This is a genomic window from Cupriavidus sp. (assembly GCF_057315035.1).
In genome coordinates this window covers 57,672-101,409 of sequence record NZ_DBHKYV010000030.1, presented here as the reverse complement: position 1 = coordinate 101,409, position 43,738 = coordinate 57,672, and the positions used below count along the sequence as shown (strand labels likewise).

The window sequence follows — 43,738 nt, the reverse complement described above, 5'->3', positions numbered from 1 at the left end:
GCCCCTCTCCCGCACGCGGGAGAGGGGAGAACACCACGGGCAAGACCAGATCCGCGCGGCGAAAAAAAACCAGGCAAGATGCCTGGTTTTTTCGTCGCGCGTTTCGACCCGCTTTTAAAGAATCTGCTTGCCGATCCACCACGCAATCGCCGACATGAACGCCGATGCCGGAATGGTCAGCACCCAGGCCCAGACGATATTGCCGGCCACGCCCCAACGCACGGCCGACATCTTCTGTGCCGAGCCCACCCCGACGATGGCGCCGGTGATCGTGTGCGTGGTCGACACGGGCACGCCCAGTGCCGAGGCAATGAACAGCGTAATCGCGCCGCCGGTTTCCGCGCAGAAGCCACCCACGGGCTTCAGCTTGGTGATCTTCTGACCCATGGTCCGCACGATCCGCCAGCCGCCGAACAGCGTACCCATGCCGATAGCGACATAGCAGCTTACGATCACCCACATCGGCGGCTCCGCACCGCCCCCGGCCACGTGGCCGCTGGCGATCAGCAGCATCCAGATGATACCGATGGTCTTCTGCGCGTCGTTGCCGCCATGGCCAAGGCTATAGAGCGATGCCGACACCAGTTGCAGGCGGCGGAACCAGCGGTCCACGCGCGACGGCGGCGTACGGAAGAACGTCCAGCCCACGATCACCATCATGATCGAGCCCAGAATGAAGCCCAGCAGCGGCGAGATCAGGATAAAGGCGACCGTCTTCAGCAGACCATTGCCAACCAGCGCGCCGGTACCTGCCTTGGCCACCGCGGCGCCCACCAGGCCGCCGATCAGCGCATGCGACGACGACGATGGAATGCCGTAGAGCCACGTGATCACATTCCATGCAATGGCGCCGACCAGCGCGCCGAATATCACGTAGTGGTCGACGATATTGACGTCGATGGTCCCGGTACCCACCGTGGCCGCCACCTTCAGGTGGAAGATGAAGATCGCCACCACATTGCACATGGCGGCCATGGCCACCGCGTGGTGCGGCTTGAGCACGCCCGTGGAGACCACCGTGGCAATCGAGTTCGCCGCGTCGTGGAAGCCGTTCATGAAATCGAACAGCAACGCCAGCGCGACCAGCAGGCCGATCACCCACAAGCTCATTTGAACAGTATGCATGCCGGTGCGGACCTCAGGCGTTTTCCAGGACGATGCCTTCGATGATGTTGGCCACGTCCTCGCACTTGTCGGTGATCGACTCGAGCTGTTCGTAGATTGCCTTCAGCTTGATCAGGCGCTTGACGTCGGTTTCCTCGCGGAACAGCTTCGACATTGCCGAGCGCATCACGCGATCCGCTTCCGATTCGAGCTGGTCGATCTGCTGGGCGGTCTTCAGGATCGTGCTGGCATTGCCCATGTCCTCGAGCAGCGCCACGGCAATCTTGACCTGGTCGCAACACTGCACGCAGATCGTCGCCAGGCGGCGCGCTTCGTCGGTCAGATGGGTCACGTCGTACAGCGAGATCGTTTCGGCCACGTCTTCCATCAGGTCCAGGATGTCGTCCATGGTCGTGATGAGCTTGTGGATCTCGTCGCGGTCGAGCGGCGTGATGAAGGTCTTGTGCAGCAGGTCGATCGTGTCGTGCGTGATGCGATCTGCCTTCTTTTCGGTGGCCTGCACGCGACGTGCGTGGGCTTCGGCATTGGGCAGGTCATTGACCAGCGTTTCCAGCTCGTGCGCGGCGGCCACCGCGCAATCGGCGTGCTGGTTGAAGTATTCGAAGAACTTGCCCTCAGTGGGCATGAATCGACCGAACATGAAATGTCCTTGTGGCGCGCCTCACGGCAGCGCTCGGTTGTGTTGCAAATGAAAGTCTGGGCAATCGCACGACAGCCGCCTCATTGGGCGGCTGTCATCAAAGCGCAATATTTTACAGGGTTGCACCGTCCTGCGGTGTAACCCCTGGGCATCAGTTGTCGTTGTCGAAGAACGCCGGCCCACCACTGAAGTTATCGAACTTCGTGAATTGCCCCAGGAATGTGAGGCGAACGGTGCCGATCGGACCGTTACGCTGCTTGCCGATGATGATTTCGGAAGTCCCCTTGTCCTGCGAATCGGGGTTGTACACTTCGTCGCGATAAATAAACAGGATCACGTCGGCATCCTGCTCAATGGCGCCCGATTCACGCAGGTCGGACATCACGGGACGCTTGTTCGGGCGCTGCTCCAGGCTTCGGTTCAGCTGCGACAGTGCAATCACCGGACAATTGAGCTCCTTGGCCAGGCCCTTCAGCGAACGCGAGATTTCCGAAATTTCGGTCGCGCGATTCTCGCCGCCACCCGAACCCGACATCAGTTGCAGGTAGTCGATGATGATCAGGCCAAGCTGACCGCACTGGCGCGCCAGCCGGCGCGAGCGCGCGCGCAGTTCGATCGAGCTCAACGCAGGCGTCTCGTCGATGAACAATTGCGCATCGTTCATGCGCTGGATCGAATGGGTCAGGCGCGGCCAGTCTTCGTCGAGCAACCGGCCGGTACGCAAGCGGTGCTGATCGAGGCGCCCCACCGAACCCAGCATACGCATGGCCAGCTGCACACCGGCCATTTCCATCGAGAATACGGCGACGGGCAGGCCCTGCTCCACCGCGACGTGCTCACCGATATTCAGCGAGAAGGCCGTCTTACCCATCGACGGACGACCCGCCACGATGATCAGGTCACCCGGCTGCATGCCACTGGTCATGCGATCGAGGTCGATAAACCCGGTCGGAACCCCCGTGACATCGGTTGAAGCGTCACGATGGTAGAGCTCGTCGATACGCTCCACCACCTGCGTCAGCAACGGCTGGATTTCCTGGAAGCCCTTCTGGCCACGCGACCCTTCTTCCGCAATCGCAAACACCTTGGATTCGGCTTCGTCGAGCAGTTCGCGCACTTCGCGACCCTTCGGCGCAAAGGCCGCCGAGGCGATATCGTCGGCAGCAGTCACCAGCTTGCGCAACACCGAACGCTCGCGCACGATCTCCGCGTAACGGCGGATATTGGCCGCGCTCGGCGTGTTCTGGGCAAGTGAGTTCAGGTAGGCAAGCCCACCCACTTCCTCGGCCTTGCCAGATACCTGCAGCGTTTCATAGACCGTGATCACGTCCGCCGGCTTGGTGGCGGAGATCAGGCGCGCAATGCTCTGGAAGATAAGACGGTGGTCGAAGCGATAGAAATCGGCTTCCGACAGGAAATCGGCAATTCGGTCCCAAGCGGCGTTATCCAGCAGCAACCCGCCGAGCACCGATTGTTCGGCCTCGATCGAATGCGGAGGAACCTTGAGACTGTCTAGTTGGGGGTCTGCGGCGGGCGCGTTCATGGGGGGCAATTATAGCGGCGCCGGGCGGCGCGCAAACAAAAAAGGCAGGAGCGCGGCTCCTGCCTTTTTCTGCATCGGACATGCCAGCGTGCGCCGGCACATCACCCGCGGGTACGACTTAGACGTGGTCGCCCAGCACGGACACGGTTACGTCCACCACCACATCGGTGTGCAGCGCAACGGTGATCGGGTGGTCGCCAACGATCTTCAGCGGACCGTTTGCCAGACGCACTTGCGACTTTTCCAGCTTGTAGCCTTGGCCTTCCAGGGCTTGGGCGATGTCGGCGTTGGTCACCGAACCGAACAGACGGCCGTCCACACCCGACTTCTGGGTGATCTGGACGGTCAGGCCGTTCAGCTTCTCGCCTTCGGCTTGTGCAGCAGCCAGCTTCTCGGCAGCGGCCTTTTCCAGCTCGGCGCGCTTCACTTCGAATTCGGCGATTGCGGTTTGCGTAGCGCGACGAGCACGCTTCGACGGGATCAGGAAGTTACGTGCGTAACCGTCCTTCACACGAACGATCTCACCCAGGTTGCCCAGGTTGACGACTTTTTCCAGCAGAATGACTTGCATCGTGTATTTCTCCTTGCGGTCCCGGGACTATCAGTTCTTGTGCAGGTCGGTGTACGGCACCAGCGCCAGGAAGCGGGCGCGCTTGATAGCCGTGTCGAGCTGACGCTGATAGTGCGCCTTGGTACCGGTCAGACGAGCCGGCGTGATCTTGCCGTTGTCGCCGATGAAGTCCTTCAGCGTGTCCAGATCCTTGTAGTCGATCTGTTCGACGCCAGCCACGGTGAAGCGGCAGAAGCGCTTGCGCTTGAACAGAGGGTTCTGTTGCTGGAAGCGCTTCTTGTTCTTGTTGTCACGTTTGACGAATGCCATGATTCAATCCTTTTCGAATGCTTTACATCGAGTGATGTGAAAGACCAGTGTCTTGCTGTTGCGGTGCTTGCGCGCCAGGAATCCTTCGCAATCAAGCAACGTGCCGAGCGGCAACCGCTCGAGTCGCTGGCCGATGGCGCCAATGGCCATGGCCACGACCGCAAACTCCACCTGCCGGGGCGTTTCCGCCTCCAGGACCTCGCCGGCATGCTGCAGGATGCAGTTGACGACGGGTACTCCGGCCGGTGTGTAGCGCAGCGTGTCTCGTTCGGCGAGGGTGGCGGTCAGCCGAAGCTGGTTCACCGCGACACAGCAGTCCGCACTTAGGCGGCCTGGCCTTCCGTGGTCGTTTGCGCGGCCTTGCGGGCTTCTTCGCGCTGCACTTCCTTCATCATCGGCGAAGGAGCAGTCTCGGCCTTCTTGGTCTGGACGATCAGGTGGCGCAGGACGGCGTCGTTGAACTTGAACGCGTGTTCCAGTTCAGCCAGCGTTTCCTTGCCGCATTCGATGTTCAGGCAAACGTAGTGAGCCTTGGCCAGCTTCTGGATCATGTAGGCCATCTGACGGCGGCCCCAGTCTTCCACGCGATGGATCTGACCGTTCTGCGAGATCACGAGCTGCTTGTAGCGCTCGATCATCGCCGGCACTTGTTCGCTTTGGTCCGGATGGACGATAAATACGATTTCGTAATGACGCATTGACGCTCCTTTTGGATGAGCCACCCGGGCGTCAAGTCCGGTGCGGCAAGGTTGAATAGCCCGCGAGTATAGCCCGTAACCAGGCGACCCGCAAGCAGGCCGACCGTAGCCTACGATCGGGCGTAAAGATCCTGCAGGCGCCCGGAATCGGCGCCAAGACCCGGGTCGGACGCCAGGGCCAGCAACAGCAACACGCGCGCCTTGTACGGGTTCAGGTCGGCGGCCGAGGCGAACAAGCCGGCGGTGGGCGCCGGCTTGGCTGCCAATGCCACGTGACCGGCACCGGTGCGCGAGCTGCGTACCACCGCCACGCCACGCGCCGCGGCATCGGCCAGCGCGCCCGCCAGGGTTTCATGCACCGAGCCATTGCCTGCCGCTGCCACCACCAGGCCCTTCACGCCGGCCGACACCAGTGCATCGACAGCCACCCGCCCTGGTTGGGCATAGCTGGCCACGATCTCCACCATCGGCCAGCTTGCGGGCACCGGCAGGTACGATCTGTCCGCACCCGCCGCCAGCGGCGCCCGCGCAAACCGGATATAGGTGTCCTGCACGAATCCGAGCGGACCGGCAACCGGCGAGACAAAAGCATCGACCGCCGAAGTATGTGACTTGGTGACATCGCGCGCGGCGTGGATCTGCTGGTTCAACACCACCAGCACGCCCTTGCCGCGCGCCGCCGGATTGGCCGCTACGCGCACCGCATCGAGCAGGTTCAGCGGGCCATCGGCGGACAGCGAAGTCGAGGGGCGCATCGCGGCGGTAATTACCACTGGCACCGGCGTAGCCTGCGTCAGATGCAGGAACATCGCCGTTTCCTCAAGCGTGTCGGTCCCATGCGTGATCACGATACCGGCCACATCGGGCTGCGCCGACCAGTGCGCCACGCGCGCGGCCAACTGCTGCCAGAGACTGAACATCATGTCCTTGCTGTCGACCTGCGCAACCTGCTCCGCCTCGATGCGCGCAACATCGGCCAGGACGGGCACGGCCTGCACCAGTTGCGATACCGGCACGGTGGCGGCCTGGTAATGGGCACTGCTGGCAGGACTTCCGGACGATCCGGCAATGGTGCCGCCCGTGGCGAGCACAACGATTCGAGGCAAGGAAGCGGTCATGTCAGCGCTGATCAGTCGATGGATCCGGGCGCCGATTGTAACTGCCGCGCCGCGCCGCTCGCAGCCATGGCAAACCCGTGGACCGCAATCCGGTGCGCCATCCAGTGCACCAGCACGCCAGGCCCGCATGTTGAGCCCACAGCGCAAATTGTGCTTGCACTTCACTCGATACTGTATAAAATCACAGCATACTGTTTAAACATACAGTGCTTCGGCACTGAGACCGGCGAACCATGGCGACCCTGACACCCCGGCAGCAGCAGATCTTCGATCTGATCCGCAATGCGATCCGAAATACCGGCTTTCCGCCGACCCGCGCAGAGATCGCTGCCGAATTCGGCTTCTCCTCGCCCAATTCCGCCGAAGAACATCTGCGTGCGCTGGCTCGCAAGGGCGTGATCGAACTGACGCCAGGCGCATCGCGCGGCATCCGGCTGAAGGTTTCGCGCAGCGACTCGGAGCGCGAAGACCAATTCTCGCTGCCGATGGCTGGCGTGCTGCAATTGACGTTGCCGCTGGTCGGCCGCGTCGCAGCTGGTAGCCCGATCCTTGCCGCGGAACATATCGATCGCCAATACCACGTGGATGCCTCGGTCTTCGACGAGCGCCCCGACTACCTGTTGCGCGTACGCGGCCTGAGCATGCGTGACGCGGGCATTCTCGACGGCGACCTGCTGGCCGTGAAGAAGGCCAGCGAGGCCGCTAACGGCAAGATCGTCGTGGCCCGCCTCGGCGAGGATGTCACCGTGAAGCGCCTGAAGAAACGCGGCGACACGATTGAACTGATCGCCGAAAACCCCGATTTCCAGAACATCGTGCTGCAATCCGGTCGCGATGAGTTTTCGCTCGAAGGTATCGCTGTAGGCCTGATCCGATCATCAGGTTTTTAAACCGGGGGAAGAGACTCCACGCGGAGTCGCGAGAAGTCGCACAAAGTCTCTGACCTCTAGTCCCCGCGACCCGGCAGCACGGCCGTCTGCCCTGGTCACCCGCTTTGCTTTGCCCATGCCGCCCCGTCCTCCCTGGACGGCGGGCGCGGACTTCTGCTGAACGCAAATTACGAGGTGCTGCCATGCTGCCATCCAACTCCATCGCCCCCCGCCGCCCGGTCAAGCCGGTACCGTTCCGACAAATCAAGGGCGTTCGCGTCTACCAGGGTGCCCAGCGCCGCACGATGGTCGGCAACATGGCCGCAATCTGCCGCATGCTGGAACTCGACGAACCGACCTCGAAACTGCACGCCTGAACTCGAGCTCGACGCGTTTTCCCAACCCTCTATCAGCATTGCGGGCCGCGCTTAACGGCAGCAAGTCGCTAACCCTTGAGCGATTGTAAAAAGTGGAGTCGCATGCTCACAACGTGTAATTAAGAGCACGTTTAAATCTGTTGAAAGACTGATTAAACTCACTAGCGCGCAATGAAACACTGGCGCATTGGCGTCATGCGCAGACCCGGACCTTGACGGCCCCGCCGAGGTCCGGTTTTTTTTGCCCTGCGCCAAACGCAACTTGCGATGTCAGTCGGCCAGCGGAAATCCAAACCAGTCCGCAGCCAGGTCGGCTTCGAACGGCACCATCCACGCGACACCGTTAGCTGCCTGGTATTTCTGGAACTGACCACCAACCAGGCGCTCCACCGCAATCGACTTGCGCCCCTCGCCACCCCTCTCGACCTCGATCACAAACTCGAAGTCGTCGGGAACAAACCCATGCTTGCCGCAAGCGGTTGCCACCTCGTCCTGCTCCTGCCGTGAAAGATCATGGAACCGCAGCGTCATGACTCACCCCCACCGAAGCGCTCAATGGCAATGAGTACAGCATAGTCATTCGGCAAGGATCGCCGTCGGCGACTGAGGCGCGGACCCGTACCTTGAGAAGTCAGACGTTGGTGGAGGAGATAAACGGTGAGTGCGGAAAGCAAAAAAGCCGCTTGGATAAGCGGCTTTTCTGGGAATACTTTGGGGTGGCTGACGGGACTCGAACCCGCGACAACAGGAATCACAATCCTGGACTCTACCAACTGAGCTACAGCCACCGTAGTGATGTTTCGCCAACCGATGCGTCGATCAGCGAAGAACAAGACTATACAAGGATTCCTGATGGATGGCTAGTATCCCGCACAAAAAAATTCAAGGAAGCCTGACAGACTTCATCGGCTTCCAACCCACTTCGCTTCCAGCAGCACAGCATTCTTGATTGCATCAATCGTATCGGCCTCGCTTGGAAACAGGCCAAGCAAGCGTTTCGATTTGCCATTGAGTACATCGCGTTGCAGCGCCTTGCCTGCTTCGACCGACGTACCCGCGTGCCAGCAATAGCGCGCGGTCCATTTGCCGTCCTGCAATTGCTCCGCAACCCAGATCACCCGGTAGTCTTCGAAGACTTCACCGAATGGTTGTTCCGTTTCCATTTCAGTTCCTCAGGGCTTGCTTCCGATCGCTGGCGGCGGCACCAATCACTGCAGTGCCGCGCCAGGGCTTGGCCAACCCACCTGCTTTTATTCCCCACTGAAATCGCGCCGATTCACCATCCATGCGCGACTCACGTTCCACACGTCGTCGGTTGCGACGTTGGGCGAATCCTAGCATGCCCCCTACCCCTCCCCGCGTCGCAAGCAATCGGGTCCGGTTATCGAGACAGAAGAAGCGACACAGAATTCACCACCAGAACTGAGTATCGGCATATCCACCAAAAAGAGGAGTCTGTGCCCCTCCAAGGCAGGGTTTTTCTGCAGTTGGTGCTGTTGGATACTCTTTCCCAGAGGGACATTGACCCCCCTCGACATTCCCGACAGGCGATCACTCCCGACGAGCATCGCCTGCTTTTTTTGGTCACGGAACTTCTTCGTCACATATCACTCAGAACCTCGGTTCCGAGTGCAAAATCCGCGCAAAAAAAAGAGCCCGCCGTAGCGGACTCTTAAATATAGCGATCTCAATGCCCTGAAGGCAGAATCAATGTAGTCCGCAAAGTCGTGGTCCACCATCCGGGCAAACCCACGGTCGGCGTACCCACGACGAAACGCACAAAAAAAAGCCCGCACACGGCGGGCTGAATAATCAGTTGAAGAAAGCCCTGTATTCGAGGGCAGGCACAGTGTAAGAACATGGCATGCCACCGGCGAATTAGGGGAATCCCTTTGCTGGTGCGGGTCTCCGGCATGCCCAACTGTCGCAAACGCCCTTGGGGCATACATTTGCGCGGGACTGCATAGAACGATCGTTCGAAATTAGAGGCTTTCTTCAGCCCTCGTCGACCGCCGCAGCACCCCCGCACCCGCCCTGTCAGCGCTCAAGCAGCCTCAAGAAGATCCGGCCTCAGATGGGACCGGGCTTCCACAAACAGGGCATCGACCTCCGCACGCGTGCGCGCTGCATGCATCCTGCGGGCATCCGAAAGCACTCGGCGCCAGCCCCGGCCGCCATGGATACCCCGGTGCAGGCCCAGCATATGGCGGGTGACGGCCCCCATATAGCCACCCTTTTCCACGTGGCTGCCGATATAGCTTTGCATGATCAGTTCGACGTCTTCACGCGAAGGACTCGGCGCCGTGCCGTGATAAAACCGCGCATCCATCTCCGCCAGAAAATACGGCTCGTGATAGGCCTGACGCCCGATCATGACGCCGTCGACGTGCTGCAAATGCGCTTCGATTTCGCTGTACGAAACAATGCCGCCATTAATCAGGATTTCCAGATTGGGAAACTCCCGTTTTAATTGATACGCCACCTCGTAACGCAACGGCGGAATCTCGCGATTTTCCTTCGGACTCAGGCCCTTGAGAATCGCATTGCGCGCATGCACGACAAAGGTTTCGCATCCGGCGTCAGCGATGGTGCCGACAAAATCGCGCACGAAACCATAATGTTCGACCGTATCGATACCGATCCGATGCTTGACGGTGACCGGCACCGACACCACATCGCGCATCGCCTTTACGCAGTCCGCCACCAATTGCGGCTCAGCCATCAGACACGCGCCAAATGCACCGCGCTGCACGCGCTCGGAAGGGCAACCGCAGTTCAGGTTGATCTCCTTGTAGCCCCACTGCTCGCCAAGTTTTGCCGCCTGTGCCAGGTCGGCCGGTTCGCTACCACCAAGCTGCAGCGCCACCGGTTGTTCCACCGCATCGAAATCAAGGTGCCGAGCTACATCACCATGCAGCAGCGCACCGGTGGTCACCATCTCGGTGTAGAGCCACGTGTGTTGGCTTAGCGCACGATGGAACATGCGGCAGTGGCGGTCGGTCCAGTCCATCATCGGGGCAACCGAGATGCGGCGCGGATTTACATTCATTGGGTATGGCGATGTGCGTGCGCCCGCGGCTTTTACCAGTCCACGGGCAGAAGAGAGCCGGAAGTATACGCGAGTTAGCCCTCGCCAGCAGAATCAACCCGAGTCGCCCGCGCTCCACATCGCGTCTTCACAACGCACCCTAGTCCCGATAAGACGCGGAAATGAAAACGGCGCCCCGAAGGGCGCCGCTCACTTCGACCCGGACATTCATCTCAATGCATGAACAGCCAGATCAGGATCAGTACAAATGCCGGCACGCCAAGCAGCCACGCGAGGATATAGGGCATGGTATTCCTCCTTGTCTATGTGTGTGGTGGGTATGAATCCACTATAGAAAGGAGCGTACGGCGGCGGTGTCAGGTCAGTTCCGCGTTGCCTTGTAGGACGCTACTGACCTCCGTTTGAATTCAGCTTGGCATCAGCCTGCGGCGTTCTTGTCGATCCAGCCGGCGAACGTCGTCAGGTATTTGCTCAGGAAGCCGCGCGTCGATTCATTGGCGATGGCACCTTGTTCGTCGAACAGCTTGTCGACCCCACTGAGATAGGCCTCGGGCTGCTGCAGTACCGGGATATTCAGGAACACCAGCGACTGGCGCAAATGGTGGTTCGCGCCAAACCCGCCGATATTGCCCGGCGAGGCACTGATCACGCCGCCCGGCTTGCCATCCCAGGCGCTTTGGCCATAAGGCCGCGAACCAACGTCGATCGCGTTCTTGAGCACGCCCGGCACGGAGCGGTTGTATTCGGGGGTGACGAACAACACCGCATCGGCGCGACGAATGCGGTCGCGAAATGCCACCCACTCCGCAGGCGGATTGGCGTCGTCGTCCTGGTTGTAGTGAGACAGCTGGCGAATCTCGACGATATCGAGCTTGATCTGCGGCGGTGCGAGCGCGGCAAGGGCCTTGGCCAGTTTCAGGTTCAGGGAGTCCTTGCGCAGGCTTCCCACCAGTACGGCGACATCACGAGGATTGCTCATTACGGTTCCTTTCACTGTTCACACGGGTTCGAGAATGGCGATGGCCGCCCGACACTCGCTCCAGAATGCAGGGCCAGTCCAGCCGCCACTCTACTCGACTTGCACGGCGCCCGCTTGCACGCTACTGACCCAACCCGGCCAGCGGATGCTCCTCACGGCGCCACTTGCTGTCGAAGAATGCGCGCACGCGGCCGGGCGTGACTTCATCGAGCCGTGCCGGGTTCCACGTGGGTTGATGGTCCTTGTCGATGACCAGCGCGCGGATACCCTCGATGCCGTCGCCATGACGGAACACGTCATGCATCATGTCCAGCTCCATGCGCAGTTCGTCTTCGAGCGACATTGTGCGGGCACGCCGGATCTGCTCAAGCGTGACGCACAGCATCAACGGTGACCGGCTGCGCAACGTGGCCGCGGTCTGCGCAGCCCAGTCGCCTTCGCCATCGCTGACCGCAGCCAGAATCTCCTGCACGGTGGCACGCGCGAAGATGCCGTCGATCAGGTCCGCGTTGCGGGCCAACTGGCTGTCGTGCGGCACGCAGGCGCCGGCATGCTGCCGCGTAAAGGTATCGATGTGCGACAGCACCGCGGCACCGTTGTCGAAAGCCTGTGCCTGGAGCGACGCGACCATTTCGGCAACGGCGTTTGCTGGCAGGTAGGCGTCTGCGAGCTTCGCAAACAATGCGTCGGCAGCGTGGATGACCACGCCGGTCATGCCGAGATACTCGCCGATGTGGCCTGGCGTGCGCGCCAGGAACCAGCCGCCCCCGACATCGGGGAACAGGCCGATATTGGTCTCCGGCATGGCCATCTTCGTGCGATCGGTGACGATGCGCAGCTTCGCACCCTGCGAGATGCCCATGCCGCCGCCCATCACCACGCCATCCATCAATGCGATATACGGCTTGGTGTAGCGGTGAATCAGATGGTTGAGCGCATACTCCTCGACAAAAAACTGGTCGAGCAGCGGATCGTTGGCGTGGTACGCCTGGTGGAACCAGCGGATGTCCCCGCCGGCACAGAATGCCTTGCCGCCCGCACCGGCCACCACCACCGCATGTACGGCAGGATCCTGCTCCCAGCGCCGCAGCGTTTCGGTGATCGCGCGAATCATGTCGAGCGACAATGCATTCAATGCCTGCGGGCGGTTCAGTGTCAGCCAGCCCACGCCGCCCTGCACCGCCGTCGATACAAACTCCGTCATGTCTACGTCTCCGTTCTTGTAGCCGGCAATTTTACGCCAGCTACCTTGCCGGGATTCCGTGACCGCGTTTTTTCAGAATCGGCTTAAGCGTCTCATACGCGCCTCATACGCGCCTCATGCCAGACGGAATGCCGCCATCAAGCCCTTGAGCCGTTGCGCCTGGTCTTCCATCGATCCCGCCGCAGCCGCGGCCTGCTCTACCAGCGCCGCGTTCTGCTGCGTCATGCCGTCCATGTGTGACACCGCCACGTTCACCTGCTCGATGCCGCGCGACTGCTCGTCGGAGGCCGCGCTGATGCCGCCAATGATGTCGCTCACGCGGTGCACCGCGTTGACGATATCCTGCATCGCGCGCTCGGCGCCGTCCACCAGCGACGTCCCCTCGCGGACATTGGACACCGACGCGCTGATCAGTGTCCGGATCTCCTTCGATGCCGATGCGCAGCGCTGCGACAGGTCACGTACATCGCCCGCCACCACTGCAAAGCCGCGACCGTGCTCGCCCGCGCGCGCCGCCTCGACCGCGGCATTGAGCGCCAGGATATTGGTCTGGAACGCGATCTTCTCGATCACCGCGATGATGTCGACGATCTTGTTGGCACCGGTGTCGATCTGCTGCATCGTGGTCTGCACGCGTGCCACCGCCTGGCTGCCGTGCTCGGCCAGCTTGCGCGCATCCACGGCCAGCGTGCTGGCCTCGCGCGCGCTGTCCGCGTTGTGACGCACGGTGCTGGTCAGCTCTTCCATGCTCGATGCGGTTTCCTCGAGCGAGGCGGCCTGTTGCTCCGTGCGCTGCGACAGATTGGCGTTGCCGCTGGCAATCTGCTGGCTGGCCGCCGCAATCGAATCCGCGCCGCCGCGCACCTCGCCCACCATCTCCGCGAGGCGACCCTGCATGCGTCCAAGCATGCCCAGCATGCGAGTGGTCTCACTACGCGAATGCTCGTCCGCCGCAGCACCTGCATCGCGCGCCGATGCCGCGCCAAGGTCGCCGTCGGCCATGCGTGCAAAGCGTGCAATCGCAACATCGAGCGGCTTGACGATTGACGCGCGCAGGCGCCACGCCACCACGGTGCTGAACCCCAAACCGAGCAGCAGCACACCGATGGAAAGGGTCAGTAGCGTGTCGTAGCGATGCTGCGAGGTCTCGTACACCGATTTCGCACTGGCTACCTGCAGACGGGCCAGTTCGGTATTGACCGCCGTGAACGCGATATCGAGCTTGGGAATCGTCTCCATCACGGCCTTCATCATTGCCTCGCGATCCCCGGCATGCAGCGCGGCGATCATGGGCGCCACGCCCTGCCCGAACAACGCCTTGCGTTTCTCGGAAACATTGTCCGTGGCACTGGCCTGCTCGGGCGTACGCGGGATGGCCAGGTACGCTTGCCACGCGGCATCTGATAGCCGCGCAAAATCCTGCGCGGTGGCGGCGCGAGCCTTGGCATCGGCAGGGTCCGTGGCAAACGCGGCCTGGTCCAGCAGCACGCGCACCAGCAACTGGTTCGAGCGAGCTTCAGCCAGATAGCTCGCCGCCGACAATTGCTGCTGATAGATTTGTCGCGTTGCATCGTTGCTGCGCGACATGCCGATCCAGCCAACCGCTCCAACAATCAGCAGCAACAAGTTAGTGACAATCGTGAGGAGCCACAAACGGGCTCCGATCGTAGTGTTGTGAAACATGGGGGCAGTCTCTCCGTGACGTGAAAAACGGCCACTCCTCCATGGCCGTCGTTCCATTGACGGCAGCGCGCCAGCGCACTTGATTGCACGCCAGTGATACTCTGACTTGCATTTTCGTGATGGGATCGCTGGGCGAGCTGGGCGAGCCGGATGCGCCACCCGCAACACTTTTAACGTTTGCGAGCGTATGGAGGAAATCCTCGACACGTTGCAAGCGCCAATATTGGCGAGAAACATGCACACTGCGTCCATGACAAGCCACGGTCCTACCCCCAACAGCGAAAATTTCGATCCCGGCCTGATCCTGCTGGCCTTTGCACCGGTATTCCTGCTGACAATTGGCTGGGAGGCCTGGTACTGGTCGAAACGCGACCGCACCATCTACAGCTGGCGCGACACGTTGTCGAACGCCACGCTCGCCCTGATGCATCAGGCGTCGGATGCCTTCTTCCTCTGGCTGATGATCCGCACGGTCTACACCTGGTGCTATGCGCATGGCCTGCGCGCGGTGCCGGAAACGTGGTGGTCGTTTGCGCTATTGCTGCTGTTGCAGGATTTTCTCTACTACTGGTTTCATCGCGCCAGCCATCGCGTGCGCTGGCTGTGGGCATCGCACGTTGCGCATCATTCGTCGGAGGGTATGAATTTCTCCACCGCTTTCCGGCAGAGCCTGACATACCCGCTGTCCGGCATGTGGATATTCTGGATTCCGCTGGCGTTGATCGGCTTTACGCCGGACTGGGTAATCCTTGCCGTGGGGCTGAACCTGGCCTTCCAGTTCTTTGTGCACACGCGGCTTGGACAACGCTGGCCTTTGGTGGAAAAGCTCGTCAACACTCCGAGTGTCCATCGCGTGCATCACGCACGGAATTCGCAATATATTGATCGCAACTATGCGGGCGTGCTGACCGTGTGGGATCGCATGTTCGGCACGTTCGTGCCAGAACACGAGCCCCCGCTGTATGGCATCACGCGGCAGATCCGCACGCACAATCCCGTCACGTTGACCTTCCACGAATGGCATGACATGTTTGGCGATGCGTGGCGCGAGCGGGATTTGCGGTATTTGTGGAAGCCGCCGGAATGGCGGAGTGAGAAAGCTGCCTCAATAGGGATTGATGCGCCGGCCCTCTCCCCCGGCCCCTCTCGCGCGTGCGGGAGAGGGGAGCAACAATAAAAAAAACCGCGCCACAAGGGCGCGGTTTTTTGAGCGATTCGGTGCTTACACCGCGTCGCGCGAAGCACGCTTGCGCTCGTGCTCCTTCAGGTGACGCTTGCGCAGACGAATGCTCTTCGGCGTGATTTCCACCAGTTCGTCGTCGGCGATGAATTCCACCGCGTATTCAAGCGACATCTGGATCGGCGGCACCAGTCGCACCGCTTCGTCGGTACCCGACGCGCGCACGTTGGTCAGCTGCTTGCCCTTGATCGGGTTCACGACCAGGTCGTTGTCACGGCTGTGGATACCGATGATCATGCCTTCGTACAGCGCATCGCCCGGCTTCACGAACATGCGGCCGCGATCCTGCAGCTTCCACAGTGCGTAGGCCACGGCGTCGCCGTCGTCCTGCGAGATCAGCACGCCGTTATGGCGATCGCCAAGGCCGCCTTCACGCACCGGCGCGTAGTCGTCGAAGATATGGCTGATCAGGCCGGTACCACGCGTCAGCGTCAGGAATTCGCCCTGGAAACCGATCAGGCCACGTGCCGGAATGCGGTATTCCAGACGCGTACGACCCTTGCCGTCCGAGGCCATGTCGAGCAGTTCGCCCTTGCGGCGGCCCAGCTCTTCCATCACTGCACCCTGGTGGCCGTCTTCCACGTCCACGGTCAGCAGTTCGTACGGCTCGTTCTTGACGCCGTCGATTTCCTTGAACACCACGCGCGGGCGCGACACGGCCAGCTCGTAGCCTTCGCGGCGCATGTTTTCCAGCAGAATCGTCAGGTGCAGTTCGCCACGGCCCGAGACTTCGAAAATGGTGTCGTCGCCGGTTTCAGCAACGCGCAGCGCCACGTTCGACTTCAGTTCGCGGTCCAGGCGCTCGCGCAGCTGGCGGCTGGTCACGAACTTGCCTTCACGGCCGGCCAGCGGCGACGTGTTGACGCAGAAGTTCATCGTCAGCGTGGGCTCGTCCACCTTCAGCATCGGCAGCGCGTCCTGGGCATCCGGGGCGCACACGGTGCAGCCAATGCCCAGTTCCTCGATACCGTTGATCAGCACGATGTCGCCGGCTTCGGCTTCGGCCACGATTTCGCGCTCGAGGCCGCTGAACTTCAGCACCTGGTTGATACGGCCCTTGATCGGGTTGCCTTCCGGACCGAACTTGACCACCACGTCCTGCAGCGGCTTGGCGCGGCCACGCGAGATGCGGCCCACGCCGATCTTGCCGACGTAGCTCGAGTAGTCGAGCGAGATGATCTGCATCTGCAGCGGACCGTTCGGATCGTCGTTACGCACCGGTACCTTGTCCAGCACGGTTTCGAACAGCGGCTTCATGTCGCCGTCGCGCACGTCTTCGGTCAGGCCGGCGTAGCCATTCAGGCCCGAGGCGTAGATCACGGAGAAGTCCAGCTGCTCGTCATTGGCGCCGAGCTTGTCGAACAGGTCGAAAGTCTGGTTGATCACCCAGTCCGGACGGGCGCCCGGGCGGTCGATCTTGTTGATCACGACGATCGGCTTCAGGCCCAGGGCCAGCGCCTTGCGCGTCACGAAACGCGTTTGCGGCATCGGGCCTTCCACGGCGTCCACCAGCAGCAGCACGCCGTCGACCATCGACAGCACGCGCTCCACTTCACCGCCGAAGTCGGCGTGGCCCGGGGTATCGACGATGTTGATGTGCGTGCCGTTGTACTCGACGGCACAGTTCTTCGCGAGGATCGTGATCCCGCGTTCCTTTTCCAGGTCGTTCGAGTCCATCACGCGTTCAGCAATCTGCTGATTGTCACGGAAGGTGCCTGCCTGGCGCAGGAGTTGGTCGACCAGAGTGGTCTTGCCATGATCGACGTGAGCGATGATGGCGATATTACGGATGGCGCGGGTCATTCGGCGTCCCCTGAAGCGGAGCTATCGGAAAAATTAACCCGACATTCTAGCATGTTGCAGCGCAGAACACGCTGTCGCTGTTCAGCATAGAACAAGGATCGTCATTGCGTTTTCCGCAATAACAAATTTCCGTCCTTGCTCATCACTTATCACATGCTTATATTTGCCCAAGCAAAGATTGCAGTGACAAGAGATGACGTCCACGACACCCGGAATGCCTGAGGCATCCCCCATCGACCTGTTCGACCCCGCCGACTATGAAATTGGCAAGAGCGTGGGCTATCTGCTCGCGCGCGCCAAGAACACGTTGTCGCAAGGCGTGGAGCAGGAAGTCAGCAACCTGGACATGACGCATGCCCAGGCCAGTTGCCTGATGATGCTGGCCAAGGGCGAGGCCACCACGGTCACGGACCTGGCCCGCAACCTGAATACCGACGCCGGTTCGGTCACCCGCCTGCTGAGCCGCATGGAAAAGCGCGGACTGATTGCCCGCACCCGCCGAGACGACGACCGCCGCGTGGTGGACCTGTCGATCACGCCCGAAGGCGATGTGATGCTGGAAAAGCTGCCGGCGGCGTTCTGCAACGTCATGCGGCGCCATTTCGAAGGTTTCAGCCACGCAGAGGTCGAGGTGCTGCGCGGCATGCTGTTGCGAATTATCGCCAACAACGGCAGCGGCGCCGCCGCCGATGCCGGTTGCCCATTCGACCGCAACACGGGATAGCGCGCTGACCTTGAACAAGTATTCCAACTGTCAGCCAGGCCATTCCCGATTTCGCAAGACCGCGTCACAGTTCACACCCATGACAACCGATCCCTCTTCCGCCCGCCGCGCCCGCCAGGCCGGCCATGCCAGTCATACTGGCCAGTTGCGGCGCGCTGGCAGCCTGGCCTTGACGGTCATGGCCGCGGCCGTGCTCGCCGGCTGCGCGGCGCTGGGCAATTCGCACAGCACGCAAACCATGACCGAAGCCAGTTCGCTGGCTTCGCCCCAGACCTTTACGAGCGAGCATGGCCAGTGGCCGTCGCAGGACTGGGTCGACCAGTTCCATGACCCGCAACTGCGCGCGCTGGCCGACGAAGCCGTCAAGGACAATCCGAACCTGCAGGTCGCATTTGCGCGGCTCGAAGCGTCGCGCGCGATGGCCGATGCCACACGTGCCGCGCTCTATCCGAATGTGGACTTCGAAGGCAGCATCATCCGCCAGCGTTTCTCGTCGACCGACCTGTTCGAAGGCACCCCGCTGGCCGGCTCGTGGCAGAACCAGTCGCGCCTGCAACTGGGGTTGTCGTGGGACCTGGACTTCTGGGGCAAGAATCGCGATGCGCTGGAGGCGGCCCTGTCCGACGACCGCGCAATGGAAGCCGAGAGCCAGGCCGCACGCCTGATGCTGACCACGTCGATTGCCCGCAGCTACAACCGCCTGGCCGCACTCTATGCCCAGCGCGACGTGGCCGAGCGGGCCATCGCCCAGCGCCGCGACCTGACCGACCTGTCGCGCCAGCGCCTGGCAGCGGGTCTCGATACGCAGGTGGAAACCACGCAGGCGCGCGGTACGGTGGCCGCCGCGCAAACCGACCTGCAACGCGTGGACGAGGAAATCGCGTTGGCGCGCAACCAGATTGCCGCGTTGCTGGGCAAGGGTCCGGATCGCGGCTTGCAGATCACCAAGCCCACGCTGCTGGCCAACGCCACGCCGCAACTGCCCGACAACCTGACCATCGGCCTGATCGGTCGCCGCCCCGATATCGTGGCCGCGCGCTGGCGCGTGGAAGCGGCATCGAAGGACATCAGCGTCGCCAAGAAGGAATTCCTGCCCGATGTCACGCTGACCGCGTTCGCGGGCCTGGCCTCGCTGGACCCGGCGAACCTGCTGATGGGCATCAGCCGCACATACGGCATCGGCCCCACGCTGAAGCTGCCGATCTTCGAAGGCGGTCGCCTGCGTGCCAACCTGAAGGGCAAGTACGCGCAGTACGACGTTGCCGCCGCCAGCTACAACCAGACCCTGGTCGATGCGCTGCGCGAGACCGCCGATACGGTCACCAGCATTCGTAGCGTCGACCAGCAGATCCAGACGCAGCGCGAGGCACTGGACCTGGCCGAGCATGCCTACGCGCTGTCGACCACGCGCTACAAGGCCGGCCTGGGCACGCAGCTGACGGTGCTTAACGCCGAGAGCAACGTGCTGCAGCAGCGCCGCCTGGCCACGGACCTGCAGGCACGCCGGCTGGACCTGCAAATGGGGCTGATGAAGACGCTTGGTGGCGGCTACCAGGAACCCGAAGCAAGCGGCAAGAACACGGGCACTGCCCAGGGCGCCCAGGGCTGATACGGCCACGCCGGGCACACGCAAGACACGACGATAAAAACGTACGAGATCCGAGATGAGCACGAACCAGCAAGCAGCCCCCGCGGCTGACAACAACGGCAAGCGCAAGCGCCTGCTCGTGGCACTGACCGCCGCGGTCGTGGTGGCCGGCATCGGCTATGGCCTCTACTGGGGCCTGTATGCGCGCCACTTCGAAAATACCGACGACGCATATGTGGCCGGCAATGTAGTCCAGGTAACTCCGCTGGTGGGCGGCACCGTGGTGTCGATCGCCGCCGACGATACGCAACTGGTCACCGCCGGCCAGCCGCTGATCCAGCTCGACCGCGCCGATACGCAGGTTGCCATGGAACAGGCCGAGGCCCAGCTCGCGCAGGCCGTGCGCGAAGTACGCACGCTCTACGTCAACAACGGTTCGCTGGCCGCCAACGTGGCCCTGCGCGACGCCGACGTGGCCAAGGCACGTGACGACCTGCGCCGCCGCCAGGCCATCGCCGGTTCGGGCGCGGTATCGAGCGAGGAAATCGCCCACGCGCAAACCGCACTGAAGGCCGCCGAATCGGCACTGGTTGCCGCCAGGGAGCAACTGGCCTCGAACCAGGTGCTGACCGACCAGACCACGGTCGAGAAACATCCGAACGTGCAACGCGCCGCGGCCAGCCTGCGCTCGGCTTACCTGGCCTTCGCACGCTCGACCATGCCGGCCCCGGTGACCGGCTACGTGGCCAAGCGCTCGGTACAGGTAGGCCAGCGCGTGGCGGCCGGTACACCGCTGATGGCCGTGGTACCGCTGGACCAAGTATGGGTCGATGCCAACTTCAAGGAAGTCCAGATCACGCATATGCGGATCGGCCAGCCGGTGGAGCTCGAAGCCGATGTCTATGGCTCGAAGGTCAAGTACACCGGCCATGTGGAAGGCTTCTCGGCCGGCACCGGCGCGGCGTTCTCGCTGCTGCCCGCACAGAACGCCACCGGCAACTGGATCAAGGTGGTGCAGCGCCTGCCGGTACGTATCGCGCTTGATGCGAAGCAACTGAAGGATCATCCGCTGCGCGTCGGCTTGTCGATGAACGTCAGTGTCGACGTGCGCAAGGAAGAAGGCGCGTCGCTGGTGAGCGCCACACCGGCCAGGCCGCTGCAAACCGACGTCTACGACAAGGTGGCACAGGACGCCGATGCGCTGATTGCGCGCATCATCGCCGTCAACAATGGCGGCCGCGTGGCGGCACCGTCCGGTGTCGGCGCGACGGGCTCGACCGGCTCCGCGCGCACGGCCGCCCCCAAGCCCGCCAATACCTGAGCGGCATTCGATTTCGACTGGCTGATTGCCCATGGCAAACTCCCCTACCGCAACGCCGGACGCTGGCGCGGCACCGGCCCCGCGGCCAGCGCCCGCGCGGCCGGCCGCGCATGCGCCGCTCTCGGGCGGCAAGCTGATACTGGGCACCATCGCGCTGTCGCTGGCCACGTTCATGAACGTGCTCGACTCGTCGATTGCCAACGTGTCGATCCCCGCCATCTCGGGCGACCTCGGCGTGTCGCCGAACCAGGGCACCTGGGTCATCACGTCGTTCGCGGTGGCCAATGCCATCTCGGTACCGCTGACGGGTTGGCTGACCATGCGCTTTGGCGCGGTGCGCCTGTTCGTCCTGTCGATCCTGCTGTTCGTGGTGTCGTCCTGGCTGTGCGGCGTGGCGCCGAACCTGGAAACGCTGCTGGCCGCGCGCGTGCTGCAAGGCGCGGTGGCCGGCCCCATGATTCCGCTGTCGCAGGCATTGCTGCTGGCCAGCTATCCACCGGCCAAGAGTTCGATGGCGCTCGCGCTATGGGGCATGACGACGCTCGTGGCGCCGATCATGGGACCGTTGCTCGGCGGCTGGATCTCGGACAACATGACGTGGCCGTGGATCTTCTACATCAACGTGCCCATCGGTATCCTGACCGCCTACGTTACCTGGGCGATCTACCGCGACCGCGAAACCCCGACCAAGATCTTGCCGATCGACCGTATCGGCCTGGCGCTGCTGGTGATCTGGGTAGGCTCGATGCAGTTGATGCTCGACAAGGGCAAGGAACTCGACTGGTTCCACTCGGGCGTGATCGTCGCACTGGCCGTGACCGCCGTGGTGGGCTTCCTGTTCTTCCTGATCTGGGAGATCTACGAGAAGCACCCGATCGTCGATATCAACCTGTTCAAGGGGCGCAATTTCGCGGCCGGGGTGGTGGCCATCTCGGTGGCCTACGGGCTGTTCTTCGGCAATCTCGTGATCCTGCCGTTGTGGCTGCAGACCATCGTTGGCTACACGGCAACCGACGCGGGACTAGTGACCGCACCGGTGGGTATCTTCGCGATCATCCTGTCGCCGATCATCGGCCGCGTGCTACCCAAGGTGGACGCGCGCTGGGTGGCCACCACCGCGTTCATCACCTTTGGCGCGGTCAGCTTCATGCGCGCGGGCTTCACCACCGGCGTCGACACACGCGCACTGGTGATCCCCACGCTGATCCAGGGCGCCGCCATGGCGATGTTCTTCATTCCGCTGACGTCGATCATCCTGTCGGGGCAGCCGCCCGAGAAGATTCCGGCCGCATCGGGTCTGTCGAACTTTGTGCGGATTACGTTTGGCGCGATCGGCGCATCGATCTCGACCACGATCTGGGAAAACCGCTCGGCGCTGCATCATGCGCAACTGGTCGAACAGATCAATCCGTATAACCCGACCTATCAGGCCCAGCTGGATCACCTGATGCAGATGGGCATGTCGAAGATGCAGGCAATCGGGCTGATCGAGCGCAATATCTCGCTACAGGCCTCGATGCTCGGCGCCAACGATATCTTCTGGATCTCGGGCGTGCTGTTCTTCGTGCTGATTGGCTTTGTATGGCTGACGAAGCGCGCCAAGGGCGGCGGCGGGGCTGATGCGGCTGGCGCGCATTGATTCTTGTATGGGGTCGGCGTTTGATCGGCCTGTCCTCTCCCCCGGCCCCTCTCCCGCATGGCGGGAGAGGGGAGCAAACCTGTAGCAGGCTAGCGCCTCAAAGCCTGACGAGTCGTTCGGGCCGCAAGGCCCCTTCCTTCATCCGGGCCACGCCCAGCAACTGGCCGTCGCTGTAGACACGTGCCAACGCATCCTCTTCCGGTACCGGACCTTCCGGCAGATCGCGTCGCGCGATCCGCTGTCCCTGCAGGAAGCGCGCTGTCGCGGCCGCATCCAGATGCACGGGCATGCAGCGCTGTAGCAGCGCATCAACCGGTGCAAGCAATGCGGGCCGCGCTTCATCAGGCTGGGCATCGATCTGCTCCAGCGTCACGGCACCATCGAGCGTCAGGTCGCCAACGCCGGTACGGCGCAAGCCGGTCAGGTGTGCGCCGCAACCCAATGCTTCGCCGATATCTTCGGCCAGCGTGCGGATATACGTACCCTTGCTGCAGGTCACGCGCATCGTAAAGCGGCGTTGCTCCAGATCGGCGTCGAGCAATGTGATCGCACGAATCGTCACCTGACGCGCCTTGCGCTCCACGGTCTGCCCCGCACGCGCATACTCGTATAGCGGCTTGCCGTCTTTCTTCAGTGCCGAATACATCGGCGGCACCTGCTCGATCTCGCCCGTGAACCGCACGAGCGCGGCATCGAGCGCCGCGCGGTCACAAGTCACCGCGCGCTCGACGACCACCTCGCCTTCCGCATCGCCAGTGGTAGTGGTGGCACCCAGGCGCACCACGGCCTCGTAGGTCTTGTCGGCCTCGAGCAGATCCTGCGAAAACTTGGTGGCCTCGCCAAAACACAGCGGCAGCAAGCCGGTGGCCAGCGGATCCAGCGTACCGGTATGGCCCGCCTTGTTGGCGCGCAGCAGGCGCTTGGCGCGCACGAGCGCATCGTTGGACGACAGGCCCAGCGGCTTGTCGAGCAGCAGCACGCCATGCACGTCGCGGCGCGGCAGCCGGGGCGGACGGTTGGCTTGGGAATCGGTCATTGCGGGGGGTCAGAAATGCGGCGCCGGCATCAGGCCGGCGCGCAGAAACGCCGGGAGACTTACTCGTCGTCCCTGGCGCGCGTCGAATTCGCTTCGTTGATCAGCTTCGACATCTCGATCGCATGTTCCACCGAGGTATCGTGATGGAAATGCAGCGTCGGCACGGTATGGATGTGCAGGCGCTTGAACAGCAGCGAATGCAGGTAGCCAGCCTTCTCCCGGAGGATGGCGGCTGCCACCTCGGGCTCGGCACCCAGCACGGTGAAGTACACCTTGGCGTGCGCGTAGTCAGGCGTAAGCGCCACCGACTGCAGCGTCACCAGCCCCAGGCGCGGTTCGCGAATCTCACGCTGGATCATCTCGGCCAGTTCCTTCTGGATCTGGTCGGACAGGCGCAGATTGCGGGATGAGATATTGCCTTTCTTGGCCATTCAAAACTATCGTAGACCGATGTGAAAACGGCAGGCCGGAGCCTGCCGTTTCTGCGTATCGCCTTACAGCGTACGCGCCACCTCGGTGATTTCGTACACCTCGAGTTGGTCGCCTTCCTGAACGTCGTTGAAGTTCTTGATCGACAAACCGCACTCGAAGCCCTGCTTGACTTCCTTGACGTCGTCCTTGAATCGCTTGAGCGAGTCCAGTTCGCCGTCGTGGATCACCACGTTGTTGCGCAGCACGCGCACCATCGACGAGCGCTTGACGAGGCCGTCGGTAACCATACAACCGGCCACCGCACCCACCTTCGGCACACGGAAGACCTGGCGGACTTCCACCTGGCCAATCGTGGTCTCGCGCTTTTCCGGCGCCAGCATGCCCGACATGGCTGCCTTGATCTCGTCTACCGCATCGTAAATGATGTTGTAGTAGCGGATGTCGATGCCATTGTGCTCGGCCAGCTTGCGCGCACCGGAGTCGGCACGCACGTTGAAGCCGATGATCACGGCCTTCGAAGCCGTGGCCAGGTTGACGTCCGATTCCGAGATGCCACCCACGCCACCATGCACGATCTGCACGCGCACTTCGGCGGTCGACAGCTTCTGCAGCGACTGCACCAGTGCTTCCTGCGAACCCTGCACGTCGGCCTTCACGATCAGCGGCAGCGTCTGGACTTCGCCTTCGGCCATCTGCTCGAGCATCGTTTCCAGCTTGGCAGCCTGCTGCTTCGCCAGCTTCACGTCGCGGAACTTGCCCTGGCGGAACAAGGCGATTTCACGCGCCTTGCGCTCGTCCGGCAACACCAGCACTTCCTCGCCCGCCGCCGGCACTTCCGACAGACCCTGGATTTCCACCGGGATCGACGGACCAGCTTCCTTCGTCGGCTTGCCGTTCTCGTCCAGCATGGCGCGCACGCGGCCATAGGCACTACCGGCCAGCACGACATCGCCGCGCTTGAGCGTACCGCTGCTCACCAGGATCGTGGCGATCGGGCCCTTGCCCTTGTCGAGCTGGGCTTCCACCACCAGACCCTTGGCCGGTGCATCGACCGGAGCCTTCAGTTCCAGCACTTCGGCCTGCAGCGAGACTTGCTCGAGCAGATCGTCGATACCAAAACCGGTCTTGGCCGAAACGGGCACGAACGGCGAATCGCCACCGTACTCTTCCGGCAGCACCTGCTCGGCCACCAGTTCCTGCTTGACGCGGTCCGGATTGCCTTCGGGCTTGTCGATCTTGTTGATCGCCACCACGATCGGCACACCGGCAGCCTTGGCGTGCGCAATCGCTTCCTTGGTCTGCGGCATCACGCCGTCGTCTGCAGCCACCACCAGGATGACGATGTCGGTTGCCTTGGCACCACGGGCACGCATGGCCGTAAAGGCCTCGTGACCCGGGGTATCCAGGAACGTGATCACGCCACGGTCGGTTTCCACATGGTACGCACCGATGTGCTGCGTAATGCCACCGGCTTCGCCCGCCGCCACCTTGGTGCGACGGATGTAATCCAGCAGCGAGGTCTTGCCATGGTCGACGTGACCCATCACGGTCACCACCGGCGGACGCGGCAGCAGTTCGGCGTCAGTATGTTCCTCGCCTCCCACCACCAGCAGCGCTTCCGGATCGTCCAGCTTGGCGGCATACGCCTTGTGGCCCATTTCTTCCACCACAATCATGGCGGTTTCCTGGTCCAGCACCTGGTTGATCGTCACCATCTGGCCGAGCTTCATCATCTGCTTGATGACCTCGGATGCCTTCACGGCCATCTTGTGGGCCAGATCGGCCACCGAGACGGTTTCGGGCACATGTACTTCACGCACCACCGGTTCGGTCGGCGCCTGGAAGTTGCTGCGGTCGTCGGCATGCTGCCTGCCGCCACGGCCACGCGGGCCACTGCGCCAGCCACCCGTGCCGCCCGACGAATCGCCGCGCGTCTTCAGACCGCCGCCCTTCTTGCCACCACGGTTGTCATCCTGCCAGCCGGTCTTGGCACCCTTGGCGCCCTTCTTGTCGGCCGTAGCCGTCGTGGTCGTGGCGGCCGTGGTAGTGGCGGGTTTCTTGTCGTCTTTCTTGGCTTCCGTCGTGGCGCCGGCCGGCTTCACCGGCTTGTGCAGCGTACCGGTCTGCTCGGCCTTCTTTTCCTCGGCCTTGCGTTCGGACGGTGCCTTCAGCACGCGCGGCGGCGCATTCAGCATCTGCTGGATGGCGCGGGCCTCGGCCTCGGCAGCTTCACGGCGACGGCGCGCGGCAGCATCCTGCTCGGCACGTGCCTTGTCGGCAGCAGCCTTCGCGCTGTCCTGCTCGGCACGCGCCTTGTCGGCGGCAGCCTTCGCGTCATCGGCATTCTTCTGCGCCTGGGCGCGCTCGGCAGACAGGCGAGTCTTGTCGTCCTCGGCCTTCTTGCGAGCGGTTTCCTCCGCGGCATCGGTCGCGGCGCGCGCGGCGGCAGCCTCTTCCTCGGCCTTCTGGGCCAGCAGCTCGGCCTGGCGGCGTTGCTCGGCCTCCAGTGCTTCCTGCTTGGCGCGGCGCTCGGCTTCCTCACGCTCGGCGGCTTCGCGAGCGGCCTGGGCTTCGGCTTCCTGGCGGGCCAGTGCTTCGGCTTCCTGGCGGCGCTGCTCCTCGTCGTGGCGGGCCTGCTCGGCGGCGGCCTCGGCCGCTTCCTGGGCGTCGGCGCCGTCACCGTGCGATTCGGCCTCGTCGCGCTTGATCAGGACGCGCTTCTTGCGCACCTCGACCTGCACGGTACGGGTCTTGCCGGTGGAATCGGATTGACGGATCTCGGAAGTCTCGCGCTTGGTCAGCGTGATCTTCTTGCGCGCGTCGTCGGACTGACCGTGCGACCGCTTGAGGTAATCCAGCAGTCGGGTCTTGTCCGATTCGGTGATGATGTCTTCAGGCGTCGCCTTGCCCACCCCAGCTGCCTGCAATTGTTCCAGCAGGGCAGCTGCGCTGCGGCTCAGTTCTGCGGCCAGTTGGGCAACTGTTGTGCTTGCCATTCAAACCCTTTCAATGCTCGGTTTCTACGTCGGGACAATTCGTATGCGGAAAGCGCGTCCGGGCCAGGCCCGGACGTGTCCCTCAGTTAAACCAATGTTCCCGTGCTTTCATGATCAGCGCCTTGGCTTCATCGTCGCTGACGCTGGCCATCTCGACCAGCTCGTCCACGGCCAGTTCGGCCAGGTCGTCACGCGTGTGGATATTGCCTTCGGCCAGTTTGCCGATCAGCTCGGGGGTCAGGCCGTCGAGCGATCGCAGGTCCTGCGATACCTCTTCCACCTTTTCTTCCCGGGCCAGTTCCATCGTCAGCAGCGCATCGCGTGCGCGGTTGCGCAGCTCGTTGACGGTGTCTTCATCGAAGGCCTCGATTTCCATCATTTCACTGATGGGCACGTAGGCTACTTCTTCCAGCGTGGAGAAGCCTTCCTCGATGAGGATGTCCGCCACTTCTTCGTCCACGTCCAGCTTGGCCATGAACAGCTTGCGCACCACTTCGCTTTCCTCGGCCTGCTTCTGCGCCGATTCTTCCTGCGTCATGATGTTGATCTGCCATCCGGTCAGCTCCGACGCCAGGCGTACGTTCTGACCGCTGCGGCCAATGGCGATCGCGAGGTTTTCCTCATCGACCACCACATCCATGCAGTGCTTCTCTTCGTCGACCACGATCGACTGCACCTGTGCCGGCGCCAGCGCACCGATCACGAACTGCGCCGGATCTTCCGACCACAGAACGATGTCCACGGCTTCGCCGCCGATCTCGTTGCGCACCGCCGTGACACGCGTGCCACGCACGCCCACGCAGGTGCCGATCGGATCGATACGCTTGTCATGGGCCACCACGGCGATCTTGGCGCGCACGCCCGGGTCGCGGGCAGCCGCCTTGATTTCCAGCAGACCCTCTTCCATCTCGGGCACTTCGTTCTCGAAGAGCTTGATCAGGAACTCGGGCGCGGTACGCGACAGCTCGATCTGCGGGCCACGCGCGGCGCGATCCACATTCAGGATGTACGCACGCACACGGTCGCCGGTACGCAGGTTTTCCTTCGGAATGATCTGGTCACGTGCCAGCAGCGCTTCCACGCGACCCGACTCCACGATCAGGCCCTTCTTGTCGGCGCGCTTGACCGTGCCGGTCATGATCTTCTCGCCGCGGTCCAGGTAATCGTTCAGGATCTGCTCGCGTTCGGCATCGCGAATGCGCTGCAGGATCACCTGCTTGGCAGCCTGCGCGCCGATCCGGCCGAACTCCACCGACTCGATCTGCTCTTCGATGAAATCGTCGAGCTGCATGTCGGCGTTCTGCTCACGGGCCTCGAACAACAGGATCTGCTTGTCCGGTTCCTGCAGGCCTTGCTCATCGGGCACGACAAGCCAGCGGCGGAACGTCTCGTGCTCACCGGATTCACGGTCGATATGGACGCGGATATCCACGTCTTCCTCGAAACGCTTCTTGGTGGCCGAGGCCAGAGCTGCCTCCAGCGCGCCGAAAACCACATCCTTGTCGACGTTCTTCTCGCGCGCTAGCGCATCGACGAGCAACAGAACTTCGCGGCTCATTGCTTGTTCCCTTTTCTTTGATTTCCCTTGAAGTCGATCACCGGCACAAGACGTGCCTTGTCGACATCGGATATGGCGAATTCCAGCAGCGCCGGGCCGTCCTGGCCCTCGAATTCCATGCCGACCTTCTCGGCACCAGCCTCTCCCGCGACTTCGCGCAGGATGCCGACGAAATTCTTCTGGCCGTTGACCGGCAGGCGCAGCGTGACCCTGGCTTCAGCACCGGCAAAGCGGACGAAGTCGGCAAACTTCTTGAGCGGACGGTCCAGGCCTGGCGACGACACTTCGAGGCGCTCGTAGTCAACGTTTTCAACGGTGAGCACGTGCGTAAGCTGACGGCTTACCTTCTCGCAATCCTCAATGACGATGCCAGTTTCAGGCTGATCGATATAGACACGCAGAAGTCCGGCCGGGGCACGCTCAAGCTCAACCAACTCGTAGCCCATGCCGATAAGGGTGGTTTCGATCAAATCTGCCAGATGCACTGTAATCCCGAGTAGTGGCTTTCAATACCTTGGCAGACACTGGACAACACAACGTTCTGAAATCGAGGTTCCGAAACGACCTGTAAGCCCTGCCTGCCACATCACCCCCGGCAGCCATGCGCCATGTGACGCAAACCGGCCGCAAGCACAAATGGGCGAACCAAAAAAAAATGGGCGCAATGCCCATCATTCGCCCATCCTCGCTGAGGATGATACTTTTGAATAGACTTTGATTATACGCGGATTATGTCCAAAAGGCAAAAGCCGATTGGTCCGCGCCGGGATGAGGCGCCTGCCGGTACTTGCCGGCAGGCACCCCGACCCGCATCAACGATGACCGCCGCGTCCGCCGCCGCCACCGCTACCACCACCGCGTGGCCGACGATTGCCGCCGCCACCCTTGTTGGCCTTGGGCATCACATTGCCGTTGACATCGCCTCCGCCGCCACCGCGGCGCTGGCGATTGCCGCCGGCATTGCCAACATTTCCGGCACTGCCGGCGTTTCCACTCCGACCGCCGCGGCCACCGCCACGAGGACCACCCGGGCCGCCCGCGCCGCCCGCGCCGCCCGCGCCACGCATGCCGCCACCACCCATGCCGCCGCCAAACTTCGTTGTATGCGACGTCAGCGGTGCCGGTCCCGAAGGGATGTAACCCATCGATGTCTGCATCGGATCAGGCTGACCACCGCGGCCGGCGCTGCCGCCGCCACGATTGCCGCCGCTCTTCTCGAAGCGCGGCAGACCATCCATGCCGGTGTGCATCGGCATGCCGGCAATGGCAGCTTCCGTACGCTGCTTGCGGCCACCGACCTTGGTCATGCCCTTGCCACCCTGCTCACCCTTGGATGGCGCCTTCAGGCCGACTGCCGACATCAGGTTAAGCACTTCGGTGCCTTCGAGTTCCTGCCAGCGACCACGCTTGAGGCCGCGCGGCAGCAGGAACTGACCATAACGCGTACGAATCAGGCGCGATACCGTGAGCCCCACGGCTTCGAACATGCGGCGCACTTCACGGTTGCGGCCTTCGGTCAGCGCCACGTGATACCACTGGTTCACGCCTTCACCACCACCATCGGCGATGCGCAGGAAATTGGCCTCGCCGTCATCGAGCTGGATACCGTGTAGCAGGCGCTGGCGATCGGCTTCAGCCAGTTCGCCCAGCGTACGCACCGCGTACTCGCGCTCCACGCCATAGCGCGGATGCATGAAACGGTTGGCGATGTCACCCGACGTCGTGAAAATCAGCAGGCCTTCAGTATTGAAGTCCAGGCGGCCGACGGCCACCCACTTGCCGCTCTTGATCCGCGGCAAGCTGTCGAACACGGTCGGACGGCCTTCCGGATCCGACTGGCTGACGATTTCCCCTGCCGGCTTGTGGTACAGCAGCACGCGCGGCGGCTTGGACGACACCCTGCGGTGGATCAGCTTGCCATTCACGCGAACCTGGTCGGCCGGCAGAATGCGCTGACCGATGTGGGCCGGCAGTCCATTGACCGACACACGGCCCTGGAGGATCAGTTCTTCCATCTCGCGACGGGAGCCCAGGCCGCCCTCGGCCAGCACCTTGTGCAGCTTCGGCGCATCGTCATCCGACGTCAGCTCGCGCACCGGCTTGGCCTTGGTACGCGGCACGACCATGTCTTCCTGGTCGAACTGCTCGGAGATCACGAAGCGGAACAGGTCCTCGCCACCAGCGGCCGTCTTCTGCGCGCCGCCGGCGGGCTTGCCGCCCTGCTTGCCGGGCCTGTCGCCCTGACGCTGCTCGCCCCTGCCGCCTTGCTTGCCGGCACCGGGCTTGCCCTTGCGCTGACCATTCCGGTCACTCCGGTCACCGCCGCGCTCGGCATTCCGGTCGCCAGTCCGATCGCTCCGGTCACGCCTGGCAGGCTGCTCGGCCACTGGCTTGTTTTCGCCATCGACCAGGGCGGCCTTGCGCTGCGGCTGCTGCCGGCGCTTGCGCTGGCCCTGGCCGGCTGGCGCCTGGGCAGGCTGCGCATCACCGGACTCAGGCTGCGGCGCTACCTGCGCGCCAGCGTCCGCAGCGGGCGCCGGCTTGCGACGGCCACGACTACGCGGCGCCGCGGGCTGGGCACCCTCGCCACCTTCAGCCGCCACGGCGGGGTCGCCCTCGCCGCGGCCATCCCGGTCCTGTGCCGCCTGGCGGCGCGTGGCCACCAGGTTGCGCAGGCCGCGCCGAAGCCCCTTGCGGCGCGGTGCGCCGTCGGCGTCGTTACCCGAATCGGGGGCTGCGCCGGTGTCGCCCGGCACGTCCGGCTGGCGGACGTCTTGCTCAGCGGAATCAGACAAAGTATTCACTATCGATGTTGCAAGTTATTCAGTTGGACACGCGCTCGTCGTCGTCCTCGGTCGGCAATGGCAGTTCGCCAGTCCGATCCGGACCTTCGTCGGCCGCCGCTTCGGGAGCCTCGGTGCCCACGTGGAAACCGTTGGCGTGAGCCACCGGCGCATCGTCGTCCTGCCCATCATCCTTCACGGGCAAATGCGCGACGCTGGTTTCTTGTTCATCCTGCCCGGCTTCGCCCCCGGAATCAGGTTCGGTGCCGGCCGCATCCATATGCTCCGGCGCCTCGGCGGGCGGAGTCTCCGGCACTACGGCGGATATCTCCGTAGCGCCAGCCGCGTCGCCGGTTTCGGCAAACGCTTCCTCGTCACCCACCGGCGGGTTGGCCGTGGCGATTTCCTCGAAGTCGATCGCCTGCTGATCGAGCAGCGCGGCCTGCGCCTGTGCCTGCGCATCTTCCAGCGGTGGCAACTCGTCCAGCGAACGCAGCCCCAAGTCGTCCAGGAACGCCTTGGTCGTTGCATACAGCGCTGGGCGACCGGGCACATCGCGATGGCCGATGACCTCGATCCAGCCACGATCCTCGAGTTTCTTGACTACGTCCGTGCTGACCGTCACGCCGCGGATTTCCTCGATATCGCCCCGTGTGACAGGCTGGCGATACGCAATGATGGCCAATGTCTCCATCACCGCGCGCGAGTACTTTGGCGGCTTTTCCGGATTCAGGCGATCCAGGAATTCGCGCATCTCCGGGCGGCTCTGGAACCGCCAGCCACTGGCCAGGGCAACGAGTTCGACCCCGCGCTGCTGCCAGTCCTGGCGCAATTCTTCCAGCAACACCCGGATGGTGTCGGCACCGACGTCGTCGGCAAACAACCGCCGCAGATCGCCAACGCGCAGTGGCTCCTGCGCACAGATCAACGCGGTCTCGAGGACGATCTTCGCCTCTTGGGTATTCATGTGATTGCGTGCAGCCTGTCTTTGCACCTGCCCCCGGATCCATCCCGGGGCACTGGAGATTGCAGATACAGCGGCGCCGAAGCTTTCCGCCATCTCATCGCGCAGCCAGCGCGCATGCCTTCTGGCAGCGCAGCCGTGCACATCTTTCCTTGCATCGAGTTGCCGGTCTGTCCGGCAGGAGATCGTCCGGGCCTGGCAGGCTTCGCCAGTCGACGGACCTCTTGCGTCGCGCCTTCTCCCTTCGGGGCGGACAATCGCCAGGGCCACCGAATGGCCAAGACGGCAAGAAAATACGGATATCGGCTCAGGCAACCCAGACAACAATCGCCTTGACCCGGCGCCACCTTCCACACCGCCGTCGGCCTTTTAACCAGATCTTTTGAACCGGATGGACTGTGGGAATGGTTCCGGCATGCCTAAGCAGCCCCGAAACCCTGGACCGACACCCCAGATCAGGAATGTCGCCCCGGCGACGCCACGAGCATGACGCGGCGCGATACCGTGGTTCTCGCGATTGTATGGCATTCCGCCCCCCGCCCGCAACCCGCCGCTGTGGTCGATTCAAAACACCACGCAAAAACCGTGTTGCGCGAGCGTATCAGGAAGCCAGATCGCCCGCGCCACGCCGAGCGCGCCAAACCCGATCACCACCAGCGCCGACGCGGTCCGAATCACCGGCTTGCGTGACAACTGCCGCAGATAGCCAGACAACCCCGAGATCACCAGCAGGTTAGGTAGCGTGCCCAATCCGAACGCACCCATCACGAGCGCACCCGATGGCGCATTGCCAGCGAGCAGCGCCATGGCGAGTGCCCCATAAACCATGCCGCAGGGTACCAGACCCCATGCCAGCCCCATGCCATAGCGGCGCAACATCGGCGGGGTGCGCTGCTCGCGTCGCACCGCTGCCGGCACGTATCCCGCCACCGATCCCGCCAGGCGCACGACGTGCGATGCGGCACGCGATGCCAGCCGCTCGATCCAGCTGACAAGACTGGTTCGCCCGCGTAGCAACCACAGCCCGGTAAGAACCAGCATCACACTGCCGGCCGCATAGAGCCAGCGCTGCAGTGGCAGATACTCCTGCTTCCACACGGTTGCGCCGACCGCGCCCATCAATGCGCCAAGCAGCATGTAGGTGGTCAGGCGTCCGGCGTGCATCACGCACAGTTCGGCCCACCAGCTACGCGGCGAGCGATGCACGATCGCGGCCACCCGGCGCGTGCCGTTCTGCTCCGCGGCAATCGCAATGCCACCGCACATTGCGGCGCAATGCACGCCGCCAAGCAGGGCCACCAGAAAAACGCTTAAAAGTACACCAAATGGCAACTGTTCCTCGCTTCCGCGTCACTCGACGCTGTAAAATGCCTGCATCGCGCCCTCGCTTCAAGCGCATTCAAAACGAGCACTTCAATTGTTGACTTCCATTCCCGTCACCGAGATGTCGCCCCGCTGTTCCACGTGTGCCATGGGTCAGCTTTGCCTGCCCGTGGGCATGTCGCAGCAAGACCTCGTGAAAATGGACACGCTCGTGCAGGAACGCGTTCGTGTTCACAAGGGTGAAACGCTGTACCGCATGGGAGAGCCCCTCACCGCGGTCTATGCGATTCGCTTCGGCACACTGAAGACGCACGTCACGATGGAAGACGGGCGCACGCAGATCACGGGCTTTCACCTGCCCGGCGAAGTGATCGGTCTCGACGGGCTCAGCGAGATGCAGCACGCATCGGATGCCACGGCACTCGAAGACACCGAAGTCTGCGTCGTGCGGTTCGATGACCTGCAGGTATTGTCGGGCCAGCTTCCGTCGCTGCAAGGCCAGTTCCTGCGCCTGATGAGCAAGGAAATCTCCCAGGACCAGGTGATGCTGATCACGCTCGGCTCGATGCGTGCCGAGGAGCGTCTCGCGGCGTTCCTGATCAACATGTCTGAACGACTGTCGGCGCGCGGATACTCCTCGACAGAGTTCGTACTGCGCATGAGCCGCGAGGAAATCGGCAGCTACCTGGGCCTGAAGCTCGAAACCGTCAGCCGACTGTTCTCGCGCTTTGCGGAAGCGGGGCTGATCCAGATTCGTCAGCGCCATGTGAAGCTGGTCGATATGGAGGGTATCAAGCAGGTCTACAGCCGATCCTGCTGAACGGCGCCTTCGCGAGCAACATGCAAAAGGCCGCACCGGAGCGCATCCGGTGCGGCCTTTCCGTTTTCCAGGGTTCCCAGGCACTTCATGCATACCGGACCTATTCGAGTTCATCGGTATCGCTGAGCTTCACCGGCATCGTGTACAGCGTCAGCCCGCTGGACAACGCGCAGAACAGCCACGCCACCAGGAATCCCACCGTATAGACCGCCTGCCGCGATGCCTCGACCGGATGCCCGAAAAAACTGAGATCACCAGGATCCACCACCGAGAACACCACGGCCGTTGCCGCGCCTCCCATCAGGAATGCCGGCCATAACACCCACATCAGCCAGCGCAATCTCATGGTTGCCTCGCTGGTGTCCGGGCATGGTCAACATCGACCTTCTCCACGACCAGGCCATGACGGGTGGCATCCCCGACCGGCATATCGGCATGCGTGCTTGCCAGCCAGATCGTGATGCCGCAACCAATCATGGCCAGCAGCGGTCCGCTCATCAGGATCCACGGCCATGGCTCCTTGTACCAGGGCTTGGCGGGATGTGGGGTCATTGCGCTCTCCTCTTGGTATCGTCCAGCTTCACAGATAAAGCATCACAGATTGCGGGGTACGATAAAACTCGTGCTTTGCCGGATCTGCACCGCACGCGCGGGTTCCGCTTCGGCGGTCACCGTCACGCTGATCTTGTACGTCCCCTGCCTGGCATCGTCGATCGGCACGCGGATCCGGATTGGCAACAAGCGGTTCGATGTGGGCGACAACGCTTCCGCGGTGTGATCGTATTCGACGACCATCCCCTTCAACTCATCACTGCCGGCCTGCACGCGCACCTTCATCGGCGCTTCCGTTGTGTTGATCAACTGGAGTCGGTACACGTTCTCGATCCAGCGCCCTTCCACCTCGCGGCCAAGTGCGCCGCGATCGCGGATGATGTCGACCTTGAGCGGGGTGCGCATGGCCAGCGATGCGACAAATCCTACGGCCAGCAATAACCAGATCATGGTGTAGACGATTGTGCGCGGGCGCATCAGCCGTTTGCGTGCATCGGTCACGGACAGGCTCTTGCGCATCGCATTTTCCGATGTGTACCGGATCAGCCCGCGCGGATACTCCATCTTGTCCATGACCTGATTGCAGGCGTCGATACATGCCCCGCAACCAATACACTCGTACTGCAGGCCATCGCGGATATCGATCCCGGTCGGACACACCTGCACGCAGATGCTGCAGTTCACGCAATCGCCCAGGCCTGCCGCATGATGGTCTGCCTTGCGCGAACGGCTGCCACGCGGTTCGCCACGCCCCACGTCATAGGTCACGACAAAGGTATCGCGATCGACCATCACGCTCTGGAAACGCGCGTACGGACACATGTACTTGCAGACCTGCTCGCGCATGAAGCCCGCATTGCCCCACGTCGCAAACGCGTAGAACAGCATCCAGAAGGTTTGCCACGGGCCCAGCGAGAATTGCAGGATCTCGCTGCCCAGCTCACGGATCGGCGCGAAGTAGCCAATGAAGGTGAACCCCGTCCACAACGCGATGGCCACCCACAGCGTGTGCTTGGTCGCCTTGAGCCGGAGCTTGCGCAGGCTCCACGGGTCGCCGTCCAGGCGGATACGGGCGATGCGGTCACCTTCGACACGCCGCTCGATCCACATGAATATCTCGGTGTAGACCGTCTGCGGACAGGCATAGCCGCAGAACAGCCGCCCCGCAATAGCCGTGAACAGGAACAGTGACAGCGCCGAGATCACCAGCAGCACTGCCAGGTAGATCACGTCCTGCGGCCACAACACCAGTCCGAAGATATAGAACTTGCGTGCACCGAGATCGAACAGCACTGCCTGGCGGTCGTTCCATTGCAGCCACGGCGTGCCGTAGTAGACGAGCTGGGTCAGGATCACCAGCCAGACACGCCAGCTTGAAAAGGCGCCGGTCACCGAGCGCGGATAAATCTTGCGTCGTACCTCGTACAACGCCTCTTCGCTAGCCTCCGCGGCGCTGCCTGCGGGCGGCGCTGGCCGCCAGCCGGGGGCCTCGGTCCGGTCCCGCGTTGCGGGGGGAGATTCCAGGGGCGCGTTCATTGTTTAGCCCTCATGCTCCGGCGCGGGCGGTACGCCGCCCAGCGTCGGAGCGGTTTGTCATTGCCCTGCAGGCGCCGTGTTCGACAGGCCCCAGATATAAGCCGTCAGCATGCGGATGCGTTCCGGCGTCAGGATTTCCTCATGTGCCGGCATATGGCCGTTATGACCCTTCAGGATTGCATCGGTGATCGATCCTTCGGAGCTGCCATACAGCCACACCTTGTCGGACAGATTGGGAGCACCGAGCGCCTGGTTCCCCTTGCCGTTCGCACCATGGCATGCGGCACAGGTCGACTTGAACGTACCCTCGCCGCGCGACGCACGGATCGGGTCGTAGGTCAGTCCCGACAGCGAGCGCACGTACTGCGCCGTGTCCCCGGCCAGCTTGCCGTCGATGGTGCCTGCGAACGGCGGCATCATGCCGTTGCGGCCCTTGGCGATGGTCTGCTGGATCGTCTCGGGGTCGCCGCCGTAGAGCCAGTCGTTGTCCGTCAGGTTCGGGAAGCCGCGGCTGCCGCGTGCATCGGAACCATGGCATTGCGCGCAGTAGTTCAGGAACAGGCGCTGACCAATCTCGCGCGCATCGGGGTCTGCCGCCACCTGCTTGACGTCCATCTTCAGGTACTTGGCATAGACCTCGTGCTGCATCTTCTCGGCGGCCTGCCGATGCGCGGCCAGTTCGCCCTGCGTGGACGTCTTCAGAACGCCCGCGTACGAGCCCAGGCCCGGATACAGCACCAGGTAACCGACGCTGAACACGCAGGCCAGCAGGAACATCCACATCCACCAGCGCGGCAACGGATTGTTCAGTTCGCGCAGGTCGTCGTCCCAGACATGGCCGGTGTCGTCGGTGGTGCTGACGCCCTTTGGCATCTTGCGTTGGGAAAACAGCAGCCACACGCACCACGCGATGCCGATCAGCGCAATGGCCGTGATGTAGTAGCCCCAGAAATCGGAAATAAAATCGCTCATGGTTACGAATTCCGGCTTGGATGATTGGTTTCGTCCGGCAAGGCAAACGGCAACATCGCCGATTCCTCGTTGGCGGCCCGACGACCACCCGACCAGGCCCACCAGCAGATGGCCAGGAAGGTCAGCATCGACAGGACAGTGGCGACAGCGGTCACGATCACCATGGCATTACTCCTTCGCTGGCGCCGACGCTTGCGCGGCGGGTGCAGCCGTGGCGGCGCTACCGCTGTCGAGCCGGACGTTGCGACGGTTCAGGCCCAGGCCTTGCAGGTAGGCCACCATTGCGTCCTCTTCGGTCTTGCCCACCAGTTCTTCCGGTGCGCGCGCAATTTCGTCGTTGGTATATGGCACGCCCAGGCGTTGCAAGGCACGCATGCGGGCCTGTACCGCATCGGTCGGCAGCGGCGTCTTTTCGAGCCACGGATACGACGGCATCACCGACTCGGGCACCACGTCACGCGGATTGCGCAGGTGAATCCGTTGCCAGTCATCGGAGTAACGGCCACCGACGCGTGCCAGGTCCGGACCGGTACGCTTGGAACCCCACAGGAACGGATGATCGAACACCGATTCACCGGCCGTGGAGAAATGGCCATAGCGCTCGGTCTCGGCCTGCAGTGTGCGCACCTGTTGCGAGTGGCATCCCACGCAGCCTTCGCGGATATAGATGTCGCGCCCCATCAGGCGTAGTGCCGAATACGGCGTGATGCCCGGGTCGGGCTCGGTGGTCGAATGCTGGAAGAACAGCGGCACGATCTGCACCAGGCCGGCAATGCTCACCACGATGATGGTGGCGATGATCAGCCAGCCGACATTCTTCTCCAGCGTCTCGTGCCTGAAGAAACCTTGATTTTGAGACATCGTTGCAATCCTCGGCGATCAGTGGGCAGAGGCCGGCAGGCTGGCCGGGATCGGCGCATCCACGGCGGGCTTGCCCGCGATGGTGCGGAACACGTTGTAGGCCATGATGAACATGCCGCCCAGGAAGCACAGGCCACCCAGCAAACGGATCAGGTAGAACGGATACTTGGCCTTCACCGCTTCCACGAACGCGTAGGTAAGCGTGCCGTCGGGCTGCGTGGCGCGCCACATCAGGCCTTCCATCACGCCGGCAATCCACATCGAGGCGATATAGAGCACCACGCCAATCGTTGCGACCCAGAAGTGCAGTTCGATCAGCCGCGTGCTGTACATCTGCTTCTCGCCGAACAGGCGCGGAATCAGGTAGTAGAGCGAACCGATGGAGATCATCGCGACCCAGCCCAGTGCGCCCGAATGGACGTGGCCGATGGTCCAGTCCGTGTAGTGCGACAACGCATTCACGGTCTTGATCGACATCATCGATCCTTCAAACGTGGCCATGCCGTAGAACGACAGTGCGACAACCAGGAACTTGAGGATCGGGTCGGTGCGCAGCTTGTGCCAGGCGCCCGACATGGTCATGATGCCGTTGATCATGCCGCCCCACGACGGCGCAAGCAGGATCAGCGAGAACACCATGCCCAGCGACTGCGCCCAGTCTGGCAGCGCGGTGTATTGCAGATGGTGCGGACCTGCCCACATGTAGGTGAAGTTGAGCGCCCAGAAGTGGACGATCGACAGGCGGTACGAGTAGATCGGGCGCTCGGCCTGCTTGGGGATGAAGTAGTACATCATCCCGAGGAAGCTCGTGGTCAGGAAGAAACCGACCGCGTTATGGCCGTACCACCACTGGATCATGGCATCCTGCACGCCTGCATAGGCGGAGTACGACTTCCACATCGACGCCGGCATCTCGATGTTGTTGACGATGTGCAGGATCGCAATCGTCAGGATGTAGGCACCAAAGAACCAGTTGGCAACGTAGATGTGCCGCGTCTTGCGCTTGATGATCGTGCCGAAGAACACTACGGCGTAGGCCACCCAGACCAGCGTGATCAGTATGTCGATGGGCCATTCGAGCTCGGCATATTCCTTGGAACTCGTAATGCCCATCGGCAGCGTGATCGCGGCGGCCACGATGACGAGCTGCCAACCCCAGAACGTGAAGGCCGCGAGCGGGCCGCAGAACAGGCGCGCCTGGCAGGTACGCTGCACCACATAGTAGGACGTGGCAAACAGCGCGCTGCCGCCGAATGCGAAGATCACCGCATTGGTATGCAGCGGTCGCAGCCGGCCGAACGACAGCCACGGTGTATTGAAATTCAGATCTGGCCAGATCAGTTGCGCCGCAAGCAGAACGCCTACGGCCATGCCGACGATCCCCCACACTACGGTCATGACGGCAAACTGCCGCACCACGCCGTAATTGAAGGTGTCGACGCGTGGAGACGCGGTGGTGACAGCCATTCAGACCCCCAAGCTAAGTAAGAATAAACCTATTGACAGTGTGACTTTAGAAAAACCGCGCACTTGTCGCGTTGACCTCAATCAATGTCGATGCATCGCAGACGAACTGTTTGTGCCTGGTGTTGTCAGTGCACCGATTTAAAGTCGATTCAGCAGAAATTTCGCGGTTGCCAAGCGCATCCTGTCGATGTCAGCGCGCTGTATCCGGGCCCTGCGGCTTGTCGTTGTCGAGCAGGATCGCCTCGCCCGGGCGGTCCAGGTCGTCGTACTGCCCGGCATGCAAGGCCCACCACAATGCGCCGGCGATCAGCGCCACCAGCATCAGGCTCATCGGCACCAGCAAATACAGCGTTTCCATTTACGAATCCCCGATCCGGGCAGGCGGCTTGACACGCAACAGCCGCCAGGCATTGGCCACCACCAGCAGCGATGACACAGACATGCCGATACCGGCCATCCATGCCGTCACGTGCCCCGTGGCCGCCAATGGAATGGCCACCACGTTGTAGGCAAAGGCCCACCCAAGGTTCTGCCGTACGACCCGGCGCGCGCGCCGCGCCGCGGCTATTGCAGTGGCCACCTCGGCCACGCCACCGTGCGTCAGCACCGCATCGGCGCCCGCCTGCGCGAGAGGTGCGCCACTGCCAATCGCAATCGAGACTTGCGCCTGCGCCAGCACCGGCGCATCGTTGATACCGTCGCCAACCGCAAGCACAATCGCGCCGCGCCGTTGCAACGTACTCACATACGCGCGCTTGCCCTCGGGGGTCACTGCCCCGCGTGCGGTCTCCATGCCGAAGCGCGCGGCACACCACTGCACGGCCGCGGCGGCATCACCAGATACCAGATGGCATCGCACACCGAGCGCGGCGAGCTCGCGCAGCAGCGCGGGCGTCTGCGCGCGCTCGACATCGGCCAGTTGAAAACAGGCGAGCAATCCGCTGGCATCGCCAAGCCAGACCTGCGTGGCGCCCGGATGCTCCGTACCGCCCTGGTCGCGCTGATCGCGCCGATCGATCAAGGATGAGGGGAACGATGACAGGCCAGCCACGAACTCGCGGCGGCCCAGGCGGAACCGACAGCCATCGACAGTGGCCTCAAGTCCCTGCCCCGGTACATTGCGCAGATCGGCAACGCGTGGTGCGGATTCCGCAGTGGCGTCGGAAGATTCAGAGGATTCAGAGGATTCAGAGGATTCAGGGGATTCGGGGAATTCATTGAAGGCCCGCGCGATCGGGTGTTCGCCGCCTCGTTCCATGGCGGCCGCGATCTGCCGGCACGCCTGCGCATCGAGCGCACCAAGCGTCTGCGTCGACACCAGTGCGAAGCGGCCTTCGGTCAGCGTGCCAGTCTTGTCGAGCACCACGTCCGTCACGCGGGACAGCGTCTCCAGTGCATGGGCGCGCGTCAGCAGCACACCGCGCCGCGACAAGGCCGCGCCGGCCGCTGCCAGCGCGGCCGGCGTGGCCAACGACAATGCGCAAGGGCAACTCACCACCAGCACTGCCACCGTCACCAGCATGGCGCGCGACGGATCGATCCACAGCGCCCAGACCAGTCCGGTAACGGCCGCCATGGCCAGCAGGGTGCCCACGAACCACCCCGCCACGCGATCGGCCAGTTGTGCAAGCCTGGGCTTGTCGGCCAGCGCGCGATCGAGCACGGCCACGATTTCAGCCAGCCGTGTCTGCGCGCCGATGCGGTCGATGCGCACTTCCAGCGGGCTGGCCGCATTGAAGCAGCCGGCCAGCACGGTATCGCCCATGATGCGTTGTACGGGCCGTGCCTCGCCTGTCAGCATCGATTCATCGATCTCGCTCGCTCCGCCCACCACCACGCCATCGGCTGGCACGATCTCGCCAGCCTTGACACGAATCAGGTCGCCGGGCTGCAACCGGGCCACGGGGATGCGCTCGCCCACCCCGCCGGCCTGTGCCAGGCGTTCGCACGTGGCTGGCAGTTGCCGCGCCAGCATCTCCGCACCGCTGCGCGATGCCTGGCGTACGCGCAGTTCCAGATAGCGCGCCAGCAGCAGGAATGCGACGAACATCGTCACGGAATCGAAATAGACCTCGCCCACGCCACGCGCCGTGGCAATGGCGCTGGCCACAAAGCCCGCCGCGACGCCGATCGCCACAGGCACGTCCATGCCCATATGGCGCTGTCGCAAGGACCGCCATGCGCCGGCAAAGATCGGCCATGCGGAATAGAGAACCACCGGGATCGTCAGCGCGAAGCTGGCCCAGCGCATCAGTTGCAACTGGCCGGGATCGATCGTGGCTTCGTGGGTGTACAGCGGCCACGCGTACATCATCACCTGCATCATGCCGAGCATGGCCACCGCCATGCGCATCAGCAGGCTGCGCCGCTCACGGCGGTCCTGATGGTCGGAGCGCGAGACTTCGAAAGGCCATGCCGTGTAGCCGATATCGGCCAGGCTCGACAGCAGCGCCGCAACGCCTTGCGCCGCATCTCGCCACCGCACCACCACGCGGCGCGTAGCCACGTTGGCCACCACCGACTCCACGCCGTCGAGTTGCGCCAGGCGCTGTTCGATCAGCCACGCGCAGGCCGCGCAACGGATATTCTCGGGCGCCAGCGTGATTTCGGAACGGCCTTCACCAAGCGGCCGCACAAACTGGCTGCGCAGTTCCGGCGTGTCATAGGCGGCCCAGACCGGCTCGGCTTCGCGCCGCGACTCGGCATCGATCGGACGCGCAAAACGCGTGACATCGCCGTAGAGGTGCCCGAAACCCGCAGCGTGCAGCGTCTGGGCCAGGGTCTGGCAACCGCCGCAGCAGAACGTGCGTGGCTGGCCATCAACCTGGGCGACGATCGGTGCGGCATCTTTTATCGACAGGCCGCAATGGAAACAGGAAAACGGGGAAGACGTCGATACGGCCCCCGGTCCGGTGGACGGGGCAACCTGGATGGCCTGGGCGGCAGAAGCCGCGGGGGCCAGCGATGGCGCGAGGGGGGCAGTAGTTAGGGACGGCATGGCGCGCTTTTATTACCCAGTGGATACTAGGTAACTCGCGCGCGCTCCGCCTTGATGCAAATCAAGATTACAGGAACCGAGTCAGAATCGTTCCCGGCAGGTTTCGCTCAGGTCAGCGAGGTGTCCATCACCCGGCGCTCGGACTCCAGATACTCGCGCGACTGCATCTCGATGATCCGCGATACGGTTCGATGGAACTCGTTGGCCATCTGGCCTTCGGTATAGAGCTCGTCGGCAGGCACTTCGGCGGAGATCAGCAGCTTGACCTTGTGGTCATAGAACACGTCGATCAGCCACGTAAAGCGGCGCGCTTCGGAAGACATGCGCGGCGTCATCTTCGGCACGTCCGACAGGATCACCGTGTGGAACTGCGAGGCAATTTCCAGGTAGTCGTTCTGCGAGCGTGGCCCACCGCACAGCGTGGCAAAGTCGAACCAGACCACGCCATTGGCCTTGCGCAACGCCTTGATCTCGCGGTGCTCGATATGCAGGATCGGCGACTCGTCGGCGGTTCCGGCAATCGACACGAATGCGTCGCGCAGGGCGGCGCTGGCCTCGCGGTTCAGCGGCGTGTGATAAGCCTGCACCTGCTCCAGCGCGCGCTTGCGATAGTCGATCCCGGCATCGACGTTGAGCACGTCGAGCTTGGTCTGCAGCAGCCCGATGGCCGGCAGCACGCGATCGCGGTGCAGGCCGTCCGGATAGAGCAGGTCCGGGCGATAGTTCGAGGTCATCACGAACTGCACGCCGTTGTCGAACAACTGCTGTAGCAGCCGGTGCAGGATCATTGCGTCCGCCACGTCGCTGACATGGAACTCGTCGAAGCAGATCAGGCGGAAACGGCGCGCGATGCGTTTGGCCAACTCGTCGAGCGGGTCCGGGCGACCACGCAGTTCCTCGAGCTCGCGATGCACCTCGCGCATGAATTCATGGAAATGGAGCCGCGTCTTGCGTACCACG

At 62.9% G+C, this 43,738-nt stretch carries 41 protein-coding genes and 1 tRNA gene (1 of these 42 running past the window's edge); 8 read left to right on the top strand and 34 right to left on the bottom strand.

Annotated elements, in window-relative coordinates:
* Window positions 1-114: 114 nt before the first annotated feature.
* The 8 genes from ACO550_RS28175 to ACO550_RS28140 form a co-directional block, all read right to left on the bottom strand.
* Window positions 115-1,125 carry an inorganic phosphate transporter gene (locus ACO550_RS28175; RefSeq protein WP_315595493.1) on the bottom strand — a complete coding sequence of 337 codons (1,011 nt, stop codon included), beginning with the start codon at window positions 1,123-1,125 and terminating at the stop codon, window positions 115-117.
* A gap of 13 nt (window positions 1,126-1,138) precedes the next feature.
* Window positions 1,139-1,765, bottom strand: coding sequence for a DUF47 family protein (locus ACO550_RS28170; protein WP_315595492.1), 627 nt, complete (start codon window positions 1,763-1,765; stop codon window positions 1,139-1,141).
* Window positions 1,766-1,916: 151 nt separating this feature from the next.
* Window positions 1,917-3,308 carry a replicative DNA helicase gene (locus ACO550_RS28165; RefSeq protein WP_315595491.1) on the bottom strand — a complete coding sequence of 464 codons (1,392 nt, stop codon included), beginning with the start codon at window positions 3,306-3,308 and terminating at the stop codon, window positions 1,917-1,919.
* Between the two features lie 118 nt (window positions 3,309-3,426).
* Window positions 3,427-3,879, bottom strand: coding sequence for a 50S ribosomal protein L9 (rplI, locus tag ACO550_RS28160; protein ID WP_315595490.1), 453 nt, complete (start codon window positions 3,877-3,879; stop codon window positions 3,427-3,429).
* A 30-nt stretch (window positions 3,880-3,909) separates the two neighbouring features.
* Window positions 3,910-4,188 (bottom strand): 30S ribosomal protein S18, encoded by a 279-nt coding sequence (rpsR, locus tag ACO550_RS28155; protein ID WP_315595489.1) that lies wholly within the window; start codon window positions 4,186-4,188, stop codon window positions 3,910-3,912.
* A gap of 3 nt (window positions 4,189-4,191) precedes the next feature.
* Window positions 4,192-4,491 carry a primosomal replication protein N gene (gene priB, locus ACO550_RS28150; protein WP_315595488.1) on the bottom strand — a complete coding sequence of 100 codons (300 nt, stop codon included), beginning with the start codon at window positions 4,489-4,491 and terminating at the stop codon, window positions 4,192-4,194.
* A gap of 20 nt (window positions 4,492-4,511) precedes the next feature.
* Entirely contained in the window at window positions 4,512-4,886 is a 375-nt protein-coding gene (gene rpsF / locus ACO550_RS28145; RefSeq protein ID WP_315595487.1) for a 30S ribosomal protein S6, read from the bottom strand.
* 110 nt (window positions 4,887-4,996) lie between these two features.
* Entirely contained in the window at window positions 4,997-6,004 is a 1,008-nt protein-coding gene (locus ACO550_RS28140; protein ID WP_315595486.1) for an asparaginase, read from the bottom strand.
* A gap of 233 nt (window positions 6,005-6,237) precedes the next feature.
* Here ACO550_RS28140 and lexA point away from each other — a divergent pair, with 233 nt between their 5' ends.
* Both lexA and ACO550_RS28130 read left to right on the top strand, forming a co-directional pair.
* Window positions 6,238-6,894 (top strand): transcriptional repressor LexA, encoded by a 657-nt coding sequence (gene lexA, locus ACO550_RS28135; protein ID WP_315595485.1) that lies wholly within the window; start codon window positions 6,238-6,240, stop codon window positions 6,892-6,894.
* Between the two features lie 182 nt (window positions 6,895-7,076).
* Window positions 7,077-7,250: a hypothetical protein gene (locus ACO550_RS28130; protein WP_315595484.1), complete on the top strand. Its 174-nt coding sequence runs from the start codon at window positions 7,077-7,079 to the stop codon at window positions 7,248-7,250.
* A 270-nt stretch (window positions 7,251-7,520) separates the two neighbouring features.
* Here the strand turns inward: ACO550_RS28130 and ACO550_RS28125 are convergent, their stop codons facing one another.
* From ACO550_RS28125 to ACO550_RS28095, 7 genes are all read right to left on the bottom strand, one after another.
* On the bottom strand, window positions 7,521-7,781 hold the full coding sequence (locus ACO550_RS28125) for a hypothetical protein (RefSeq protein WP_315595483.1): 261 nt from the start codon (window positions 7,779-7,781) through the stop codon (window positions 7,521-7,523).
* A 181-nt stretch (window positions 7,782-7,962) separates the two neighbouring features.
* Window positions 7,963-8,038, bottom strand: a tRNA-His gene (locus ACO550_RS28120).
* A gap of 114 nt (window positions 8,039-8,152) precedes the next feature.
* Entirely contained in the window at window positions 8,153-8,413 is a 261-nt protein-coding gene (locus tag ACO550_RS28115) for a hypothetical protein (protein WP_315595482.1), read from the bottom strand.
* An 881-nt stretch (window positions 8,414-9,294) separates the two neighbouring features.
* On the bottom strand, window positions 9,295-10,299 hold the full coding sequence (dusA, locus tag ACO550_RS28110; protein WP_315595481.1) for a tRNA dihydrouridine(20/20a) synthase DusA: 1,005 nt from the start codon (window positions 10,297-10,299) through the stop codon (window positions 9,295-9,297).
* A 418-nt stretch (window positions 10,300-10,717) separates the two neighbouring features.
* Entirely contained in the window at window positions 10,718-11,278 is a 561-nt protein-coding gene (locus ACO550_RS28105) for an NAD(P)H-dependent oxidoreductase (RefSeq protein WP_315595480.1), read from the bottom strand.
* Window positions 11,279-11,399: 121 nt separating this feature from the next.
* Window positions 11,400-12,482, bottom strand: a complete 1,083-nt coding sequence (locus ACO550_RS28100; protein ID WP_315595479.1) for a 3-hydroxyisobutyryl-CoA hydrolase — start codon at window positions 12,480-12,482, stop codon at window positions 11,400-11,402.
* A 114-nt stretch (window positions 12,483-12,596) separates the two neighbouring features.
* A complete protein-coding gene (locus ACO550_RS28095; RefSeq protein ID WP_315595478.1) occupies window positions 12,597-14,165 on the bottom strand; it encodes a methyl-accepting chemotaxis protein in 1,569 nt (522 codons plus the stop codon).
* 250 nt (window positions 14,166-14,415) lie between these two features.
* On the opposite strand from ACO550_RS28095, the gene ACO550_RS28090 reads away from it, so the two are divergent.
* Window positions 14,416-15,342: a sterol desaturase family protein gene (locus ACO550_RS28090; RefSeq protein ID WP_485995036.1), complete on the top strand. Its 927-nt coding sequence runs from the start codon at window positions 14,416-14,418 to the stop codon at window positions 15,340-15,342.
* Between the two features lie 45 nt (window positions 15,343-15,387).
* Here the strand turns inward: ACO550_RS28090 and typA are convergent, their stop codons facing one another.
* Window positions 15,388-17,208 (bottom strand): translational GTPase TypA, encoded by a 1,821-nt coding sequence (gene typA, locus ACO550_RS28085; protein ID WP_315595476.1) that lies wholly within the window; start codon window positions 17,206-17,208, stop codon window positions 15,388-15,390.
* Window positions 17,209-17,401: 193 nt separating this feature from the next.
* Here typA and ACO550_RS28080 point away from each other — a divergent pair, with 193 nt between their 5' ends.
* The 4 genes from ACO550_RS28080 to ACO550_RS28065 all read left to right on the top strand — a co-directional run bounded on the left by ACO550_RS28080 (window position 17,402) and on the right by ACO550_RS28065 (window position 22,480).
* Window positions 17,402-17,932 (top strand): MarR family winged helix-turn-helix transcriptional regulator, encoded by a 531-nt coding sequence (locus tag ACO550_RS28080; RefSeq protein WP_485995035.1) that lies wholly within the window; start codon window positions 17,402-17,404, stop codon window positions 17,930-17,932.
* Window positions 17,933-18,011: 79 nt separating this feature from the next.
* Complete coding sequence (locus ACO550_RS28075) at window positions 18,012-19,541, top strand: efflux transporter outer membrane subunit (protein WP_315595474.1); 1,530 nt, start codon at window positions 18,012-18,014, stop codon at window positions 19,539-19,541.
* Between the two features lie 55 nt (window positions 19,542-19,596).
* Window positions 19,597-20,841: an HlyD family secretion protein gene (locus ACO550_RS28070; RefSeq protein WP_315595473.1), complete on the top strand. Its 1,245-nt coding sequence runs from the start codon at window positions 19,597-19,599 to the stop codon at window positions 20,839-20,841.
* A 31-nt stretch (window positions 20,842-20,872) separates the two neighbouring features.
* On the top strand, window positions 20,873-22,480 hold the full coding sequence (locus ACO550_RS28065; RefSeq protein ID WP_315595472.1) for a DHA2 family efflux MFS transporter permease subunit: 1,608 nt from the start codon (window positions 20,873-20,875) through the stop codon (window positions 22,478-22,480).
* 97 nt (window positions 22,481-22,577) lie between these two features.
* Here the strand turns inward: ACO550_RS28065 and truB are convergent, their stop codons facing one another.
* The 8 genes from truB to ACO550_RS28025 form a co-directional block, all read right to left on the bottom strand.
* The gene (gene truB / locus ACO550_RS28060) at window positions 22,578-23,516 is read right to left on the bottom strand and encodes a tRNA pseudouridine(55) synthase TruB (protein ID WP_315595471.1); all 939 of its coding nucleotides are present in this window, start codon (window positions 23,514-23,516) and stop codon (window positions 22,578-22,580) included.
* Between the two features lie 59 nt (window positions 23,517-23,575).
* Complete coding sequence (rbfA, locus tag ACO550_RS28055) at window positions 23,576-23,947, bottom strand: 30S ribosome-binding factor RbfA (RefSeq protein WP_315595470.1); 372 nt, start codon at window positions 23,945-23,947, stop codon at window positions 23,576-23,578.
* A 63-nt stretch (window positions 23,948-24,010) separates the two neighbouring features.
* The gene (gene infB / locus ACO550_RS28050; RefSeq protein WP_315595469.1) at window positions 24,011-26,944 is read right to left on the bottom strand and encodes a translation initiation factor IF-2; all 2,934 of its coding nucleotides are present in this window, start codon (window positions 26,942-26,944) and stop codon (window positions 24,011-24,013) included.
* A gap of 82 nt (window positions 26,945-27,026) precedes the next feature.
* Complete coding sequence (gene nusA, locus ACO550_RS28045; RefSeq protein WP_315595468.1) at window positions 27,027-28,502, bottom strand: transcription termination factor NusA; 1,476 nt, start codon at window positions 28,500-28,502, stop codon at window positions 27,027-27,029.
* The gene (gene rimP / locus ACO550_RS28040) at window positions 28,499-28,987 is read right to left on the bottom strand and encodes a ribosome maturation factor RimP (protein WP_315595467.1); all 489 of its coding nucleotides are present in this window, start codon (window positions 28,985-28,987) and stop codon (window positions 28,499-28,501) included. Before rimP ends, nusA begins: the two co-directional genes overlap by 4 nt.
* A gap of 327 nt (window positions 28,988-29,314) precedes the next feature.
* Entirely contained in the window at window positions 29,315-31,297 is a 1,983-nt protein-coding gene (gene rluB / locus ACO550_RS28035; RefSeq protein WP_315595466.1) for a 23S rRNA pseudouridine(2605) synthase RluB, read from the bottom strand.
* 28 nt (window positions 31,298-31,325) lie between these two features.
* Complete coding sequence (gene scpB / locus ACO550_RS28030; RefSeq protein WP_315595465.1) at window positions 31,326-32,252, bottom strand: SMC-Scp complex subunit ScpB; 927 nt, start codon at window positions 32,250-32,252, stop codon at window positions 31,326-31,328.
* A gap of 561 nt (window positions 32,253-32,813) precedes the next feature.
* Window positions 32,814-33,581 (bottom strand): urease accessory protein UreH domain-containing protein, encoded by a 768-nt coding sequence (locus ACO550_RS28025; protein WP_315595464.1) that lies wholly within the window; start codon window positions 33,579-33,581, stop codon window positions 32,814-32,816.
* 85 nt (window positions 33,582-33,666) lie between these two features.
* Here ACO550_RS28025 and fnr point away from each other — a divergent pair, with 85 nt between their 5' ends.
* Window positions 33,667-34,392 (top strand): fumarate/nitrate reduction transcriptional regulator Fnr, encoded by a 726-nt coding sequence (fnr, locus tag ACO550_RS28020; protein WP_315595463.1) that lies wholly within the window; start codon window positions 33,667-33,669, stop codon window positions 34,390-34,392.
* A gap of 100 nt (window positions 34,393-34,492) precedes the next feature.
* On the opposite strand, the gene ACO550_RS28015 is transcribed toward fnr, so the two are convergent.
* From ACO550_RS28015 to zapE, 10 genes are all read right to left on the bottom strand, one after another.
* Complete coding sequence (locus tag ACO550_RS28015) at window positions 34,493-34,738, bottom strand: hypothetical protein (RefSeq protein ID WP_124684037.1); 246 nt, start codon at window positions 34,736-34,738, stop codon at window positions 34,493-34,495.
* Window positions 34,735-34,944, bottom strand: a complete 210-nt coding sequence (locus ACO550_RS28010) for a hypothetical protein (protein WP_315595462.1) — start codon at window positions 34,942-34,944, stop codon at window positions 34,735-34,737. The genes ACO550_RS28015 and ACO550_RS28010 overlap by 4 nt, the downstream gene beginning before the upstream one ends.
* A gap of 42 nt (window positions 34,945-34,986) precedes the next feature.
* Window positions 34,987-36,480: a cytochrome c oxidase accessory protein CcoG gene (gene ccoG / locus ACO550_RS28005; RefSeq protein WP_315595461.1), complete on the bottom strand. Its 1,494-nt coding sequence runs from the start codon at window positions 36,478-36,480 to the stop codon at window positions 34,987-34,989.
* Between the two features lie 57 nt (window positions 36,481-36,537).
* Window positions 36,538-37,452, bottom strand: coding sequence for a cytochrome-c oxidase, cbb3-type subunit III (ccoP, locus tag ACO550_RS28000; protein WP_315595460.1), 915 nt, complete (start codon window positions 37,450-37,452; stop codon window positions 36,538-36,540).
* Window positions 37,453-37,454: 2 nt separating this feature from the next.
* Entirely contained in the window at window positions 37,455-37,616 is a 162-nt protein-coding gene (locus ACO550_RS27995) for a CcoQ/FixQ family Cbb3-type cytochrome c oxidase assembly chaperone (protein ID WP_315595459.1), read from the bottom strand.
* Window positions 37,617-37,620: 4 nt separating this feature from the next.
* Window positions 37,621-38,313, bottom strand: a complete 693-nt coding sequence (gene ccoO / locus ACO550_RS27990) for a cytochrome-c oxidase, cbb3-type subunit II (protein WP_315595458.1) — start codon at window positions 38,311-38,313, stop codon at window positions 37,621-37,623.
* Window positions 38,314-38,331: 18 nt separating this feature from the next.
* On the bottom strand, window positions 38,332-39,780 hold the full coding sequence (ccoN, locus tag ACO550_RS27985; protein ID WP_315595457.1) for a cytochrome-c oxidase, cbb3-type subunit I: 1,449 nt from the start codon (window positions 39,778-39,780) through the stop codon (window positions 38,332-38,334).
* Between the two features lie 190 nt (window positions 39,781-39,970).
* Entirely contained in the window at window positions 39,971-40,138 is a 168-nt protein-coding gene (gene ccoS, locus ACO550_RS27980; RefSeq protein ID WP_315595456.1) for a cbb3-type cytochrome oxidase assembly protein CcoS, read from the bottom strand.
* On the bottom strand, window positions 40,139-42,778 hold the full coding sequence (locus ACO550_RS27975; RefSeq protein WP_315595455.1) for a heavy metal translocating P-type ATPase: 2,640 nt from the start codon (window positions 42,776-42,778) through the stop codon (window positions 40,139-40,141).
* A gap of 107 nt (window positions 42,779-42,885) precedes the next feature.
* A protein-coding gene (gene zapE, locus ACO550_RS27970; RefSeq protein ID WP_315595454.1) for a cell division protein ZapE crosses the window boundary here: on the bottom strand, window positions 42,886-43,738 show its 3' portion. It continues 245 nt past the right edge of the window; only the last 853 of its 1,098 coding nucleotides appear in the window; the start codon falls outside the window, past its right edge; its stop codon occupies window positions 42,886-42,888.

What these genes read in the sequence shown, in the direction of transcription:
- ACO550_RS28175 (WP_315595493.1), bottom strand. Translation starts at nt 1,125, where the DNA reads ATGCATACTGTTCAAATGAGCTTGTGGGTGATCGGCCTGCTGGTCGCG.
- ACO550_RS28170 (WP_315595492.1), bottom strand. Translation starts at nt 1,765, where the DNA reads ATGTTCGGTCGATTCATGCCCACTGAGGGCAAGTTCTTCGAATACTTC.
- ACO550_RS28165 (WP_315595491.1), bottom strand. Translation starts at nt 3,308, where the DNA reads ATGAACGCGCCCGCCGCAGACCCCCAACTAGACAGTCTCAAGGTTCCT.
- rplI (WP_315595490.1), bottom strand. Translation starts at nt 3,879, where the DNA reads ATGCAAGTCATTCTGCTGGAAAAAGTCGTCAACCTGGGCAACCTGGGT.
- rpsR (WP_315595489.1), bottom strand. Translation starts at nt 4,188, where the DNA reads ATGGCATTCGTCAAACGTGACAACAAGAACAAGAAGCGCTTCCAGCAA.
- rpsF (WP_315595487.1), bottom strand. Translation starts at nt 4,886, where the DNA reads ATGCGTCATTACGAAATCGTATTTATCGTCCATCCGGACCAAAGCGAA.
- ACO550_RS28140 (WP_315595486.1), bottom strand. Translation starts at nt 6,004, where the DNA reads ATGACCGCTTCCTTGCCTCGAATCGTTGTGCTCGCCACGGGCGGCACC.
- lexA (WP_315595485.1), top strand. Translation starts at nt 6,238, where the DNA reads ATGGCGACCCTGACACCCCGGCAGCAGCAGATCTTCGATCTGATCCGC.
- ACO550_RS28130 (WP_315595484.1), top strand. Translation starts at nt 7,077, where the DNA reads ATGCTGCCATCCAACTCCATCGCCCCCCGCCGCCCGGTCAAGCCGGTA.
- ACO550_RS28125 (WP_315595483.1), bottom strand. Translation starts at nt 7,781, where the DNA reads ATGACGCTGCGGTTCCATGATCTTTCACGGCAGGAGCAGGACGAGGTG.
- ACO550_RS28115 (WP_315595482.1), bottom strand. Translation starts at nt 8,413, where the DNA reads ATGGAAACGGAACAACCATTCGGTGAAGTCTTCGAAGACTACCGGGTG.
- dusA (WP_315595481.1), bottom strand. Translation starts at nt 10,299, where the DNA reads ATGAATGTAAATCCGCGCCGCATCTCGGTTGCCCCGATGATGGACTGG.
- ACO550_RS28105 (WP_315595480.1), bottom strand. Translation starts at nt 11,278, where the DNA reads ATGAGCAATCCTCGTGATGTCGCCGTACTGGTGGGAAGCCTGCGCAAG.
- ACO550_RS28100 (WP_315595479.1), bottom strand. Translation starts at nt 12,482, where the DNA reads ATGACGGAGTTTGTATCGACGGCGGTGCAGGGCGGCGTGGGCTGGCTG.
- ACO550_RS28095 (WP_315595478.1), bottom strand. Translation starts at nt 14,165, where the DNA reads ATGTTTCACAACACTACGATCGGAGCCCGTTTGTGGCTCCTCACGATT.
- ACO550_RS28090 (WP_485995036.1), top strand. Translation starts at nt 14,416, where the DNA reads ATGACAAGCCACGGTCCTACCCCCAACAGCGAAAATTTCGATCCCGGC.
- typA (WP_315595476.1), bottom strand. Translation starts at nt 17,208, where the DNA reads ATGACCCGCGCCATCCGTAATATCGCCATCATCGCTCACGTCGATCAT.
- ACO550_RS28080 (WP_485995035.1), top strand. Translation starts at nt 17,402, where the DNA reads ATGACGTCCACGACACCCGGAATGCCTGAGGCATCCCCCATCGACCTG.
- ACO550_RS28075 (WP_315595474.1), top strand. Translation starts at nt 18,012, where the DNA reads ATGACAACCGATCCCTCTTCCGCCCGCCGCGCCCGCCAGGCCGGCCAT.
- ACO550_RS28070 (WP_315595473.1), top strand. Translation starts at nt 19,597, where the DNA reads ATGAGCACGAACCAGCAAGCAGCCCCCGCGGCTGACAACAACGGCAAG.
- ACO550_RS28065 (WP_315595472.1), top strand. Translation starts at nt 20,873, where the DNA reads ATGGCAAACTCCCCTACCGCAACGCCGGACGCTGGCGCGGCACCGGCC.
- truB (WP_315595471.1), bottom strand. Translation starts at nt 23,516, where the DNA reads ATGACCGATTCCCAAGCCAACCGTCCGCCCCGGCTGCCGCGCCGCGAC.
- rbfA (WP_315595470.1), bottom strand. Translation starts at nt 23,947, where the DNA reads ATGGCCAAGAAAGGCAATATCTCATCCCGCAATCTGCGCCTGTCCGAC.
- infB (WP_315595469.1), bottom strand. Translation starts at nt 26,944, where the DNA reads ATGGCAAGCACAACAGTTGCCCAACTGGCCGCAGAACTGAGCCGCAGC.
- nusA (WP_315595468.1), bottom strand. Translation starts at nt 28,502, where the DNA reads ATGAGCCGCGAAGTTCTGTTGCTCGTCGATGCGCTAGCGCGCGAGAAG.
- scpB (WP_315595465.1), bottom strand. Translation starts at nt 32,252, where the DNA reads ATGAATACCCAAGAGGCGAAGATCGTCCTCGAGACCGCGTTGATCTGT.
- ACO550_RS28015 (WP_124684037.1), bottom strand. Translation starts at nt 34,738, where the DNA reads ATGAGATTGCGCTGGCTGATGTGGGTGTTATGGCCGGCATTCCTGATG.
- ACO550_RS28010 (WP_315595462.1), bottom strand. Translation starts at nt 34,944, where the DNA reads ATGACCCCACATCCCGCCAAGCCCTGGTACAAGGAGCCATGGCCGTGG.
- ccoG (WP_315595461.1), bottom strand. Translation starts at nt 36,480, where the DNA reads ATGAACGCGCCCCTGGAATCTCCCCCCGCAACGCGGGACCGGACCGAG.
- ccoP (WP_315595460.1), bottom strand. Translation starts at nt 37,452, where the DNA reads ATGAGCGATTTTATTTCCGATTTCTGGGGCTACTACATCACGGCCATT.
- ACO550_RS27995 (WP_315595459.1), bottom strand. Translation starts at nt 37,616, where the DNA reads ATGGTGATCGTGACCGCTGTCGCCACTGTCCTGTCGATGCTGACCTTC.
- ccoO (WP_315595458.1), bottom strand. Translation starts at nt 38,313, where the DNA reads ATGTCTCAAAATCAAGGTTTCTTCAGGCACGAGACGCTGGAGAAGAAT.
- ccoN (WP_315595457.1), bottom strand. Translation starts at nt 39,780, where the DNA reads ATGGCTGTCACCACCGCGTCTCCACGCGTCGACACCTTCAATTACGGC.
- ccoS (WP_315595456.1), bottom strand. Translation starts at nt 40,138, where the DNA reads ATGGAAACGCTGTATTTGCTGGTGCCGATGAGCCTGATGCTGGTGGCG.
- ACO550_RS27975 (WP_315595455.1), bottom strand. Translation starts at nt 42,778, where the DNA reads ATGCCGTCCCTAACTACTGCCCCCCTCGCGCCATCGCTGGCCCCCGCG.